This is a genomic window from Sphingomonas sp. Leaf257 (assembly GCF_001422185.1).
Taxonomy (GTDB): Bacteria; Pseudomonadota; Alphaproteobacteria; order Sphingomonadales; family Sphingomonadaceae; genus Sphingomonas; species Sphingomonas yabuuchiae.
This window is the reverse complement of sequence record NZ_LMMH01000001.1, coordinates 448,596-504,808: the sequence shown is the minus strand read 5'-3', so window position 1 is coordinate 504,808 and position 56,213 is coordinate 448,596. Positions and strand designations below refer to the sequence as shown.

50 protein-coding genes (2 of these 50 cut by a window edge) are annotated in these 56,213 nt (G+C 67.5%); 22 read left to right on the top strand and 28 right to left on the bottom strand.

Features of this window, described 5'->3' with window-relative positions:
• The 3 genes from ASF14_RS02470 to ASF14_RS02460 all read left to right on the top strand — a co-directional run.
• Positions 1-136: the 3' portion of a PepSY domain-containing protein gene (locus ASF14_RS02470; protein ID WP_156360988.1), read on the top strand. It extends 182 nt beyond the left edge of the window; only the last 136 of its 318 coding nucleotides appear in the window; its start codon lies off the left edge, out of view; its stop codon occupies positions 134-136.
• A gap of 46 nt (positions 137-182) precedes the next feature.
• A complete protein-coding gene (locus ASF14_RS02465) occupies positions 183-872 on the top strand; it encodes a response regulator transcription factor (RefSeq protein WP_056430910.1) in 690 nt (229 codons plus the stop codon).
• 70 nt (positions 873-942) lie between these two features.
• Entirely contained in the window at positions 943-2,253 is a 1,311-nt protein-coding gene (locus ASF14_RS02460) for a sensor histidine kinase (protein WP_056431412.1), read from the top strand.
• A 366-nt stretch (positions 2,254-2,619) separates the two neighbouring features.
• On the opposite strand, the gene ASF14_RS02455 is transcribed toward ASF14_RS02460, so the two are convergent.
• Complete coding sequence (locus ASF14_RS02455) at positions 2,620-3,621, bottom strand: LLM class flavin-dependent oxidoreductase (protein ID WP_056430907.1); 1,002 nt, start codon at positions 3,619-3,621, stop codon at positions 2,620-2,622.
• A 49-nt stretch (positions 3,622-3,670) separates the two neighbouring features.
• Positions 3,671-5,968, bottom strand: coding sequence for a S8 family peptidase (locus ASF14_RS02450; protein WP_236696893.1), 2,298 nt, complete (start codon positions 5,966-5,968; stop codon positions 3,671-3,673).
• Between the two features lie 170 nt (positions 5,969-6,138).
• Here ASF14_RS02450 and ASF14_RS02445 point away from each other — a divergent pair, with 170 nt between their 5' ends.
• The gene (locus ASF14_RS02445; RefSeq protein ID WP_056430901.1) at positions 6,139-6,801 is read left to right on the top strand and encodes a pyrimidine 5'-nucleotidase; all 663 of its coding nucleotides are present in this window, start codon (positions 6,139-6,141) and stop codon (positions 6,799-6,801) included.
• A gap of 2 nt (positions 6,802-6,803) precedes the next feature.
• On the top strand, positions 6,804-7,631 hold the full coding sequence (dapD, locus tag ASF14_RS02440) for a 2,3,4,5-tetrahydropyridine-2,6-dicarboxylate N-succinyltransferase (protein WP_056430899.1): 828 nt from the start codon (positions 6,804-6,806) through the stop codon (positions 7,629-7,631).
• A 352-nt stretch (positions 7,632-7,983) separates the two neighbouring features.
• Here the strand turns inward: dapD and ASF14_RS02435 are convergent, their stop codons facing one another.
• Together ASF14_RS02435 and ASF14_RS02430 are read right to left on the bottom strand one after the other, a co-directional pair.
• Complete coding sequence (locus ASF14_RS02435; protein WP_056430896.1) at positions 7,984-9,525, bottom strand: glycine betaine ABC transporter substrate-binding protein; 1,542 nt, start codon at positions 9,523-9,525, stop codon at positions 7,984-7,986.
• Positions 9,522-10,277, bottom strand: coding sequence for an ATP-binding cassette domain-containing protein (locus ASF14_RS02430; protein ID WP_056430893.1), 756 nt, complete (start codon positions 10,275-10,277; stop codon positions 9,522-9,524). The genes ASF14_RS02435 and ASF14_RS02430 overlap by 4 nt, the downstream gene beginning before the upstream one ends.
• Before the next feature lie 159 nt (positions 10,278-10,436).
• Between ASF14_RS02430 and glpX the strand changes: the two genes are divergently transcribed.
• Both glpX and ASF14_RS02420 read left to right on the top strand, forming a co-directional pair.
• Positions 10,437-11,411 (top strand): class II fructose-bisphosphatase, encoded by a 975-nt coding sequence (gene glpX, locus ASF14_RS02425; protein ID WP_056430890.1) that lies wholly within the window; start codon positions 10,437-10,439, stop codon positions 11,409-11,411.
• A 134-nt stretch (positions 11,412-11,545) separates the two neighbouring features.
• On the top strand, positions 11,546-12,265 hold the full coding sequence (locus ASF14_RS02420; protein ID WP_056430887.1) for a CPBP family intramembrane glutamic endopeptidase: 720 nt from the start codon (positions 11,546-11,548) through the stop codon (positions 12,263-12,265).
• A gap of 127 nt (positions 12,266-12,392) precedes the next feature.
• On the opposite strand, the gene ASF14_RS02415 is transcribed toward ASF14_RS02420, so the two are convergent.
• From ASF14_RS02415 to ASF14_RS02400, 4 genes are read right to left on the bottom strand one after another with little or no spacing between them, the layout of a single operon-like run.
• A complete protein-coding gene (locus ASF14_RS02415; protein ID WP_056430884.1) occupies positions 12,393-13,154 on the bottom strand; it encodes an ABC transporter permease in 762 nt (253 codons plus the stop codon).
• Positions 13,151-14,083: an ABC transporter ATP-binding protein gene (locus ASF14_RS02410; RefSeq protein WP_056430881.1), complete on the bottom strand. Its 933-nt coding sequence runs from the start codon at positions 14,081-14,083 to the stop codon at positions 13,151-13,153. Before ASF14_RS02410 ends, ASF14_RS02415 begins: the two co-directional genes overlap by 4 nt.
• Positions 14,084-14,116: 33 nt before the next feature.
• On the bottom strand, positions 14,117-14,824 hold the full coding sequence (locus ASF14_RS02405) for a DsbA family protein (protein WP_056430878.1): 708 nt from the start codon (positions 14,822-14,824) through the stop codon (positions 14,117-14,119).
• The gene (locus ASF14_RS02400; RefSeq protein WP_056430875.1) at positions 14,824-16,170 is read right to left on the bottom strand and encodes a M48 family metalloprotease; all 1,347 of its coding nucleotides are present in this window, start codon (positions 16,168-16,170) and stop codon (positions 14,824-14,826) included. Before ASF14_RS02400 ends, ASF14_RS02405 begins: the two co-directional genes overlap by 1 nt.
• 114 nt (positions 16,171-16,284) lie before the next feature.
• On the opposite strand from ASF14_RS02400, the gene ASF14_RS02395 reads away from it, so the two are divergent.
• Positions 16,285-16,680 carry a hypothetical protein gene (locus ASF14_RS02395; RefSeq protein WP_156360987.1) on the top strand — a complete coding sequence of 132 codons (396 nt, stop codon included), beginning with the start codon at positions 16,285-16,287 and terminating at the stop codon, positions 16,678-16,680.
• A gap of 131 nt (positions 16,681-16,811) precedes the next feature.
• On the opposite strand, the gene ASF14_RS02390 is transcribed toward ASF14_RS02395, so the two are convergent.
• Genes ASF14_RS02390 through ASF14_RS02375 form a run of 4 tightly spaced genes read right to left on the bottom strand, consistent with a single transcriptional unit; the run spans position 16,812 to position 19,165 of the window.
• Positions 16,812-17,699: a TIGR00730 family Rossman fold protein gene (locus ASF14_RS02390; protein ID WP_042490639.1), complete on the bottom strand. Its 888-nt coding sequence runs from the start codon at positions 17,697-17,699 to the stop codon at positions 16,812-16,814.
• Positions 17,700-17,732: 33 nt separating this feature from the next.
• Complete coding sequence (locus ASF14_RS02385; RefSeq protein ID WP_056430867.1) at positions 17,733-18,395, bottom strand: extensin-like domain-containing protein; 663 nt, start codon at positions 18,393-18,395, stop codon at positions 17,733-17,735.
• Positions 18,396-18,437: 42 nt separating this feature from the next.
• Positions 18,438-18,659 (bottom strand): helix-turn-helix domain-containing protein, encoded by a 222-nt coding sequence (locus tag ASF14_RS02380; RefSeq protein ID WP_056430864.1) that lies wholly within the window; start codon positions 18,657-18,659, stop codon positions 18,438-18,440.
• Positions 18,659-19,165 carry a DUF2975 domain-containing protein gene (locus ASF14_RS02375; RefSeq protein ID WP_056430860.1) on the bottom strand — a complete coding sequence of 169 codons (507 nt, stop codon included), beginning with the start codon at positions 19,163-19,165 and terminating at the stop codon, positions 18,659-18,661. Before ASF14_RS02375 ends, ASF14_RS02380 begins: the two co-directional genes overlap by 1 nt.
• A gap of 313 nt (positions 19,166-19,478) precedes the next feature.
• Between ASF14_RS02375 and ASF14_RS02370 the strand changes: the two genes are divergently transcribed.
• From ASF14_RS02370 to ASF14_RS02350, 5 genes are all read left to right on the top strand, one after another.
• Complete coding sequence (locus tag ASF14_RS02370; protein ID WP_056430858.1) at positions 19,479-20,633, top strand: phosphoserine transaminase; 1,155 nt, start codon at positions 19,479-19,481, stop codon at positions 20,631-20,633.
• A gap of 150 nt (positions 20,634-20,783) precedes the next feature.
• Positions 20,784-22,361, top strand: a complete 1,578-nt coding sequence (serA, locus tag ASF14_RS02365; RefSeq protein WP_056430855.1) for a phosphoglycerate dehydrogenase — start codon at positions 20,784-20,786, stop codon at positions 22,359-22,361.
• A gap of 484 nt (positions 22,362-22,845) precedes the next feature.
• Entirely contained in the window at positions 22,846-23,187 is a 342-nt protein-coding gene (locus ASF14_RS02360; protein ID WP_082442026.1) for an endonuclease domain-containing protein, read from the top strand.
• On the top strand, positions 23,184-24,290 hold the full coding sequence (locus tag ASF14_RS02355) for an ATP phosphoribosyltransferase regulatory subunit (RefSeq protein ID WP_056430847.1): 1,107 nt from the start codon (positions 23,184-23,186) through the stop codon (positions 24,288-24,290). Before ASF14_RS02360 ends, ASF14_RS02355 begins: the two co-directional genes overlap by 4 nt.
• A 112-nt stretch (positions 24,291-24,402) precedes the next feature.
• Positions 24,403-25,692 carry an adenylosuccinate synthase gene (locus tag ASF14_RS02350; protein ID WP_056430844.1) on the top strand — a complete coding sequence of 430 codons (1,290 nt, stop codon included), beginning with the start codon at positions 24,403-24,405 and terminating at the stop codon, positions 25,690-25,692.
• 124 nt (positions 25,693-25,816) lie between these two features.
• On the opposite strand, the gene ASF14_RS02345 is transcribed toward ASF14_RS02350, so the two are convergent.
• From ASF14_RS02345 to ASF14_RS02320, 6 genes are all read right to left on the bottom strand, one after another.
• Positions 25,817-26,233 carry a hypothetical protein gene (locus ASF14_RS02345; protein ID WP_056430842.1) on the bottom strand — a complete coding sequence of 139 codons (417 nt, stop codon included), beginning with the start codon at positions 26,231-26,233 and terminating at the stop codon, positions 25,817-25,819.
• A 62-nt stretch (positions 26,234-26,295) separates the two neighbouring features.
• Complete coding sequence (gene aroC, locus ASF14_RS02340) at positions 26,296-27,363, bottom strand: chorismate synthase (RefSeq protein WP_056430839.1); 1,068 nt, start codon at positions 27,361-27,363, stop codon at positions 26,296-26,298.
• Entirely contained in the window at positions 27,360-27,905 is a 546-nt protein-coding gene (locus tag ASF14_RS02335; protein ID WP_056430837.1) for a GNAT family N-acetyltransferase, read from the bottom strand. Before ASF14_RS02335 ends, aroC begins: the two co-directional genes overlap by 4 nt.
• A gap of 206 nt (positions 27,906-28,111) precedes the next feature.
• The gene (gene fabI / locus ASF14_RS02330; RefSeq protein WP_056431409.1) at positions 28,112-28,903 is read right to left on the bottom strand and encodes an enoyl-ACP reductase FabI; all 792 of its coding nucleotides are present in this window, start codon (positions 28,901-28,903) and stop codon (positions 28,112-28,114) included.
• A gap of 8 nt (positions 28,904-28,911) precedes the next feature.
• The gene (locus tag ASF14_RS02325; RefSeq protein ID WP_056430834.1) at positions 28,912-29,883 is read right to left on the bottom strand and encodes a YihY/virulence factor BrkB family protein; all 972 of its coding nucleotides are present in this window, start codon (positions 29,881-29,883) and stop codon (positions 28,912-28,914) included.
• Positions 29,884-29,890: 7 nt separating this feature from the next.
• Entirely contained in the window at positions 29,891-30,859 is a 969-nt protein-coding gene (locus tag ASF14_RS02320; RefSeq protein ID WP_056430831.1) for a DnaJ C-terminal domain-containing protein, read from the bottom strand.
• 100 nt (positions 30,860-30,959) lie between these two features.
• On the opposite strand from ASF14_RS02320, the gene ASF14_RS02315 reads away from it, so the two are divergent.
• Positions 30,960-31,190, top strand: coding sequence for a hypothetical protein (locus tag ASF14_RS02315; protein WP_056430828.1), 231 nt, complete (start codon positions 30,960-30,962; stop codon positions 31,188-31,190).
• Positions 31,191-31,315: 125 nt separating this feature from the next.
• Here the strand turns inward: ASF14_RS02315 and ASF14_RS02310 are convergent, their stop codons facing one another.
• Genes ASF14_RS02310 through ku form a run of 4 tightly spaced genes read right to left on the bottom strand, consistent with a single transcriptional unit; the run spans position 31,316 to position 38,051 of the window.
• Positions 31,316-32,209: a transglutaminase family protein gene (locus ASF14_RS02310; protein ID WP_056430825.1), complete on the bottom strand. Its 894-nt coding sequence runs from the start codon at positions 32,207-32,209 to the stop codon at positions 31,316-31,318.
• Between the two features lie 10 nt (positions 32,210-32,219).
• Complete coding sequence (locus tag ASF14_RS02305) at positions 32,220-34,676, bottom strand: circularly permuted type 2 ATP-grasp protein (RefSeq protein ID WP_056430823.1); 2,457 nt, start codon at positions 34,674-34,676, stop codon at positions 32,220-32,222.
• Between the two features lie 44 nt (positions 34,677-34,720).
• Positions 34,721-37,171 (bottom strand): DNA ligase D, encoded by a 2,451-nt coding sequence (ligD, locus tag ASF14_RS02300; RefSeq protein ID WP_056430818.1) that lies wholly within the window; start codon positions 37,169-37,171, stop codon positions 34,721-34,723.
• Entirely contained in the window at positions 37,164-38,051 is an 888-nt protein-coding gene (gene ku, locus ASF14_RS02295; protein ID WP_056430815.1) for a non-homologous end joining protein Ku, read from the bottom strand. The genes ligD and ku overlap by 8 nt, the downstream gene beginning before the upstream one ends.
• Positions 38,052-38,147: 96 nt before the next feature.
• On the opposite strand from ku, the gene pdxH reads away from it, so the two are divergent.
• From pdxH to ASF14_RS02280, 3 genes are read left to right on the top strand one after another with little or no spacing between them, the layout of a single operon-like run.
• Positions 38,148-38,729, top strand: a complete 582-nt coding sequence (gene pdxH, locus ASF14_RS02290; RefSeq protein ID WP_056431406.1) for a pyridoxamine 5'-phosphate oxidase — start codon at positions 38,148-38,150, stop codon at positions 38,727-38,729.
• Positions 38,726-39,679 (top strand): cation diffusion facilitator family transporter, encoded by a 954-nt coding sequence (locus ASF14_RS02285; protein ID WP_056430810.1) that lies wholly within the window; start codon positions 38,726-38,728, stop codon positions 39,677-39,679. The genes pdxH and ASF14_RS02285 overlap by 4 nt, the downstream gene beginning before the upstream one ends.
• Positions 39,679-40,482 (top strand): PhzF family phenazine biosynthesis protein, encoded by an 804-nt coding sequence (locus tag ASF14_RS02280; protein ID WP_056430806.1) that lies wholly within the window; start codon positions 39,679-39,681, stop codon positions 40,480-40,482. Before ASF14_RS02285 ends, ASF14_RS02280 begins: the two co-directional genes overlap by 1 nt.
• 211 nt (positions 40,483-40,693) lie before the next feature.
• Here ASF14_RS02280 and ASF14_RS02275 read toward each other — a convergent pair whose 3' ends face one another.
• Positions 40,694-44,080 carry a chromosome segregation SMC family protein gene (locus tag ASF14_RS02275; protein WP_056430803.1) on the bottom strand — a complete coding sequence of 1,129 codons (3,387 nt, stop codon included), beginning with the start codon at positions 44,078-44,080 and terminating at the stop codon, positions 40,694-40,696.
• Positions 44,081-44,416: 336 nt separating this feature from the next.
• Between ASF14_RS02275 and ASF14_RS02270 the strand changes: the two genes are divergently transcribed.
• Positions 44,417-44,614: a hypothetical protein gene (locus ASF14_RS02270; RefSeq protein ID WP_156360986.1), complete on the top strand. Its 198-nt coding sequence runs from the start codon at positions 44,417-44,419 to the stop codon at positions 44,612-44,614.
• A 52-nt stretch (positions 44,615-44,666) separates the two neighbouring features.
• Here the strand turns inward: ASF14_RS02270 and ASF14_RS02265 are convergent, their stop codons facing one another.
• Positions 44,667-45,932 (bottom strand): NAD(P)/FAD-dependent oxidoreductase, encoded by a 1,266-nt coding sequence (locus tag ASF14_RS02265; protein ID WP_056431402.1) that lies wholly within the window; start codon positions 45,930-45,932, stop codon positions 44,667-44,669.
• A gap of 45 nt (positions 45,933-45,977) precedes the next feature.
• On the opposite strand from ASF14_RS02265, the gene ASF14_RS02260 reads away from it, so the two are divergent.
• On the top strand, positions 45,978-46,991 hold the full coding sequence (locus tag ASF14_RS02260) for a 4-hydroxyproline epimerase (protein ID WP_201780518.1): 1,014 nt from the start codon (positions 45,978-45,980) through the stop codon (positions 46,989-46,991).
• A 220-nt stretch (positions 46,992-47,211) separates the two neighbouring features.
• On the opposite strand, the gene ASF14_RS02255 is transcribed toward ASF14_RS02260, so the two are convergent.
• Complete coding sequence (locus tag ASF14_RS02255; RefSeq protein WP_056430798.1) at positions 47,212-48,414, bottom strand: M24 family metallopeptidase; 1,203 nt, start codon at positions 48,412-48,414, stop codon at positions 47,212-47,214.
• A 256-nt stretch (positions 48,415-48,670) separates the two neighbouring features.
• Positions 48,671-50,179 (bottom strand): S10 family peptidase, encoded by a 1,509-nt coding sequence (locus ASF14_RS02250; protein ID WP_082442025.1) that lies wholly within the window; start codon positions 50,177-50,179, stop codon positions 48,671-48,673.
• A gap of 165 nt (positions 50,180-50,344) precedes the next feature.
• Here ASF14_RS02250 and uvrA point away from each other — a divergent pair, with 165 nt between their 5' ends.
• From uvrA to ASF14_RS02235, 3 genes are all read left to right on the top strand, one after another.
• Positions 50,345-53,245, top strand: coding sequence for an excinuclease ABC subunit UvrA (uvrA, locus tag ASF14_RS02245; protein ID WP_056430796.1), 2,901 nt, complete (start codon positions 50,345-50,347; stop codon positions 53,243-53,245).
• 517 nt (positions 53,246-53,762) lie between these two features.
• Positions 53,763-54,173: a glycine zipper 2TM domain-containing protein gene (locus tag ASF14_RS02240; RefSeq protein ID WP_153008083.1), complete on the top strand. Its 411-nt coding sequence runs from the start codon at positions 53,763-53,765 to the stop codon at positions 54,171-54,173.
• Positions 54,174-54,399: 226 nt separating this feature from the next.
• The gene (locus ASF14_RS02235) at positions 54,400-54,723 is read left to right on the top strand and encodes a hypothetical protein (protein ID WP_056430793.1); all 324 of its coding nucleotides are present in this window, start codon (positions 54,400-54,402) and stop codon (positions 54,721-54,723) included.
• Here the strand turns inward: ASF14_RS02235 and ASF14_RS02230 are convergent.
• A complete protein-coding gene (locus ASF14_RS02230; RefSeq protein ID WP_056430789.1) occupies positions 54,711-55,739 on the bottom strand; it encodes a cell wall hydrolase in 1,029 nt (342 codons plus the stop codon). The genes ASF14_RS02235 and ASF14_RS02230 overlap by 13 nt on opposite strands.
• A gap of 173 nt (positions 55,740-55,912) precedes the next feature.
• Positions 55,913-56,213 carry the final stretch of a M16 family metallopeptidase gene (locus ASF14_RS02225; protein WP_056430787.1) on the bottom strand. 2,540 nt of this gene lie beyond the right edge of the window, so the window shows 301 of its 2,841 coding nt (coding positions 2,541-2,841); its start codon lies off the right edge, out of view; the stop codon is at positions 55,913-55,915.

Here is a 56,213-nt window from a genome sequence, read left to right as displayed (position 1 = left end):
CGATTCGCAATATATCGGTTTCGATTACGATGCGAGTGCGTCGGTTTACACGCTCAAATTCCTGCGCAATGGCACGGTGATCTGGGTGGAGGTGGACGGCCGCACCGGCAAGGTCATCGGCCGAACCGACGGCTGATGACCGGCTTGTCGGTCAGCCCCATGGAAATACAGGGAGTTTTGCGATGCGCGTTCTGATCGTCGAGGACGAGCCCAATCTCGGCCAGCAGTTGAAGGCCACGCTGGAAGGCGCGGGCTATGCCATCGATCTCGCCACGGACGGCGAGGAAGGGCATTTTCTGGGTTCGACCGAAAGCTATGACGCGATCGTGCTCGACTTAGGGTTGCCCGAGATTGACGGGCTGACCGTGCTCGACCGCTGGCGCAAGGAGGGCAAGACCACGCCCGTCCTCGTCCTGACCGCGCGCGACAGCTGGTCGGACAAGGTGGCGGGGCTGGATGCGGGTGCCGACGACTATGTCGCCAAGCCGTTCCAGACCGAGGAGCTGATCGCCCGCCTGCGCGCGCTGATCCGCCGGGCCAGCGGCAATGCCTCGTCCGAGCTGACGGCGGGTGACGTCCGGCTCGACACGCGTTCGGGCAAGGTCACGCGGGCGGGCGAGCCGGTGAAGCTGACCGCGCAGGAATATAAGCTGCTCAGCTATCTGCTCCATCACAAGGGCAAGGTGGTCAGCCGCACCGAGCTGATCGAGCATATCTACGACCAGGATTTCGATCGCGATTCGAACACGATCGAGGTGTTCGTGACGCGCATCCGCAAGAAGCTGGGACAGGATGTCATCACCACCATCCGGGGCCTGGGCTACAGCCTGGACGATCCGGCGGCGGGGGCTGTGGCGGGTTCGGCGGCCTGATCCGGCTTTTTCCGTGACGGAGGGACATACACCGCGCCGGACGCTGCGCACGGGATCGCTGTCGCGCCGCATGATCCTGATCGCCGCCGGGTGGATCTTGGTCCTGCTGGCGGGCGGCGGCTTCGCGCTCGACCGGGTGCTGGTGTCCGCCGTCACGCAGAATTTCGACGACCGCCAGGCCTATGTGCTGAAATCCTTGCTGGTGTCCGCCGGGATCGACTCGCAGGGAGAGGTCTGGTTCAACCGCGAGCCCGCCGATCAGGGGTTTCTGGAGCCCGGCTCCGGCGTCTATTGGCAGGTCTCGGGCAAGGGTTATGACCCCTTCCCGTCGCGCTCGCTCTGGGATCGGCGCCTCGCCTATGGCCCGGCGCGCAACGACGACGACATTCACGTCTATAACAGTACCCAGTTTCCGGACGAAAAGCTGCGGATCGTCGAACGGGACGTCAAGTTGCCCGGATCGGATGTCCGCTGGCGTTTCCAAGTGGCGCAGAGAACGACCGAGCTGGACGCGCAGATCGGCGCATTGCGCCGCATCCTGGTGCGCAGCTTCGCGCTGCTGGGCGTCGGCTTGCTGTTGATGGCGGCGATGCAGACCTTTTATGGCCTTTATCCCTTGCGCCGCGTGCGTGAGGAGATTGCGGCGATGCGTGCGGGCAAGGCCGATCGCATCTCCGACGCGATGCCCAACGAGGTCGCGCCGATGGTCGAGGAGCTGAACGCGCTGATCGAGCATAATGAGAAACAGGCCGAGGAGGCGCGGCGTCATGCGGGCAATCTGGCGCATGCGCTGAAGACTCCGCTGACCGTCATCATGAACGCGGCGACCGCCCAGTCCGAGGATCTCGCCGAAACGGTGATCCGCGAGGCGCGCACGATGCGCCGCCAGGTCGACCACCATCTGGCGCGCGCCCGCGCGGTCGGGCGGCGCGGTTCGGCGCACAGCCGCGCCGAGGTCTGGCCCAGCCTGCAATCGGTAGAGCGCGCGGTCGGCCGCCTCTATCGCCATGTCCGCATCGACGTGGATGGGCCGAAGGACCTGGTCGTCCATGTCGAGCGCCAGGACCTGGACGAGATGCTCGGCAATCTGGTCGAGAACGCCGCCAAGTACGGCGGCGGCAGCGTCTTCGTGACGGTGGGTGCACAGGCCGGGTTCGTCGAAATCCTGGTCGAGGACGACGGCACCGGCATTCCGGAAGACCAGCGCGTCCGCATCTTCGATCGCGGCGTGCGGCTGGACACGGGCAAGCCGGGCACGGGCCTTGGCCTCGCCATCGTGCGCGACGTGGCCGAAATCTATGGCGGCACCGTGGCGCTGGAGGAAAGCGAGGATTTGGGCGGCCTGCTGGTGCGGCTCCGGCTTCCGGCGGCTGTGGGGTGATTTCGGTTCGCGCGAAGCCGCGATGGCGTGAAGAGGATTGTGTTCGCGCAGAGGCGCTGAGGACGCAGAGGTGTCGGGTAAGTGGCTGGGCCAAATCGCCCCGTCTTATGTCTTTGCTGACGGTATGACGGATTTCATTCCTCCCCTGTAAGGGGAGGGGGACCATCCGGAGGATGGTGGAGGGGTGTCCCCTTATCGACAGCGCGATACCCCTCCGTCAGCGCTTCGCGCTGCCACCTCCCCTTGCAGGGGAGGAATGAGGGGACCTTCTGTTCAACAAGCCGGACCCCTCCGCGTTCTCCGCGCCTCCGCGCGAACCATCCTCTTCTCTTCGTGTCGTCGCGGCTTCGCGCGAACCCGAAAAGTTCAGGCCGCCACCATACCCAACGCGTTCATCGCCCGTGCCGCGATCCCGATGGACCGTTTCCGTGCCGCATGGTCGAAGATCGCGCTGACGATCATCACCTCGTCCACCTTGGTCCGCTCGACAAAGGCCGCCAGCTGCCGCTCCACGCTTGCGGGCGAGCCGATGGCCGAGCAGGACAGGACATGGTCTAGGATCGCCGATCCCTGCATCCCCAGGCTTTCGCGATAGCCGGGGACGGGCGGGGGCAGCTTGCCGGGGTTGCCGGTGCGCAGCGCGACGAAGGCCTGTTGCTGCGAACTGGCCAGCAATTCGGCTTCGGCGTCGGTATCGGCGGCAAAGACGTTGAAGCCCGCCATCGCATAGGGCTTGTCGAGCATTGCCGAAGGTCGGAAATCGCGACGGTAGATGGCCAGTGCATCGTCCAGCGCGTCGGGCGCGAAGTGCGAGGCGAAGGCATAGGGAAGGCCCAGCGCGGCGGCGAGCTGCGCGCCGTAGAGGCTCGATCCCAATATCCACATCTGCGGCTTCGCGCCCGCGCCGGGCGTCGCCACGATGCCGGTCTGCCCGTCATTGGCGAAATAGCTTTGCAGCTCCATCACGTCGCGCGGGAAAGCGTTGGGATCGCTGTCGAGCGTCCGGCGCAGCGCGCGGGCGACGCGCTGGTCCGATCCCGGCGCACGGCCGAGCCCCAGGTCGATCCGGCCGGGGAACAGCGCATCGAGCGTCCCGAACTGCTCCGCGATGGTCAGCGGCGCATGGTTGGGCAGCATGATGCCACCCGCGCCGATGCGGATCGTCTTGGTCGCCTGTCCGACATGCGCCAGCACCACGGCGGTCGCGGCGGACGCGATGCCCGCCATGGCATGATGCTCGGCGGTCCAGTAACGGTGAAAGCCGACCGCCTCGGCATGGGCGGCGAGGTCGGCGGCGTTGGCCAGCGCCTGGGCCACGGTGCCGCCCTCGACGACGGGCACCAGATCGAGCAGGGAATAGCGTGTCATATGAGGAAGATGGGGACGATCCGCCGCCCCCGCCAGCCAAGACCGCGTATCAGAAGGTCAAGCCATACTTCACCGCCATGCCCCGCTCGGGCGGCAGCATCGCGATGTTGCCGGGGTCACGCCGCCAGAACAGATGCGTTGACCATTCGCCCCCGCCCAGCCGGATGCCATGGCGCAGTTCGACCAGCGTTTCCTGCCCCGTGGGGGCTAGCGACAGGCGGTTGCTCGTCCAGCCATCGACCTGCCCGCTGGCATAATCCCAATGACCGGGCAGCCGCAGGTCCAGCCCGCCGCCACTGACCCGCAAGGGCCGCGACAGGCGCAGGTCGATCCGGTCGTGGCCGAACAGTCCGGCCTTGCCCGCCTCGACCGACCAGGCGCGGCTGGCCAACATGCCGCCGCCCAGGCCACCGATCGCGCGGGTCCAACCGCTGCGCCAGCGGGCGCCCAGCGTCCAACCGCCATCGTCCTGCCAGCGCGCGGCCCCGTCGGCGAACCAGCTGCGCCCGCGCGCCTGGCCCAGCGCGCCGCCGAACCAGCCGCCCAGCACGGTCGATTGCTCGTCCAGCCGGGTCACGCCCAAGGTCGCGGCGACCGGCCCGATCCTGCGGTCGAACGTCACCGTCATCTGGTCATAGCCGGGCGCGGCCATGCCGGGCATCGGCGCAGCGAAGCGGCCATTCTCCGCCGCGACGCTGATGCCCACCCGGCCCATGACGTGATGCAAAGCCGCGGCGGCGCGGGGCGCGCGGTCCATGCCCGCGCCGGGATCGGTCATCAGATAGGCGGGGCCGGACTGGCCGGTCCATCCCGAGACCATCGCGTCGCCGGTGCTGGCAAAGCCGAATCCGATGGCGGTGTCGTGGGTGAGGGTCTGGGTGACGCTGCCCGCGACGATCCGCTGCATGGCGCTGGGCACGTCGGTGGGGACGATCGCGCGCAGCCGCGCCTCGCCGGGCGAGGTGATCGCACGGGTCAGCGCGATCGAACGGGTGCCGTCGCTGACGACCGTGCCCTCGATCCGGCCGAGCAGCGATGGCGCCAGCATCGGGCGGGGGGCGGCCTGCGCCACCGTGCCGGATATGTCGATATGGTAGGCGCGGGCATAGCCGTCGAGCGCGACCAGGGTCAGCCCCTCCACCCGCGAATCGCCCATTGCCGGAGACAGTCGCGCATTGACCCCCATCGAAATGGCCGCGCCGGTGCCAGCCACGCTGGTGCTGCCGACCGGCCGGAAGGCGGCGGTCAGGTCCAGCGTGCCGCGACCATAGACATCGTCGGTGCCGCTCGTTCCGGCCTCGCGCGCGGTGCGCAGCAGCAGGTCGGCGATCTGCGCGCCGGTCAGGTTGGGAAATGCCTGGGCGAGCAGGGCGACCGCGCCGCTGATCTGCGGTGCGGCAAAGGAGGTGCCCGACCAGAGGAACCGCTCGCCCTTGGCATCGGGGGCCTCCACCCGTTCGCCCAGCGCGGTCAGATAATGGGCGGCCGACTGGCCCGCCCGGTTGCTGAACGTCGAGATGGTGCCGCCGGCATTCACCGATCCGGCGATGATGACCTGGCCGCGCGCGACTGCATTGTTGTTGGCGATCTGCGCCATCAGCGTGGGGTTGGATTCGCCGTCATTGCCCGCCGAGATGACGATCACCATGCCCGCCGCCGTCGCCCGCCCGATCGCCGCGAGCAGCGCGCTGGGCGCCGTATCGTTGAAGCCGAGCGAGATGTTGACGACCCGCACGCCTGCGTTGCGGGCGGTGTCCAGCCCTCGGGCGATGGCGTCGGAGGAAAAGCTGCACGTCCCGCCCAGTCCGCCATTTTCGGTGGAGCCGCCGCAACTGCCCGGCTCGTCAGCGCGCAGCGCGACCAGCGTCGCGTCGAACGCCACGCCCTGTGCCCGGTTGCCGCCGCGGCCGCCCAGGGCGGTGAAGGCGACGGCGGTGCCGTGCCCGTCCAGATCGCCGGTGCCGCGCGTCCCCGCGACATCGGCGGAGGCGCTGGATATCCGCCCGGTGAAGGCGCCGGTGCGGTCGTCCACGCCCGAATCGATGACACCCAGGGCAACACCCGCGCCGGTCGCCCCGCGCTGATAGGCGGCCAGCGCATTCATCGCGACCGCGCCCGCCGTCGCCCGGTAGCCCGCCGTGTCGTAATTCTGGGTCGGTGCAGGGGCGGGAGTGGGTGCTGGAGTCGGCGTCGGTGTCGGTGTTGGGGTCGGACTGGCGATCGGGGTGGGAATCGATTGGATGCCGTTGCCGCCGCCGCCACAGGCGGCGACCATCGTGCCCGCGCCGATGACCAGGCTCCAGACTGTCGCGATGCCCCCGGCACCGCGCGCTTCCCGCGCTCGCAAGCTCAGCCCCCTCATCCCATCATTCCGCCTGCCCAACCGACAGGGGTGAGCCTGATCCTTGGGATAGCATGATTTTCTTGCGCCGTCGTTAAGGGGGGGCCAGCGATGGGGCGCGGACGGGCCACGGGGCGGCTTGCGGCCATGGGGCCTCACGCCTACACGCTGCCGCCATGCTGCCCGCGCTTGCCCATATCGACGCCTGGATCTTCGATCTGGACAATACTCTGTATCCGGCGAGCGCCAATCTGTTCGCGCATATCGATCGGCGGATGACGCAGTTCGTCGGCGACCTGCTGGGCCTGGACCCGGCCGAGGCGTTCCGGGTGCAGAAGGAGTATTTCCACGCGCACGGCACCACGCTGGCGGGCCTGATGGCCGAGCATGACGTCGATCCCGCCGCCTTCCTCGCCTATGTCCATGATATCGAGATGGACGTGCTGGAACAGGACGCGCCGCTCGCCGCCGCCCTGGCCAAGCTGCCGGGGCGCAAGCTGGTCTTCACCAATGGCGACAAGCCCTATGCGCTGAAGGTCCTCGACCGGCTGGGGCTGGGCAGCCATTTCGAGGCGGTGCACGACATCACCGCCATGGGCCTGGTGCCGAAGCCGCAGCCGTCCGCCTATGCGGGGCTGTGCGCGGCGTTCGACATCGATCCGACCCGCGCGATCTTCTTCGAGGACATGGCGCGCAACCTGATCCCCGCCAAGGCGATCGGGATGACGACCGTGTGGGTCGACAATGGCTCCGAACAGGGGCCCGAAGCCGCCCGCGACCATATCGACTATACCGTCCACGCGCTGACGCCGTGGCTGACGAGCATATTGGAGGACTGACGATGGCACATGAACTGGCCGCCACCATCGATGCCGCCTGGGACAACCGGGCCGAGCTGAACTTCGCGACGCAGGGTGAGGAGCGGATCGCCGTCGACCGCGCGCTGGCGCTGCTCGACCGGGGCGAGGCGCGCGTGGCCGAGCCGGACGGCCATGGCGGCTGGACCGTCAACCAGTGGCTGAAAAAGGCCGTCCTCCTCTCGTTCCGCCTGAACGACAATGTCCTGATCGACAATGGTCCGGGCGCGGGCCACTGGTTCGACAAGGTGCCGTCGAAGTTCAGCGGCTGGTCGGAGGCCGATTTCCGCGCTGCCGGGTTCCGCGCGGTGCCCGGATCGGTCGTGCGCCGCGGCGCGCATGTCGCCAAGGGCGCGATCCTGATGCCCAGCTTCGTCAACATCGGCGCCTATGTCGGTGAGGGCACGATGGTCGACACCTGGGCGACCGTGGGCAGCTGTGCGCAGATCGGCAAGAACGTCCACCTGTCGGGCGGTGCCGGCATCGGCGGCGTGCTGGAGCCGCTTCAGGCCGATCCCGTCATCATCGAGGACGGCGCGTTCATCGGCGCGCGCGCCGAGGTGGCCGAGGGCGTCCGCGTCGGCGAGGGCGCGGTGCTGTCGATGGGCGTTTATCTCGGTGCGTCGACCAAGATCATCGACCGTGAGACGGGCGAAGTCTTCCGTGGCCATGTGCCGCCTTACTCGGTGGTGGTGCCCGGCACGACGCCGTCGGTGGACGGCAAGCCGGGCCTGTACTGCGCGGTGATCGTCAAGCGCGTGGACGCGCAGACCCGCTCGAAGACCAGCATCAACGACCTGCTGCGCGATTGATTGCGCTGAACGCCTGACCCTTGGCACGCCCCTCCCGTAAACGGGAGGGGATGGGGGAGGGCAAGGCCACGCGCGACGGTTTCGGTGAGACTCCTTGGCCTCCCCAACCCCTCCCGCTTGCGGGAGGGGCTTAAGGTTCACGCGAAGACGCGAAGTCGCGAAGAAGATTTTGTTCGCGCGGAGGCGCGGAGAAAGCAGAGGTGTCGGGCCCGGCGGCAGCCTTCATCCTGCCTCTTTGGCCGGCAAAAAAACAGGACGATCGTCCAGCGCGATCCCCCTCCGCGTCTCCGCGCCTCCGCGCGAACCAAAATCTTCCCTGCTTCGCGTCCTCGCGGCTTGGCGTGAACCAAAATTACAACCCCACCCGCTTGGCCAGCCACCGCGCCGCCGCCTCCGGGCTTTCCTTCGCTGCGTCATCGCGGTCGACCCGGTAATTCGCCTCGCGCATCGCCTCGACGGGAATACGATTCAGCATCGGCCGCAGCGCCTGAACGAACTTCGCGTCTGCCGCCCGGTCCTTCGCCACCAGCAGCACCGCATCGTAACCCGGGATCGCCCGTTTCGGATCGCCCAGCACGGTCAGCCGTTCCGCCGCGATCCGGCCATCGGAGGAGAAAGCCGAGATCACATCCGCCCGTCCGCTCTCCAGCGCGCGGTACATGAAAGTCGGGCTGTACGGCGTCATGCTGGCGAAGCGCAGGCCGTAAGCGTCGCGCACCGCCGCCCATTCGGGCCGGTCGAGAAACTCCAAGTCGCTGCCCAGCTTCAATCGCGGCGCGGCGGCGGACAGATCGGCGAGCGACCGCACGCCCAGCCGCTGCGCCAGCGGCGCCTTCATCGCAAAGGCATAGGCATTCTCGAACCCCAGCGGCCCCAGCATCGTCACGTCGCGGGTCGCCGCCCAGTCCTTCAGCGCACCCAACATCGCCGCGCGGGGCGGGGAATCATGCCGACGCATCGCGGTCGTCCACAAGGTCCCGGCATAATCGACATAGACGTCCACACGCCCGCCCGCCGTCGCCTCGAACGCCACGGTCGAGCCCAGCCCGTCGCGATAGCTGACGTCATAGCCCGCGCGGGTCAGCCGGTCGCCGATCAGCCGTGCCAGTATATATTGCTCGGAAAAGTTCTTCGCCCCGATCACCACCTCTCGCCGCGCATCGCCACCGCGCGGCCAGAGCGGCTGCGTCGCCAGTGTGATCCCCAATGCCAGCGCAATCAATCCGCCCAACCACATCCAGCGCCGCCGCATCGCCAGCCCGCGCTCGATCAGCCCAATCAGCGCGTCGACGACCAGCGCCAGCGCGGCGGCGGCAAAACAGCCCGCCAATACCAGCGCCCAGGCCTGGGTCTGGAGGCCCGCAAAGATCAGGTCGCCCAAGCTTGGCTGGCCTACCGTCGTCGACAGGGTGGCGGCCCCGATCGTCCACACCGCCGCCGTCCGGATGCCCGCCGCCAGCACCGGCGCGACCAGGGGCGCCTCGACCAGCCGCAGCTTTTGGCCTCGCGTCATCCCCACCGCATCGGCGGCCTGCAACACCGCCGGGTCGAGCCCGACCAGCCCCGTCACGCCATTGCGCAGGATCGGCAGCAGCGCATAGAGGGTCAGCGCCAGCAACGAGGGCAGGAAGCCGAGCGCCGGTATCCCGCCGCCGACCAGTCCCGACAGGCTGAGCAGCACCGGATAGAATAGCGCCAGCAAGGCCAGCGCCGGGATGGTCTGCACCAGACTGGCGAAGCCCAGCGCCACCCGCGACAGCCCCGGCCGCCGCGCGCACGCAAAGGCCAGCGGCACCGCGATCAGGATGCCCAGCAGCAGCGCGGCCATGCTGACCAGCACATGCTGGGCCAGCAGCGGGGGAACGCGGGTGAGGGCGTCGAGAAAGGGGCTCATGCCTGGAGCGCCGCGAGCCGTTCGGCCTGATGCCGGGGGACCGCCATCAGATTCTGCGCCGCGCTGCCGCCTTCGCCGCGTACCAGTTGGGCAGGGGTGGCATCGGCGACGATCCGGCCGGCTTCCATCACCAGCACGCGGGCGGCGGTCAGCAACGCCTCGGCCATGTCGTGCGTGACGAGGATCGTGGTCAGCCCCAGCCGCTGGTGCAGTTCGACCAGCCGCCCCGCCACCGCATCGCGAGTGACCGGATCGAGTGCGCCCAGTGCCTCGTCGAGCAGCAGGATCGGCGGCTCTGTCGCTAGCGCGCGGGCGATGGCGACGCGCTGGCGCTGGCCGCCCGACAGCGCATCGGGCATACGCTGCGTCACGTCGCGCGGCAGGTCGACGAGATCGAGCAGTTCGTCCACCCGGTTTCCCACGGTCCGCCCGGCGATGCGCAGGCCGATGGCGATATTGGCCGCGACCGTCATGTGCGGGAACAGGCCATGCTGTTGAAAGACATAGCCGATGCGGCGACGGAGCAGGGGCGGGGGCTCGGCGGTCACATCCTGTCCGTCGATCAGGACCCGGCCCGTATCGGGCTGCTCCAGCCGGTTGATCATGCGCAGCAGCGTCGACTTGCCCGATCCGGATGCGCCGACCAGTGCGACGAACGCGCCCCGCTCGACGATCAACGACACGGTGTCGACGGCCGCGACCGTGCCGTAGCGGCGGCTGACATTCTCCAGCGCGATCATCGGTTTGGGCATGGGGCCATCTTGGGAGGGAAGCGGGAACGGGTCAAACGCGGTGGCGTGCCGTTTCGCTGCACCGCCTTCGCGGCTTTCGGGCTATGCCTGTGCCGCCACGCGCGATATGGCGCCGTAAAACATGTTCAACATAGCCACGGGTCAGTGGCAGGAGAGTTTATGAGCCAGACCGATCTTCAGAGCGCCAGCCAGGTTCTCGACCGTGTCCTCGTCCTCGAAATGGTGCGTGTGACCGAGGCGGCGGCGATCGCGGCCTCGACGCTGGTCGGGCGCGGGGATGAGAAGGCGGCGGACGCGGCGGCGGTCGAGGCGATGCGCGCCGCGCTCAACGAGCTCGACATGGACGGCACCGTCGTCATCGGCGAGGGCGAACGCGACGAGGCCCCGATGCTGTTCATCGGCGAGAAGGTCGGCACCGGCAACGGCCCCGAGATCGACATCGCGCTCGATCCGCTGGAGGGCACGACCATCTGCGCCAAGGCAGGGCCGAACAGCCTGGCAGTGCTGGCGATCGCGGAGAAGGGCCATCTGCTCAACGCGCCCGATGTCTATATGGACAAGATCGCGGTCGGCCCCGGCTATCCGGCGGGCGTGATCGATCTGGACCGCAGCCCCAGCGACAATATCCGCGCCATTGCCGAGGCTAAGGGCGTGGCGGCCAAGGATATCGTGGTCTGCGTGCTCGACCGGCCGCGTCATGAGGGGCTGATCGCCGAGCTGCGCGGCTTGGGGTGCGGCGTGGTGCTGATCGGCGACGGCGATGTCGCGGGCGTGATCGCGACAACCGATCCCGACACGACCATCGACGTCTATATGGGCTCGGGCGGTGCACCCGAGGGCGTGCTGGCCTGCGCCGCGCTGCGTTGTGTCGGCGGGCAGTTCAAGGGACGGCTGCTGTTCCGCAACGATGCCGAGCGGGCGCGGGCGCACAAATGGGGCGTGACCGATCTCGACAAGCAATATGACCTGACCGAGCTGGCGCAGGGCGACTGCATCTTCGCGGCCACCGGCGTGACCGACGGCTCGCTGCTGGCCGGGGTGAAGCGTCGGCCCAAGGTCATGACGACCGAGAGCGTGGTCATGCGCGCCTCGTCGGGAACGGTGCGCTGGGTGAAGGGGCAGCATCGGCTTTGATGTGCAATGCGTGAGGGTTCCGTCTTGATCGAGCCCCTCCCCTTCAGGGGAGGGGTTGGGGTGGGGCCTCGCCTCGAACCCTGTGCTTGCGGAAGCGCGCCACCCCCGTCCCCTCCCCTGAAGGGGAGGGGTGAATGACGACGGCCGCCGCCCTCCTGCTGCTGGCCGCCTTGGCGGGCATCTGGTGGTTCCAGAAGGGCGATCTGGGCGAGTATCGGCGGTTCAGCGCGCTGAACGACAGCCATTCGCGGCGGATGCGCTTCCGATTGTGGCTGGCGCGGTCGGCGCTGGCGTTCCTTTTGCCGGTTCTCGTCGGGCTGGCGCTGCTCGGCCGGAGCGATGCACTGGTCGTGATGCCGGACGAGTTCGCCCCTGTCGCCGCGACCATGCCGCCGATCTTCGACAGCGGCGAGGCGATGCAGGGGATGCTGATCGGCGGCGCGATCGGCGGGCTGGTCGTCGGTGCGGTGCTGGCACGGCTGCGCAAGCGCAAGCCGCTGGGCAATATTTCCGCACTGCTGCCGCGCGAGCGGCGAGAGGTGAAATATGCCGCCGCGCTCAGCATCATGGCGGGGGTGACGGAGGAGGCGTTCTTTCGCCTCTATCTGCCGCTGCTGGTCGCGATGGCGACGGGACAGGCGGGGATCGGCTTTGTCGCCTCGCTGATCCTGTTCGGGGCGATGCACCGTTATCAGGGCTGGGTCGGGGTGGCCGCCACCACCGCGCTGGGGGCGGTGATGACCGGGCTGTATCTGATGACCGGCAGTTTGTGGGTGGTGATGCTGGTCCATGTGCTGGTGGACCTGAACGGGTTGGTGGTGACGCCGGTGCTGAGCGGGGTGCTTAGGAGGTAAATCTTCCTCCCCTGTAAGGGGAGGGGGACCAGCAAAGCTGGTGGAGGGGTGTCCCGCTGTCGAGAGGGTGACACCCCTCCGTCATCGCTACGCGATGCCACCTCCCCTTACAGGGGAGGAATTACGCTTAATTCTTCAGTCGCCAGCCGGTGCGGAAGATCCAGCCGATCCATGCCAGGCACGCCAGCAGGAACAGCGCCGTCACCCCCAGGCTGACCCCCGGCGTCACGTCCGAGGTGCCGAAAAAGGTCCAGCGGAAGCCGTTGATCAGATACACGACCGGGTTGAACAGCGTCACCGTCCGCCACGGCTCGGGCAGGATCGTTACCGAGTAGAAAGCGCCGCCGAGGAAGGTGAGGGGGGTGACGATCAGCAGCGGGATGACCTGCAACTGCTCGAACCCGCGCGCCCAGATGCCGATGGCGAAGCCGAACAGCGAGAAGGTCACGGCGACTAAGAGCAGGTAGAAGAGCATCGCGACCGGGTGCAGGATCGTCAGGTCGACGAACAGATGGGCGGTGGCGAAGATGACGAGGCCGATCACCATCGACTTGCTGGCCGCCGCGCCGACATAGCCCAGCACCGTCTCTATCGGTGACAAGGGGGCGGAGAGGATTTCGTACATCGTCCCCGTGAATTTGGGCATGTAGATGCCCAGGCTCGCGTTCAGAATGCTTTCCGAAAAGATCGACAGCAGCATGAGCCCCGGCACGATGAACGCGCCGTAGGGCACGCCCGAAACCTGATTCATCGCCGAGCCGATCGCGGTGCCGAACACCACGAAATAGAGGGTCGTGGTGATGACCGGCACCATCAGGCTGGTCCACACCGTCCGCCGGAACCGCGCCATTTCGAAGCGATAGATCGACCAGATGCCATGCAGGTTCATGCGCGTGTCCCCTCGACCAGATCGACGAAGATATCCTCCAGCGAGGATTTATAGGTTTCCAGATCGACGAAGCCGATGCCGCTGTCGCCCAGCTTGCGCAGCAGCGATGGGATGCCGGTATGTTCGGCACGCGCGTCGAAGATGTAGCGCAGGCGCTTGCCCTCGTCCTCCAGGGTCAGCTGCCATTCGGCCAGCGCTGCGGGGATCGCCGCCATCGGCTCGGCCAGCGTCAGCACCATCTCGCGCTTGCCGAGCTTCTTCATCATCTCGGCCTTTTCCTCGACCAGGAGCAGCTTGCCCTTGGCGATCACGCCCACCCGGTCGGCCATTTCCTCGGCCTCTTCGATATAATGGGTGGTCAGGATGATGGTGACGCCGCGCTGGCGCAGGCGGTGAACCAGTTTCCACATGTCGCGGCGCAGCTCGACATCGACGCCCGCAGTCGGCTCGTCGAGGAAGAGCAGGTCGGGTTCGTGGGACAGCGCCTTGGCGATCAGCACGCGGCGCTTCATGCCGCCCGACAATTCCATCAGCTTGGCGTGACGCTTGTCCCAGAGCGACAGGTCGCGCAGCACCTGTTCGACATAGGCGGGGTTGGGCGCGCGCCCGAACAGGCCCCGGCTGAAATTGACGGTGTCGATCACCCGCTCGAACATGTCGACCGACAATTCCTGCGGCACCAGCCCGATCTTGCGGCGTGCGCCCTTATAGTCGCGCAGTGCGTCATGGCCATCGACCCGGATGGTTCCGGCGGAGGGCGTGACGATGCCGCAGACGATCGAGATCAATGTCGTCTTGCCCGCGCCGTTCGGTCCCAGCAGCGCGAAAATCTCGCCGCGCCGGATGCTCAGATCGACCGGCTGAAGGGCGGTGAACCCGCCCTTATAGGTTTTGGTCACGCCCTCGACGGACAGGATCGGGTCGGTCATGCGGCAGTCCCCCGTTAGAAGACCGCCGCTTTATCAACGGTTTCGCGCTTCGGCGACGGCCTTTTGCAATTGTTCGAGCGGCAACGCGCCCGACAGGATGCGGTTGCCGACGATCCAGCTCGGCGTGCCGGTCAGGCCCAGCCGCCCGGCGGCTTCGAGATTGCGGGCGATCTCGGCATCCGCCTGGGACTGGAAGGCGGCCATCTTGCTCATGTCGACGCCGGCCTTGGCGGCGGCGGCGGCGATGGTCGCGTCGCTGACCGGACCCCCGGCATAGAGCGCGTCGTGAAAGGCGGCGAACTTGCCCTGCGATGCGGCGAGCAGGCTGGCGCGCGCCGCCGCACGGCTGGACGGTGCCAGGATCGGCAGCTCGCGATAGACGATGCGCAATTTGGGATCGGCCTGGGTCAGCTGCTTCAACAGCGGCAGGCTGGCCCGGCAATAGCCGCAATTATAATCGTAGAACTCGACCAGCGTGACATCGCCCTTGGGATTGCCGGTATAGGCATTGCCGAACGGCTTGGTCAGGTCGCCGCCGATCGCCGCCACCGCCTTGCCCTGTTCGCGGTCCTGCAGGCGCTGCATCGCCTCCGGGATCACCTCGGGATGGTCGAGCAGATAGGCGCGCACGCTATCGCCCGAGGCGCCGCCCGGTGCGACCAGCGGAGCCAGGGCCAGCGCGGTGCCGCCGCCGACCAGGCCGCCCAGGACCGCGACGGCGGCCAAAGTCTTCATGCCCATCAGCGGCGCTTCTTCTTGGAACTGGCGGCGGCGTCGGCAGAGGTCATGGCGATATCCTGCGCCCGAATCCATTCGGACGTATTGGGGGTGAGATTGGCCATCGCATAGCGTGCGCTCTGGATGGCGGTGCGGGTGTCGCCCATCATGCTCGCCCGCTCGGCGGTGGCGAGCGCGGCGCGGGGTTCGTCGCCCATCTGTTCATAGGCGGTGCCCAGCTGGACCCAGGCAAAGGGATTGTCCTCGTCCCGCTGGACCGCGACCTTCAGGACCTTCACCGCCTCGGGCAGGTTGCGCTTGTCCTCGGTGGCGATCAGCGCATGGCCGAAGGTGGTGGCGATCAACGCATTCTGGCCCGAGCCCATGGTCGCGGCACGCAAAGGCGCCAACGCCTCTTGCGGCTTGCCCGATTCCAGGAGGATCTGCCCTTGGATTTCCTGGAAATACGGGTCCTTGGGGTCCTTGGCGATCAGCGCGACGGCCTCCGCCTCGGCTTTGTCGGGATAGGCGGCCTTGTGATAGGCATAGGCGCGGGCATAATGTGCATAGACCGACTGGTCGTTGTCGGGATATTTGCTCAGCGTCGTCTCGGGCGGCGAGACATAGCCGAACAGCTTGGCCTTCACCCGCAGGAAGCGTTCCTGGAGCCTTGGATCGATCGGCGTGTTCCAGGCGGGCGATCCCTGAAGATCGGCGGTCAGCGACTGGATACGCGTCGCCGACAGCGGATGGGTCTGCGCGAACGGATCGATATTGGTATAGCCGTACCGATATTGCTGGTTTTGCAGTTTCTTGAAGAAGCTCAGCATCCCCTTGCCGGTGATACCCGCCGTGGTCAGATAGCGCGCGCCCGCCGCGTCGGCCGCCGATTCCTGGTTGCGGCTGAAGGCGAGGACCTGGCCCATCGCGGCCTGCTGTCCCGCAGCGAGCACGCCCATGCCCGCCGCACCGCCGCCCATCGCAATGGTGGCCAAGCCCAGCACCATCGACAGAAGCTGCATCTTCATCGCGGGCTTCATCGCCTGTTCGCTCAGGATGACATGACCATCGGCGATATGGCCGAGTTCATGCGCGACGACGCCCTGTACCTCGTTCACATTGTCCGCCGCCTGAAGCAGCCCCGAATGGACATAGACGATCTGTCCGCCCGCGACGAAGGCGTTGATCGAATCATCGTTGATCAGGACGATCTTCACGTCGCGCGGGGACAGCCCGGCGGCCTTGATCATCGGCGCGGACATGTCGGCGAACAGCGATTCGGTTTCCGCATCGCGCAGGATCGACTGCGCGGCGACCGGCTGCGCCCAGACCAGGACCGTAACGGCGAAGGCGGCGATCAGACGCTTCATGCTTCCTCTATCGACGGGTCGGCCGTGGTAGACAACCGGGTTTGCGGCGGTGATAGTTATTGCCTCTGACACCGGGCGGCTGAACGCCCGGCGAACGAAAAGGGTGGCGCGGCTATGCTGATGATCGATGCCGGACAGGTTTCCCCCATGCCCGCTCTTCCGAACTGCGCCATCGCTGGCGCCCGGCCGGCGACGCGGCGGATGGCGGAGCTGCCGACGCCGGTGCATGATGCGTTGCTCGCATCGGTCGGACAGCCGATCGCCGAGGCGGGGGGGCCGTTCCACGCGTCGGACGTCGTGCCGCCGAACGCCCCGCCGCGCGTGCGTTTCCTGCGAGCGTATCGGGTGCGCGACCTGTGGCTGGTCTGGGTCGAGAAGGGCGGCATCGGCCACGACTTCCGCCTGCTCGCCTTTCGCGATGCCGCGAAGGGGGTAAGCATGAGTGTGCCCATGCCGCAGGATGCAAGCCGCAACCTGTGCACCGCGTCGCGGGCGATGGCGAAGGTTTAATTCACCCCTCCCCTTCAGGGGAGGGGGCGGGGGTGGGGCGCTTCCGCAAACGTTTCGCCGGTGGACAGGCCCCACCCCAACCCCTCCCCTGAAGGGGAGGGGCTGTCGATGGTCCAATCAACCGACCGGCGTTACGCCTGTTCGGCTTCCTTGCGGGCGCGTTCCTCGTAGAAGTTGCGGACCACGTCCCACGCCTCTTCGGCGGTCTCGACATAGGTGAAGATGCCGAGATCGCGCTCGGACACCACGCCTTCCTCGACCAGCGCCTCGAAATTGACGACGCGTTCCCAGAAGGCGCGGCCGAACAGCAGGACGGGAATCGGCTGGATCTTGCCCGTCTGGATCAGAGTCAGCAGCTCGAACAGCTCGTCGAACGTGCCGAAGCCGCCCGGGAAGGCCGCCAGCGCGCGGGCGTGCAGCAGGAAGTGCATCTTGCGCAGCGCGAAATAGTGGAACTGAAGGCTCAGCGACGGCGTGACATAGGGGTTGGGCGCCTGCTCGTGCGGCAGGACGATGTTCAGGCCGACCGACTCGGCGCCGACGTCAGCCGCACCGCGATTGGCGGCTTCCATGATCGACGGGCCACCGCCCGAGCAGACGACGAACTGGCGCATCCCGCGATCGTCGCGGGGCAGGCGGCTGGTGATCTGGGCCAGCTCGCGCGCGATGTCGTAGTACTTGCTCTTGGCGACGAGATTCTCGGCGATCTTGCGCGACTTGTCGTCATGCGCCAGCGCCAGCAGCGCCTCGGCCTTGGCGGGCTCGGGGATGCGCGCCGAGCCGTAGAAGACGAAGGTCGAGGCGATCTTGGCCTCTTCGAGCAGCAACTGCGCCTTCAGCAGTTCCAGCTGGAAACGGACGGGGCGAAGGTCTTCGCGCAGCAGGAAGTCCATGTCCTGAAAGGCCAGCGTGTAAGCGGGGCTTTCGGTCTGCGGCGTCGAGACGATTGTCTTGGCGCTCTCGGCGTCCTGGCTGGCATTGGGGAAGACGCGGTTCGGTACTTGGGTTTTATCGGTCATTTTGGGTGATGTAGGGTATCGCCGGTCCATGCGCTACCGGCAAAAATGTGCGGCATCGTCCTCCAGATGCAGGTGGTTGCGATGCGCGGCGTTGTAATCCGGGCTTAAAACCGTGCCGAAACGCTTGCAGGCCGAGGCGCGGATGACCGTCCAGAATTGCCGCACCTGCGGGTCGGTCGAATGCCAGTCGTTCAGCAGGGTGATCCGCCGCCCGTCCTTCAGCACGAAGCCGCCCACATCGACCGCATTGGCCAACGCATGGCCCGAACGCCGGTCGCCGATCCGCTTGGTCCCGACGATGTTGCGACAGGCATAGGTGCCCATCCCCTCGACCTTGGCCAGCGGCGAGCCCAGGATCTGCCAGGCGGCGGGTGCGACGGCGTTGCGCACCCATCCGGCAAAGGCGCGGGCATTGCCGCATCGCATCGCGGTGACGCCGGTGACGGGGACGCCGATATCGGTCAGCTGCACCGCGCCATAGAGGCCGCAGCCGGGCCCCAGCTCCTTGTCGGGCAGGCGGCGATAATCGACGCCCTCGCGCCGCAGATCGGCCTCGCACTGCGCAGTTTCGCGGACCGGCGGGCGATAGGGTTCGGGGCGCGAGGCCTGCTGGACGGGCCGATCGGGACGCCCGCAGGCGGAGAGGAGCGCCGTCCCCAGGATCGGAACGACGAGAGACAGGGGGACGCGAACCATGCGACCCCTTGCTCCCTTTACCGCCGCTTTGGCCAGCCCCGATCAGCCATTCTGAGGCGTGTCTGCGACATGTTCCAATATGTCGCCCGGCTGGCAGTCGAGCGCGGTGCAAATGGCATCGAGCGTGGTGAAGCGGATCGCCCGCGCCTTGCCGGTCTTCAGGATCGACAGATTGGCGAGCGTCAGGTCGACCCGCTCGGCCAGTTCGGTCAGCGACATGCGCCGGTCGAGCAGCAGCCGGTCGAGATTGATCCGGATCGCCATCAGATGGTCCCTTCCGCATCCTCGCGCAGGCGCACGCCCTCGCGAAAGATTTGTGCCAGCACCAGGGTCAGCAGGATGGCGAACACGCCGTCCACGCCCATCGGTTTGACCATGTCGTGCGCGTCGAAGGGCAGGATAGGGGGCAGCGCGAATTGTAGTAGATAGGCGACCGCGATGGTGCCCGCGATCCAGTTCAGCCGCTTGACATTGGCGAGGGTGAAGGGCGCGCCCGCCGCCGTGCTGCGCAGCATCTGGATCAGCGGCAGCAGCGAGGCCCAGGCAAGTCCCAGGGCCGTCAGCATGACCGCCAGCGCAGCGGCGACCACGCCGGAGGTCTTCATGTCCAGCGCCTGCGCGTTCACATGCACCGCCCCCAGCGCGCCGGGCGAGATCGCATCGACGATCAACACACCGGCAGCCGCCAGGATAACGGCCGTGACGAACGCCAGAATGGCGAGCAGCGCGACATAGAGTAACGTGCTGATGTGACTGGCAAAGCGTGTCATGCGGCCTATCCTCCATTCCGAATCAATATCGATATTCAATAATTCATCATCGAATATCGTGCAATAAATATATTGAAAATCGATATGACGGATAGCGAGGATGGCTTCTTTGGGTGTGTGGAGCGCACACGCTCGACAACGTACGGAAAGGGTAGGCAGGACTCACATTGCAAAAATCCTGCGTCTAGCCGCACGACAAAAGTAAAATTGCGTCATCGCGATTGTGGTTGTCATCGTCGATCGACATCGCTAGGGCCGTCGACGGGCCACGCGGTCCCAACGCCGCGCGTGCTCTCTGTGAGGAGAGTCTTAAATGACTGATTTGAATACCGCTGACGCCACTCTTGCGCCCGCGAAGCCCGCCACCAAACCGGCGCGTCCCTATTTCTCCAGCGGCCCCTGCGCCAAGCCTCCCGGTTGGGAAGCAGCCAAGCTCGCGACGGACAGCCTCGGCCGTTCGCATCGCTCGAAGATCGGCAAGCAGCGGCTGCAATATTGCATCGACCTGATGCGCGAGCTGCTCAAGCTCCCCGACACTCACCGCATCGGCATCGTCCCCGGCTCCGACACCGGTGCGTTCGAGATGGCGATGTGGACCATGCTGGGCGCCCGCCCGGTCACCACGCTTGCCTGGGAAAGCTTCGGCGAGGGCTGGGTGACCGACGCGGTCAAGCAGTTGAAGCTCGACCCCACCGTCCTGCGCGCCGATTACGGCCAGATCGCGGACCTGGATGCGGTTGACTGGTCGAACGACGTGCTCTTCACCTGGAACGGCACCACCAGCGGCGTGCGCGTGCCGAACGGCGACTGGATCGCCGACGACCGCGAGGGCCTGTCCTTCGCCGACGCGACCAGCGCGGTGTTCGCCTATGACCTGCCCTGGGACAAGATCGATGTCGCGACCTTCTCGTGGCAGAAGGTGCTGGGCGGCGAGGGTGCGCACGGCGTCCTGATCCTCGGCCCGCGCGCGGTCGAGCGTCTGGAAACCTATACCCCGGCCTGGCCGCTGCCCAAGGTGTTCCGCCTGGTGTCGAAGGGCAAGCTGGCCGAGGGCGTGTTCAAGGGTGAGACGATCAACACGCCGTCGATGCTGGCCGTCGAGGACGCGATCCTCGCGCTCGAATGGGGCAAGGGGCTGGGTGGTGCTGAAGCGCTGATCAAGCGTTCGGACGCCAATGCGGCGGCCCTTAACAAAATCGTCGAGGAGCGCGACTGGCTTGGCCATCTGGCGGCTGATCCGGCGATCCGTTCGACCACCAGCGTCTGCCTGACGGTCGAGGGTGCGGACGAGGCGGTCATCAAGAAGATGGCCTCGCTGCTCGAAGCGGAAGGCGCGGCCTATGACGTGGCGGGTTACCGCGACGCGCCCGCCGGCCTGCGCATCTGGTGCGGCGCTACGGTCGAAACCGCCGATATCGAGGCGCTCGGCCCCTGGCTCGACTGGGCCTACGCGACCGCCAAGGCCTGACCTTTCAAAGCCCTCTCCCCGCCGGGGAGAGGGTTGGGTGAAGGGCGATGCTGGGCCATCGGCGCGTGTGTCGCCAAGCCCCAACCCCTCACCCTGACCCTCCCCCCACGGGGAGAGGGAGAAATCCCCCAATTTCCCGGAGCTTTCCCCATGCCCAAAGTTCTCATCAGCGACAAAATGGACCCCAAGGCCGCCCAGATCTTCCGCGAGCGCGGGGTCGAGGTCGACGAAATCACCGGCAAGACGCCCGAAGAGCTGAAGGCGATCATCGGCGAATATGACGGTCTGGCGATCCGCAGCTCGACCAAGGTGACCAAGGAGATCCTGGAGCACGCGACGAACCTGAAGGTCGTCGGCCGCGCCGGGATCGGCGTCGATAACGTCGACATCCCCGCCGCCAGCGCCAAGGGCGTGGTGGTGATGAACACGCCGTTCGGTAACTCGATCACCACCGCCGAACACGCCATCGCTCTGATGTTCGCACTCGCCCGCCAGCTGCCCGAGGCCGATGCCTCGACGCAAGCGGGCAAGTGGGAGAAGAACCGCTTCATGGGCGTCGAACTGACGTCCAAGACGCTGGGCTTGATCGGGGCGGGCAATATCGGCTCGATCGTCGCCGACCGCGCACTGGGCCTGCGCATGAAGGTCGTCGCCTTCGATCCGTTCCTGACGCCCGAGCGCGCGCTGGAGATGGGCGTGGAGAAGGTGACGCTGGACGAACTGCTCACCCGCGCCGACTTCATCACGCTGCACACGCCCTTGACCGACCAGACCCGCAACATCCTGTCGGCCGAGAATCTCGCCAAGACCAAGAAGGGCGTGCGCATCATCAACTGCGCGCGCGGCGGCCTGATCGACGAAGAGGCGCTGAAGGCCGGGCTGGACTCGGGCCATATCGGCGGCGCGGCGCTGGACGTGTTCAAGGTCGAACCGGCCAAGGAAAGCCCGCTCTTCGGCACGCCCAACTTCATCTCGACCCCGCACCTCGGCGCGTCGACCACCGAAGCGCAGGTCAATGTCGCGATCCAGGTCGCCGAGCAGCTGGCCGATTTCCTGGTCTCGGGCGGCGTCACCAACGCGCTTAATATGCCGAGCCTGACCGCCGAGGAAGCACCCAAGCTCAAGCCCTATATGGCGCTGGCGGAGAAGCTCGGCTCGCTGGTCGGCCAGCTCTCGCACGGCGCGGTGACGGGCATCGCGATCGAGGCGGAGGGCGCCGCCGCCGCGCTCAACCTCAAGCCGATCACGGGCGCCGTGCTGGCGGGCTTCATGCGCGTCCATTCGGACACGGTGAACATGGTCAACGCGCCGTTCCTCGCCAAGGAGCGTGGGCTCGACGTGCGCGAAGTGCGTCATGACCGCGAGGGCGATTACCACACGCTGGTCCGCGTGACGGTGACGACGGCGGACGGCGAGCGCTCGGTCGCGGGCACGCTGTTCGGCGATCAGGCCCCGCGCCTGGTCGAACTGTTCGGCATCAAGGTCGAGGCCGATCTGGCTGGGCCGATGCTCTATGTCGTCAACGAGGACGCGCCGGGCTTCATCGGCCGTCTGGGTACCACGCTGGGCGAGGCGGGCGTCAACATCGGCACCTTCCACCTGGGCCGCCGCTCGGCGGGCGGCGAGGCAGTGCTGCTGCTCTCGGTCGACGAGGCGGTGGATGCGGAGCTGCTGGGCAAGGTCAAGGCGCTGCCGGGCGTGAAGACCGCCATGGGTCTGGTGTTCTGATCGGCTGAAATCAGAAGCTGATGGAAAGGGCCGGATGCGGAAACGCGTTCGGCCCTTTTTCTGCAAAAGCTATTCGAGCGGGGCTTCTGCTCCGCCCGACAAGGGCCGCGGTCTTGGTCCTGACGGAGGCTCGACAGGTTCCGGTCCATCGTCGCGGCGTAAGGGCGGGAATTTGGGTGGTGGACGGCCGCCTGCCACGAATATCGCCGTGATCCCGGCTCGTATCGCTTCCCTTTCCGCATCGGTCATGCGGGAAGGGCCGGTAAGGTCCTTGATGGGCATGAGGTCATCCTCGCTGCTGCTGATCGGTGTATAGCATATCACCGAGCGAATGGGGAAAGCCCTCTCCCCTCCGGGGAGAGGGTTGGGTGAGGGGCGGGGGCTAGGCCGCGACGTCTCGCCTGGCCCCGACCCCTCACCCCGGCCCTCTCCCCAGTGGGGAGAGGGAGTGGTACATTCCTCCAAACGGGGGGGGCGATAAACTATGCAGACTGATCCGGTACTCCGTGATCGCGCCCGCGCCATGCGTCGGGAGATGACCGAGCCGGAAAAACGCCTCTGGCTGATCCTGCGCGACCGCCGCTTCCACGGCATCAAATTCTCGCGCCAGGTCGCGATCGGCCCATACATTGCCGACTTCGCCGCGCGGTCCCACAAGCTGGTCATAGAGGTTGACGGCGATACGCATAACGACCAATCACGCGACGCCCACCGTACCACCTGGCTCCAAGGCCGAGGCTATGCGGTGATCCGCTTCCAAAACGCGGATGTCATGACCAACCCCGACGGCGTGGCGCACACGCTGATGAACAGGCTTATCCGATGACCGCGCTCCTTCCCGAAGGCTATCACGACCGTCTTCCCCCCTATGCCGATGCCGCCGCCTCGGTCGAGGCGCGGGTGCTGGAGGCGGCGCGGCTGCATGGCTATGAGCGCGCCGATCCGCCGTCGATCGAGTTTGCCGAGGCGCTGGGCTCGCGGCTGAAGGCGGGTGGCTTGCATGACGCGGTGCGCTTCGTCGATCCGGTGTCGCAGCGCACGCTGGCGATCCGGCCCGACCTGACCGCGCAGGTGGCCCGCATCGCCGCCACCCGCATGGGCCATCACCCGCGCCCGGTGCGCCTGTCCTATGCGGGCACGGTCGTCCGCCTGCGCGGCTCCGAGCTGGCGCCCGCCCGTGAGTGGCGGCAGATCGGGGCGGAACTGATCGGCCTCGACTCCACCGCCGCCGCCACCGAGGTGGTGCGCGTCGCGGTGGAGGCTCTGGTCGCTGCGGGGACGACGGGCATTTCGATCGACTTCACGCTGCCCGATCTGGTCGATCTGCTCGCCGCCGGGCCGCTGCCGGTCGCTCCCGATCAGGTGGCGGCGCTGCGGGACCGGCTGGACGCCAAGGATGCGGGCGGGGTCGCGGCGATCGCACCGGACTATCTGCCGTTGGTCGAAGCCGCCGGGCCGTTCGCGACCGCGATGGAGCGGCTGCGTGCCTTCGACACCCAGGGTGTGCTCGCCAGCCGCCTTGATGCGCTGGAGGCGATTGCGGCGGCGCTGGGTGAGGGGGTGTCGATGACGCTCGACCCGACCGAGCGGCATGGCTTCGAGTTTCAGAGCTGGCTGGGCTTCTCGCTGTTCGTTGCCGGTCCCCCGCGTGAGGTCGGGCGCGGCGGCACCTATACGATCTTCCATGAGGACGGCGCGGAGGAGAAGGCCACCGGCTTTTCGCTCTATGCCGACGCCATCGTCGCCACCGCGCCGCCGACCGAGCGGCGGCGGCTGTTCCTGCCCTTCGGCACCGCGCCTGAAACGGGCGCCTCGCTGCGGGCGCAGGGATGGGTGACGGTGCAGGCGCTGGAGGACGGTGACACGCCCGAGGCGCAGCTTTGCACCCATATCCTGAACAACGGCCAGCCGACCGCCATCGCCGGTTGACATAGGGGGCCGCGTCCCGCTAGGCGCGCCCCGCACATTATTGGAAACCCCCATCCGCCGAGTCCTGTCGAAGGGCGCATGGGGTCCGTCCGGCAGGCGGAGCATAGCATCCATGGCAAATGTAGCAGTCATCGGCGCGCAATGGGGCGACGAAGGCAAGGGCAAGATCGTCGACTGGCTGGCCGAGCGCGCCGACATGGTCGTCCGCTTCCAGGGCGGGCATAATGCCGGTCATACGCTGGTCGTCGGCGAGAATGTCTACAAGCTGTCGCTGCTCCCCTCGGGAATCGTGCGCGGCACCCCCAGCGTTATCGGCAACGGCGTCGTCCTCGACCCCTGGGCCCTGAAGGCCGAGATCGAGCGTCTGGCCGAGCAGGGTGTCCATGCCTCGCCCGAGACGCTGCGTATCGCCGACAATTGCCCGCTGATCCTGCCGATCCACCGCGACCTGGACGGTCTGCGCGAGGACGCCAGCGGCGCGGGCAAGATCGGCACGACGCGGCGCGGCATCGGTCCGGCTTATGAGGACAAGGTCGGCCGCCGTGCGATCCGCGTGTGCGACCTGGCGCATCTCGACGACCTCGGCCCGCAGCTCGACCGTCTTTGCGCGCATCACGATGCGCTGCGTGCCGGGTTCGGCGAGCCGCCGGTGGATCGCGAGCGGCTGCTGGCCGATCTGCGCGAGATTGCTGCCTTCGTCCTGCCCTTCGCCAAGCCGGTGTGGCGCGACCTCAACGAGGCACGTGCAGGCGGCAAGCGTATTCTGTTCGAGGGCGCGCAGGGCGTATTGCTCGACATCGATCACGGCACCTATCCCTTCGTCACCTCGTCCAACACCATCGCGGGTGCGGCGGCGGGTGGTTCGGGCCTGGGGCCGTCGGGCGTCGGCTTCGTGCTGGGCATCGCCAAGGCGTACACCACCCGTGTCGGCTCGGGGCCGTTCCCGACCGAGCTGGAGGACGAGACCGGCCAGCGTCTGGGCGAGCGCGGACATGAGTTCGGCACCGTCACGGGCCGCAAGCGTCGCTGCGGCTGGTTCGACTCGGTGCTGGTGCGCCAGTCGGCGGCGGTCGGCGGCATTACCGGCATCGCGCTGACCAAGATCGACGTTCTCGACGGGTTCGACGAGGTGAAGATCTGCGTCGGCTACAAGCTGGGCGACGAGACGCTCGACTATTATCCGACCCATGCGGCGGATCAGGCGAAGGTCGTCCCCGTCTATGAGACGATGGAAGGCTGGCAGGAATCGACGGCGGGTGCGCGGAGCTGGGCCGATCTGCCCGCGCAGGCGATCAAGTACATCCGGCGGATCGAGGAGCTGATCCGCTGCCCGGTGGCGCTGGTGTCGACCAGCCCGGAGCGCGAGGACACGATCCTGGTTCGCGATCCCTTCGCGGATTGATCTTGGAGGCCCCGGCGGAAGTCGGGGCCTTTTTTTGGGCAGGTTTTCCTTGCCCCGGAACACAGCAAAAGGCCCGGCCGCCTGCGCGACCGAGCCCTTGCCGTAGTGACGAACCCGAAAGGGATTACATGCCGCCGCTGCTGCCCGGCGGCGTCGTGGTCCCACCGCTGGTGCCGGTGCCGACTTGGCCGCTGGTGGTCGGATCGCTGCCAAGCGTACCGCTGCCGGTCGTGGTGGACGATCCGGTGGCGTCCGGCAGGGTCGAGGGGGTGTTGACCGTGCTGTCCGGCGTGGTCGTCCGGCTGCGGCTCTTGCCGCGCGTCGTCGAGCGGGTGGTGGTGCCGGGCGTCGTGCTCATCGTGTCACCGGGCTGGCCCATGGTCTGGCCGGGCATTTGCCCCGGCATGGTCTGACCCGGCATCGACTGGCCCGGTGCGGCGGTCTGTCCCGACATTCCGCCAGCCGTGCCGCCCGACACCTGGGCGAAGCCCGCAGCGGGGATCACAAGCGCGGCGGCGGCGATTACATGCATGTAACGCATTGATTCTCTCCTGCTTTATTCTCGCAATGGTTAACGAGGCAGGAGAACGTCCGTTCCTCTAGTTAACCACATTGGCCGCGATGAAGCAACGCCTGATCGGCTAAAACCAGCGCGACCATCGCCTCGACCACGGGAACGCCGCGAATGCCGACACAGGGGTCATGACGGCCCTTGGTGGCGATCTGCGTTTCCTCACCGGTGCGGGTGATGGTGTCGACGGGGGTCAGGATCGAACTGGTCGGCTTGAACGCGACGCGCATCGTGACGGGTTGGCCGGTGGCGATGCCGCCCGCGATGCCGCCCGCATGGTTCGCCAGGAAGCGCGGGCCACCATTGCCGGCGCGCATCGGATCGGCATTCTGCTCACCGGTCAGCGCGGCGGCGGCGAACCCGTCGCCGATCTCGAAACCCTTGACCGCATTGATGCTCATACAGGCGGAGGCGAGTTCGCTGTCCAGCTTGGCATAGAGCGGGGCCCCCCAGCCTGCTGGCACGCCGGTCGCCTCGCACGCCACGACCGCGCCGACCGAGGAGCCGGACTTGCGCGCGCCGTCGACGATCGCTTCCCAGCGTTCGGCGGCCGCCGCATCGGGGCAGAAAAAGGGGTTGGCGTCGATCTGCGCATCGTCGAACGCCTCATAGTCGATCCGATCGCCGCCGATCGACTCGACCCATGCGCGAATCCTCACCTGCGGGATCACCGCGCGCGCCACCGCACCCGCCGCGACCCGCGCCGCCGTCTCACGCGCCGAAGATCGCCCGCCGCCGCGATAGTCGCGAAAGCCGTACTTCGCGTCATAAGCATAATCGGCATGGCCGGGGCGATAGGCGAGCGCGACGTTGCCATAATCCTTGGACCGCTGGTCGACATTCTCGATCATCAGGCTGATCGGCGTGCCGGTGGTCCGCCCCTCGAACACGCCCGACAGGATGCGGACTTGATCGGGTTCGCGGCGCTGCGTGGTGAAGCGGCTGGTGCCCGGACGGCGCTTGTCGAGCCAGGGCTGGATGTCCTCTTCCGACAGTGCGATGCCCGGCGGGCATCCGTCGACTACCGCGCCCAGCGCCGGGCCATGGCTCTCGCCCCAGGTGGTGAAGCGGAACAGGCGGCCGAAACTGTTGAAGCTCACGCAGCATCTCCCAGCCGGGCAAAGGCCGGCGCATGTGTGGCGGCCCCGCGCACGCCGCAGGGGATCAGGCCGCCCTGCAGCGGGGCGGCCAGGAAATAGTCGCCCGCATAGGGGCTGTCGAAACCGCTCGCGACATCGGCGGCGAAACCGAAGCGGCCATAGAAAGCGGGATCGCCCAGCGCGAAGCACAGGACGACGCCTTCCTTTTCCAGTCGTTCCAGCCCGGCGGCGATCAGCGCCTCGCCGACGCCTTGCTGCCGCCAGTCGCGCGCGACTGCGATGGGGGCGAGGGCGACAGAATTGATGGGCTTGCCGCCGATCTCGACCGCCATGCGGCTGAACGCGATTGCGCCGATCAGGCTGTCCGTCGCTTCGTCGATGGCGACCAGCATCAGCACCATGTCGCCCTCCACGCACAGGTCGCGGACCAATGCGGCTTCGGCGGGGGCGGGGAAGCTGGCGACGAGCAACGCGTCGAGCGCGGCGACGTCCTGCCCTTGGGCCGGGCGGATGGTGATGGCGGCGGAAGGCTGGTCGGACATGGGTTCGTCTTTAGCGTCGCCGGGGCGCAAGGCGCGATAGATAAAGTTGGCGGCCCATTCCTCCCCTGTAAGGGGAGGTGGCAGGCCGTAGGCCTGACGGAGAGGTGTCGCATTCTGGAAGGCAGGTTGTCTTACGACCCGCCATGCCCCTCGACCATGCTTCGCATGGTCCCCCTCCCCAAGCAGAGCTTGGGGAGGATCGGGGGTTACGCCAGCGCGATGTCCGGTGCGTCTTCGGCCTTCATGCCGATGACATTATATCCGGCGTCGACATGGTGGATCTCGCCGGTCACGCCCGAGGACAGGTCGGACAGCATATAGAGGCCAGCGCCGCCGACATCCTCGATGGTCACGGTGCGACGCATCGGCGCGTTCAGCTCGTTCCACTTCAGGATATAGTTGAAGTCGCCGATGCCGCGCGCGGCCAGCGTCTGGATCGGGCCCGCCGAGATGGCATTGATGCGGATATTCTCCGGACCGAGGTCGACCGCGAGATACTTCACGCTCGTCTCCAGCGCCGCCTTCGCCACGCCCATGACGTTATAATGCGGGATGACCTTTTCCGCACCGTAATAGGTCAGCGTCAGGATCGACCCGCCCTCGGGCATCATCGTCCGCGCACGCTGGGCGACGGCGACCAGCGAATAGGCCGAGATGTTCATGGTCATCAGGAAATTGTCGAGCGTGGTGTCGTAATATTTTCCACGCAGCTGCGACTTGTCCGAAAAGCCGATGGCGTGAACCACGAAGTCGATCGTTGGCCACTCGGCCTTCAGATCGACGAACAGCTTGTCGAGCGACTCCATCTCGGAGACGTCGCAATCGAACAGGCGCGCCACGCCCAGCTGTTCAGCCAGCGGGCGGACCCGCTTTTCCATCGCCGCGCCCTGATACGAAAAGGCGAGTTCCGCGCCCGCCTCCGAAAGCTGCTTGGCGATGCCCCAGGCCAGCGATTTGTCATTGGCCAGGCCCATGATGAGCCCCCGCTTGCCTGCCATCAATCCGTTCACGCCGTTACCGCTCCTGCCGGTTCACTTCCATCAATCCCCCTCTCTAGCGCCGGTTCGGGGGGTTCCGCCAGTGCCGCGTTCAAATGCGCACCGAAAACCAGCCCCAGGCCTATGAGATAGAAGAACAACAGCATCACGACGACGCCCGCCAGGCTGCCATAGGTCAGGTCATAGCCACCCAGCTTGGACAGAACCCAGGGCAGCAGTGCGGTCATGCTGACCCACCAGGCGGCGGTGAACAGGGCCCCCGGCCATTTGGGGCAGTCGCTCTCGCGATATTTCCCCGGCGTGACCGAATAGAAGAGCAGGTAAAGCGCGCCGAACATGACTACGCCGGGGATCAGTCGCGACAGGCCGATCCAGCCCGCCATGTCCTGCGCGAAGGGGACGAGGCGATAGATGAACTGCTCCGCCGCCGTCAGGATACCGGCCGCCAGGAAAGACAACAGCGCAACGACGACCGAGGCGATCATGACCAGCGTCGAAGACAATCGCGATTTCCAGAAGGCGGCCGTCGCCTTTACGCCGTAAGCGCGGTGGAAGATGTCGCGGATCGTCTCGATGAACCCGCCGACCGTCCACAGGCCGACCAGCCCGCCCAGCCACAGCAGCGATCCGGTCCGCGCCGCCAGCACGTCGGAGATGGGCTTGCGCAACAGCTCGCTGACATCGGGGGGCAGGACGTGGAGGAAGCTCTCCACCGCATGCTGCGTCTCGTTGCTTTGCCCGAACAGCGAGAGCAGCGCGGCGGTGGTGATGAAGAAGGGGAACAGCGTCATCAACGCCAGATAGGCGAGGTTCCCGGCATGGATGAACCCGTCATTGAACACGCCCAGGCTCGTTCGCTTCAGGATTTCAAAAGCATAGGAGCCGGGCCGGACCTTGGCGATCTGCCGGTCCAGCCGCTGTCGAGCCTTGCCTGGATGGTGCGCGCGTTCTTCTGGAGTCAGGCCGTTCACATCGCTCATGGAACGATCAGACGCCCATGGCGGCCCTCGGGTTCCTGCCGTCGGTCCATTCCGCCGCAAACTGTTGTAGCGCGGCATCATCGGCGGGGATGTCGATCATCAGCGTGATCAACTGGTCGCCGCGCCCGCCATCCTTCTTGTGAAAGCCCTTGCCCTTCAGGCGCAGCGTCTTGCCGGAACTGGTGCCCTTGGGCACGGTCAGCATGACCGGACGCTCGACCGTCGGCGCCTTCACCTGGCCGCCCAGCACCGCCTCGGCCAGCGAGATGGGCAGGTCCAGCCGGACATCGTCGCCGTCGCGGGTGAAAAAGGCATGGGGGACGACCTCGATGGTGATGATCGCGTCGCCGGGGCCGCCGGGACCTTGCTCGCCCTTGCCGCCAAGGCGCATCTGGGTGCCGCTCTCGACACCGGCGGGCAGTTTCAGGTCGATCGTCTTGCCATCGGCCAGCGTGATCCGCTGCGGGCTGAGCGTGGCGGCGTCGACAAAGGGAACGCGCAGGGCATAGGCGCTGTTCGCGCCCTTGGCGGCCGAGCGGCCCCGTCCGCCGAACCCGCCAAAGCCACCCGAAAAACCGCCGCGCCCGGCACCGCTGAACATCCCCTCGAAGATATCCGACATGTCGGCGCCCTCGCCGCCGAAATCGAATTGCTGGCGGAAACCGCCCCCGGCCCCACCAGCGCCGCTCGCACCCGGGCGCGGACCGCCGCCGAAACCGCCGGGGCCGCCGCTATAGCCGAAGGGCGAGGTGGGGTTGCCGTCGCCATCGATCTCGCCCCGGTCGAACCGGGCGCGCTTGTCCTTGTCGTTCAACAGGTCATAGGCGTTGGTGACCTGGCTGAACTTCTCCGCCGCTTTCGGATTGTCCTTGTTGCGGTCGGGATGCAGTTCCTTCGCCAGCTTGCGATAGGCTTTCTTGATATCGGCTTCGCTGGCCATGCGGCTCACGCCCAGCGTCTGATATGGATCGGCCACTCTGTTCCCCGTTGGCAGTGTATTACCTTCTCATGTGGGGGAGTCCGTGCCGGAGCGCAATCCGTTCCCCATGCGTTGGAGCGCCGGAAGGAGACGGATCATGACCGAACCGATGCAGGCCGTTGGCAAGGACGGCAAGAAGGGCGCGCCGGACGGCGTTTCGGATGCGCCCGGCAAACATGGTAGCGAGAGCCAGGGCGGCGGGTACGAAGGCGTGCCCGAGCGCGAAGGCGATTTCCATGGCGGCCAGAGCGGCGCGGCCTATCACGGCAAGGGCGGGCATCCGGACTCGGACAAGGACAATCCCAATGCGGTGACGGAAGAGGGCTGATCTCCCATCCGTTCAGCCTGGGCGAAGTCGAAGGCCACGGGATACAACTCGCGGGGAACGGCCCGGCGTGCACTTCGACTTCGCTCAGTGCGAACGGAGGTTGGGTTTGGTCGCGAGATGGCGGGCTATCCCGCGACCATCTCCTCCATCGGCGCGACGTCGACGCTGACGTCCATCTTCTGCGCACCCGAGCCCAGTACGACGCCATCGACTGGCGCAATTTCGGCATAATCGCGGCCGACCGCGACGATGATGTGATCGCCCGCCATCCAGATGCCGTTGGTCGGATCGACCCCGACCCAGCCATGCTCCGGCCCGCCCCAGATCAGCACCCAGGCATGGGTCGCGTCTGCGCCGACCAGCCGCGCCTGGCCCGGCGGCGGCAGCGTGCGGATATAACCCGAGGCATAGGCCGCCGGGATGCCCGCCGCGCGTAAGCCCGTGATCATGATCTGCGCAAAGTCCTGGCACACGCCGCGCCGCTGGCGGAACGCCTCGGCCGGGGGCGTGTCGACCAAAGTGGCGGCGGGGTCGAAGGCGAATTCGCGCTGGATGCGGTTGGCGAGCGCGAACCCCGCCTCCAGCGCACCGCGTTCCGGCGACAGATCCGGCGCGCACCATTCGGCAATGGCGGGGTCGAGCGGGATCAGCGGCGAGGGGAAGATGTAATTGGCCGGGCTCGCCGCCGACAGGTCGCGGCTGCTTCGGGCGAGCGCGGAGACTTCGGCCAGTGTCGGATCATTCGGGGACGGCATCGGCACCGGACGATCGACGACCATGCGCGCGCGGCTTTCGATGGTCAGGCTGCGCACCGGGCGGTCGACCACCAGCCGGGTGACATGCGCCAGCCCCGCTTCGGCATGGGCGGCGCGCGTGCGGCCGACCGGCTCGACGATCAGGTCGTACGCCTCCAGCGTCTGGCCGGGCCAGTCGATCGGCTTCAGCCGCAGATTGCAGCGCGCATATTTGACCTGCGCGCCGTAATCGAAGCGGGTGATGTGGCGGATGTCGTAGATCATGCCCCGTCTCTCATGCCAGGGTAAGTCCCCCGGCACGCAACGGCTCCGCGCCTTGCAGGAAATAGCGGCGCGCGATCGCTTCCGACAGCAGGCCCAGCCGCCGCTCGACATCGCCCAGCGTATCGGCGTCGAGCGTGCGGGCATCCGCCGTTTCCAGCGCGGCGCGGATGGCGATGGCCTGGGCCTGTTGCGGCTCGGCCATGTCGTCGTCGGACAGGACGGGCAGGCGCGACAGGCAGTCGGCGATGCGCGCGGTCTGATAGGCGAGCGCGCGCGGGTTGTTGGGATCGAGCGCGACCAGATCGACCACCGCGACGCGCGCCAGGCCGGTCGGATAACGCTGGCGATAGCTGATCTGGCTGTTGGCGAGGTCGAGCAGGGTGGACAGGTCGTCCGCCGACGCCCCCGCCATGCCGAACAGCCGCGTCGCGCGCGCCACTGCCACCGCCCGCTCGACTCGGCGACCGAGGTCGTGGAAGCGCCAGGCGGTGGTGCGCACCATATGCTCGGCCGACAGCCCGGCGATCGCGGCATAGCGGCGTTGCAGCGATCCCGCCCGGTCGAGCATCCCGGCATGGCTGGGGAAGGGGGCTTCCAGCAGCCGCACCATGTCGGCGGACAGGCGGTCGCGCGACCCTTCGCTGATCCCGCGCGCCAGCCGGTTGATGCGGGCGACCGAATGAAAGCCCTCATCCTCCATCGCCGTGCGGGCGAACTGGGTGAGCGCGGCGCGGTGCAGGCTGTCGGGATGCGGGGCCGCGCCGCCGCCGGTGATGAGGCCGACCAGGCGCCCGACCGTGCGCGGGTCGAGTGCGGCGCCGCCATCGACGTCGATCGAATTGCCCAGCATCACGCGGATCGCCGCGAGCAGCGCTTCGCCCCGCTCCAGATAGCGGCCCAGCCAATAGAAATTGTCTGCCACCCGGCTGGGCAAAGTCCCCGGATTGCGCCGGACATGCAGCGAATCGGGGTCGGCGAGCAGTGACATGGGCGTCACAGGCTCCGGCCCATGGACGCAGACATCGGCGGACCACAGCCCTTCGCCGATCATCGCCGCGGTCGCCTCGGGATGGTCGCCGATCCGGCCGAAGCCGCCGGGCATGACGGTCCACCGCCCCTCGCCGTCACGCGCGGCAAAGACGCGCAAGGTGAAGGGGCGCGGCTCCAGCCGGTCGCCGATGACGACGGGCATGGTCGACAGGCGCACCATCTCCTGCCCGACATAATCCTGCGGCCGTTTCGCCATGTCGGTCAGCAGCGTGGCGCGCTCCTCGGCCGACAGGCTCGCGCCCGTGCGAGCGCCATCTGGCAGGCCCAGCGGGCGGGGGCCGAAGGCGGGCGCGATCAGCAGCGTGTCGAGATGCTCGGCGACGTGTGCGGCCTGGCGCGGACCACCGCACCACCAGGTCGCGATATTGGGCAGCATCAGCGGCACACCCGCCAGTGCCTGTGCCAGCGCGGGCAGGAAGGCGGAGACGGCGGGGCTCTCCAGCACGCCCGCGCCCGGCGCATTGGCGATCACCACCTGCCCCTCGACATAGGCGTCGATCAGGCCGGGCACACCGATCTGCGAATGGCTGTCAAAGGCCAGCGGGTCGAGCATCCGGGGGTCGAGCCGCCGCCACAGCGCGTCGATCCGCTTCAGTCCCGCGACGGTGCGGACATAGACCTGCCCCTCGATCGCGGCGAGGTCCGCGCCCTCGACCAGCAACAGGCCGAGATAGCGCGCCAGATGCGCCTGTTCCGGGTAGCTCGGGTTGAACCGGCCCGGCGTCAGCAGGCCGATACGCGGATCGGTGCGGCGGCATTGTGCGGCCAGCCCGGCGCGGAAGGCGGCGAAGAAGGGCGCGTGGCGCTGCACGTTCAGCCGGTTCTGCAAGCCGCCCAGCGTCCGGCTGACCGCCAGCCGGTTCTCCAGCGCATAGCCAGCGCCCGCCGGGTTGCGCAGATGATCGGCCAGCACGCGCCACTCGCCGTCCGGCCCGCGCGCCAGGTCGAAGGCGACGAAGCTCAGATGATGGCCGCCGGGCGGCGTCACGCCGACCATGGGCCGCAGGAAATAGGGGCTGCCGGTCGCCAGTGCGGCGGGGATGAGCCCTTCCGCCACGAGCCGACCGGGGCCGTAAAGATCGGCGAGGATCGTCTCCAGCAGCGCGGCGCGCTGCATCACGCCCGCCTCGATCCCCGCCCATTCCCGCGTATCGATCAGCAGGGGGACGGGCGAGACCGGCCAGGGCCGCTCGTCGGTTTCGCCGATGATGCGAAAGCCGGTGCCGATATCGGCGGCGTGGCGCTGCACCCGCTCGCGCGCATGGGCCAGGTTGCTGGCGACGGCGGCCAGTTCCTCCAGCATGGCGGGCCAGGCCGGGTCGCCGGACCGCGCCAGCACGTCCGCGCCGGGGGCGGCCGCGCGATAGGCGTCGATCCAGGCGGCGGCCTGCGCGGGGCTATCCTCGGAGGGGTCCATCGGCGGGGAAAATCGCCGGATCGGCCCAAGGTTGCAACAGGCGATTAGAGATCGGGCAGGATTTGATCCGCGACACCCCAGCCGCGCAACGCCGCACCGCCCGCGCGCGTCGCCAGTTCCCCGGCATCGCGGATCGTCCAGCGCGCCGCCGTGTCGATGCCGTCCAGCTCGCGCCACGCCACCGGGGCCGCGACCGGCGCGCCCGATCTCGCCCGCGCCGAATAGGGCATGACGGCCGTCGCACCGCGCTGGTTGCGCAGCCAGTCGATGAAGATTCGGCCCTTGCGCCTGGCCTTGGTCGCCACCGCGACGAAGCGGTCGGGATCGCTCTTTGCCAGTGCCTTGGCGAAGCGTTCGGCGAAATCCGACACGGCGGGCCATTCGGCGTTCGGGGTCAGCGGTACGACGACATGCACGCCTTTGCCGCCCGACAGCATGGCAAAGCTGGTCAGGCCCAGTTCGGCGAGCTGGTCATGGATATGCACGGCGGCGCGTTTCACATCGTCGAAGGTCACGGACGGGTCGGGGTCGAGGTCGAAGATCATCCGGTCGGGCTGTTCCAGCGTGGCGATGGAGGAGCCCCAGCCGTGAAACTCGATCGAGCCCATCTGGATACAGGCGCGCAGGCCCTCCGCATCCTCGATATAGAGATAGGGTTCGGTGCCGCCGTCCTTTTCCCGGATCGGCACCGAATGGACATGCGGTCCGAAACTGCCCGCGTCATGCTTCTGGAAGAAGCATGCCCGCGCCCGCCCCTGCGGACAGCGGACCAGGCTGACCGGTCGGCGCGCGACCCAGGGCAGCATCAGCGGGGCGACCGCCGCGACATAATCGGCGAGATTGCCCTTGGTCAGGTCGCCGTCGGGAAAGATCACCCGTTCGGGATGGGTGATGGCGATGTCGCTCTCCTCGGCCGAAGGCGCGGGGGCGGGGCGTTCCTCGACCACCTGATCAGCGGGCTTGTCCTCGCGAAGGCCGATGAAGCTGGGATGGCGGAGCAGGCCGTCGGGCGTCGTCTCGGTAAAGGCGATCTCGGCGACCAGATCGGGGCGCACCCATTTCGCGCCGCGTACCATCGCGCGCGGCGCCTCGACGGGGGCGGTCTTGCGGGGGCGGGCGTCGAGCAAGGTGCGCAACTCGGCCATGCGGTCTTGCGTAAAGCCGGTGCCGACCTTGCCGACATAGGCCAGCTTGCCGCCGCGGTTCACGCCCAGCAGCAGCGATTTCAATCCCCGCCGCGCCTTGTCGGACGGCAGCCAGCCGACGATCACGAACTCCTGCCGCTTCAGGCATTTGATCTTCAGCCAGTCGCGGCTACGCGCCGATGGGTAACGACTGTCGGCGCGTTTGGAGACGACGCCTTCCAGCCCCTCGGCACACAGTTTGTCGAACAGCGCCTCGCCCGAGCCGGTGACGTGTTCGGCGAACTGGATAACCTCGTCGCCCTTGGGGACGATGCCGCGCAGCCGTTCCTTGCGCTGGACCAGCGGCAGGCCGGTCACATCCTCGCCGTCCAGTGAGAGGAGGTCGAAGGCGAACAGGCTCATCGGCTTGGTCGTGCCGATCGCATCCTTCAGCGTCGAGAAGTCGGGGCGTCCGTCCTTGAACGCGACGATCTCTCCGTCGATCATCGCGCTGGCGACGGGCAGGTCGGCGGCGGCCGCCACGATGCCGGGAAACTTCTCGCTCCAGTCCAGCCCGCTGCGGGTGAAGACCCGCGCCTTTCCCCCGCCGACCGCGATCAGCGCGCGGTAGCCGTCATATTTGATCTCATGCAGCCAACCATTTCCGGCCGGGACCTGATCGACCAAAGTACAGAGCGCCGGGGGCCGAAATTCGGGCATCGTGCCCGCTTTCGTCTTGGCCTTCGTTTTCGCACTGCCCGGCCGCGCCTTCGCTACCTTGGCGGACCTTGGCTTCGCCGCTTTCCCTTCGGCGATCTGCGCCATGGTCCGTCCGGTCGACACGCTGGTCAGCGCCTGATCGGTCAGCGTGTCGGTGCCCCCGGCCTGGGCGTCGGCGACCTTGCGCAGCAGCCAGTTCTCGCGCTTTTCCTTGCCCCGTGGCTTCATGCGGACGAGCAGCCATTCGCCCTTCATCCGCTCGCCATCGAGGATGAAGTGGAGATGCCCGTCCTCCAGATCCTTCGCGCTCTTGCCCGCGACCGGCGACCAGGTGCCGCGATCCCACAGCATCACCGTGCCGCCGCCATATTCGCCCGCCGGAATGGTCCCCTCGAACGTCGCATAGGAGAGCGGATGATCCTCGGTCCGTACCGCCAGCCGCTTTTCGTCGGGGTCCAGGCTCGGCCCGCGCGTGACCGCCCAGCTTTTGAGCACGCCGTCCACCTCCAGTCGGAAGTCCCAGTGGAGCCGGGTTGCGTCATGCTTCTGCACGATGAAGCTGTTGCCCTTGCCCGGCGCCAGCGTCCCCGCCGGTTCAGCGGTGCGGGTGAAGTCGCGCTTGGCGTTATAGCGTTCGAGCGGATCAGCCATGTTTGCGCGCCGGGGCTTTGCGGGTGGTCTTTTTCGCAGGCGTCTTGCGGGCCGTCTTGGCCGGAGCCTTGCGGGATCGGCTGCGCGTCTCGCCCGTCTCCATCGACTGTTTGAGTGCCGCCATCAGGTCGGCGACATTGCCGCTCGACTTGGGCGTTGCGTCCTCCTCGTCCTCGATGACCTTCTTGCCCTTGGCCTTGCGCTTGCGTTCGATCAGGCGGTGTAGCGCCTCGACATAATGATCGTGGAATTGCTTGGGGTCGAAGGGGCCGGACTTCTTCTCGATCAACGCCTCGGCCAGATCGAGCAGCTCGGCATCGGGCTTGGCATCACCGATATCGCTGAAATAGGCTTGTGCCTTGTTCACCTCGTCGGCGTAGCGCAGCGTCTCCAGGATCAGCCCGCGCCCGCAGGGCCGCAGGCTGACGATATATTCGCGGCCCCGCAGCGCCAGCTGGCCCAACCCGACCTTGCCCGTCCGCTTCAACGCCTCGCGCAGGACGATAAAGGCTTCCTCGGCCAGATCGTCGGCGGGCACGACGAAATAGGGGCGCTCATAGTAAAGGACGTTGATCTCGCCCGCATCGACGAAGCGGGTCAGCTCCAACGTCTTCTTCGACTCCAGCTTGACCGCGTCGATCTCGTCCTGGTCGAGCAGGACGTAATCGCCCTTGGCGACCTGATAGCCCTTCACGATCTCGTCGGTGTCGACCGGGCCGATGTCGTTGACGACCTTTTCGTAATGGATCGGCTTGCCGCTGGGTTCGTGGATCTGCTTGAACTGGATGGTCGCGCCGCTTTTGGTCGCCGGATAGATCTCGACCGGGATCGACACGAGCGCGAGGCGTATCTGGCCCTGCCAGTAAGCGCGTGCGGGCATTGGGGAAATCTCCGTTGCGTAATCCCTCCAATGACGGACTCAGCGTTTCCGTTCCCGACATTGGTTTTCCGACCCCACAGGCGTATGGGCGGGCGCATGGCTGACGATCCCTTTGCCCTGTTCGATGCGTGGCTTGCCGAGGCGCGGGCGAGCGAAATCAACGATTACAACGCGATGGCGCTGGCGACGGTGGATGCGCGCCTGCAACCCTCGGTGCGCATGGTCCTGCTGAAGGGCCATGACCGCCGCGGATTCGTGTTCTACACCAACCGCGAGAGCCGCAAGGCGCAGGACCTGGGCGAGGGCAGCAACGCCGCGCTTCTCTTCCACTGGAAATCGCTGCGCCGCCAGATCCGCATCGAGGGGCCGGTGTCGCGCGTCGACGATGCCGAATCGGACGCCTATTTCGCCAGCCGGGGCCGCGACTCGCAGCTGGGCGCCTGGGCCTCGGACCAGTCGCGCCCGCTCGACGCGCGCGAGACGTTCGAGGCGCGCTTCGAGGAGATGCGCGCCCGCTTCGAGGGCGGCGACGTGCCGCGCCCGCCGCATTGGGGCGGATACCGCGTGACCCCGCAGCGGATCGAGTTCTGGCTCGACCGCGAACACCGGCTGCACGAGCGACGGGTCTTCACCCGCACCGGCGAACATGGCTGGGACGAGGGATTGCTGTTCCCGTGACCCAGGACGAACGCAAGAAGGTCATCCCGCTGGCGACCAAGGCGGCGCTGGCCAGCGTCGCAATGGCGCTGTTCCTGCTGGCGCTGAAGGGGTTCGCCGCGTGGCGGACGGGCTCGGTCGCGATGCTGGGGTCGCTCGCCGACACCGCGCTCGACCTGCTGGCCAGCCTGGTGACGCTGTACGGCGTGCGACTGGCGGCGACCCCGGCCGACCACGACCACCGTTTCGGGCACGGAAAGGCGGAGGCGCTGGCGGCCTTGTTCCAGGTCGCGCTGATCACCGCCTCGGCGGCGGGGATCGCCTGGCGCGCGGTCATGGCGCTGGGCGCGGACAATCCGACCAGCGACGCGGAATTCGGCATCGGCGTGTCGGTGATCGCGATCCTGGCGACCATCGTCCTGCTCGCCTATCAGCGCAGCGTGATCCGTCGCACCGGTTCGGTCGCGATCCTGGCCGACAATGTCCACTACCAGTCCGACGTGCTGCTCAACGGATCGGTCATCATCGCGATGGTGCTGGACCAGTATTTCGGCTGGCACGGCGCGGACCCGGTCTTCGGCATCGCCATCGCCGTGTGGCTGGCCTGGGGCGCGTTCCAGGCATCCTCGACCGCGATCGATCAGCTGATGGACAAGGAATGGTCCGACGACCAGCGCGCCGCCTTTCTCGACGTCGCCGCGCGCCAGCCGGGGCTGAAGGGCATTCACGACTTCCGCACCCGCCGCTCGGGCAGCCACGATTTCGCGCAATTCCATATGGAGGTCGACCGCGACATGACGGTCGCCGCCGCGCATGACGTGGTCGAGGGCGTCGAGTGCGCGCTGCGCCGCGCCTTCCCCAAGGTCGAGGTGCTGATCCATCTCGATCCCGAAGGCCATGTCGACACCGACAATCCGCTGGTCGAGGCGGACGTGACCCCCCACTGGTTCGGCAAGCGGGTAGGCTATTGATGCGCATACCCTTCACCCAGGTCGATGCCTTTGCCGATGCCGCGTTCGGCGGCAATCCGGCGGCGGTGATGATGCTGTCGTCCTGGCCGGGCGACGCCACGCTGCTGGCGATCGCGCAGGAGAACAACCTGTCCGAAACCGCCTTCCTGGTGCCGATGGACGGCGGTGAAGCGGATTTCGAGCTGCGCTGGTTTACGCCGGGCGACGAGGTCGAGATGTGCGGTCATGCCACGCTGGCGAGCGGACATGTCGTGCTGTTGTCGGATACGACGCGCGAACGGGTGCGGTTCGCGACGCGCCATGCCGGGGTTTTGGAGGTGGCACGCGACGGGCTGGGCTACAGCATGTCCTTGCCGGAGCGCTCACCGTCGCCCGAGGCGCTGCCGGGGGTGGTCGAGGCGCTGGGTGTGGACGGCGTGGTCGAGACGCTGCGCCATCCGGCGGGCTATGTGGTCGTGGTCGTCGACGATGCGGCGACGGTACGCAACTGCACGCCGGACTTTACCGCACTGGCCAAGGCCGGGCGTTATGTCGTCATCCTGACCGCGCGTGGCGGGGCGGGGGAGGCCGATGTGGTGAGCCGCGTCTTCGTGCCCGCCTTCGCCATCGACGAGGACCCGGTGACGGGCGCGGCGCATGCGGTGCTGACGCCCTATTGGACGCAGAAGCTGGGGCGCGAGTCCTTCGTGGCGGAGCAGGCCAGTGCGCGGGGCGGACGGTTGAGCTGTCGGTTGGCGGGTGACCGGGTGATCCTGGGCGGTGGATGCGTCACGGTGATCGAGGGGACGTTCCTGCTGCCGTGAAGGTTTCGCCTTCACTCAACCTAAAAGACAGTTTTAAAAATGCAGCCGTACCCCGGCGAAGGCCGGGGCCCAGGCTCCACCAAGTCGGTGGCGCGCTATTCGATGCGGGGGAGGCAAAGGCGTCCCACCTGCGATAGCGCACCGCAACTGGACCCCGGCCTTCGCCGGGGTACGGCAAGGATTTGCCAGGTCGGCGTTTTGAAACGCGGCCTCACTCCGCCGCCAGCAACGTCTCCGCCGCCTGCAGATCCACCGACACCAGCCGGCTGACCCCGCGCTCGATCATCGTCACGCCGAACAGCCGGTGCATCCGGCTCATCGTCACCGCATTGTGCGTCACGATCAGATAGCGCGTATCCGTCTCGCGCGTCATCCGGTCGAGCAGGCCGCAGAACCGGTCGATATTGGCATCGTCCAGCGGCGCATCGACCTCGTCCAGCACGCAGATCGGCGCCGGATTGGTCAGGAACAGGCCGAAGATCAGCGCCACCGCGGTCAGCGCCTGCTCGCCCCCCGACAAGAGCGTAAGCGACTGGAGCCGCTTGCCCGGCGGCTGCGCCATGATCTCCAGCCCCGCCTCCAGCGGATCGTCCGAGTCGATCAGCGCCAGATGCGCCGAGCCGCCGTCGAACAGCGTCGCGAACAAGGTCTGGAAATGACCGTTCACCGCCTCGAACGCCTCCAGCAGCCGCTGCCGCCCTTCGCGGTTGAGCAGTCCGATCGAGCTGCGCAGGCGCGCCACCGCCTGCACCAGATCCTCGCGCTCGGCGGCGCTGGCCGCACCGCTTGCCTCCAGATCGGCCAGTTCCTGTTCGGCGACTAGATTGACCGGGCCGATGCGTTCGCGGTCGGCGGACAGCTTGTCATGCGCGGCCGCCTCGGCCTGGGGCGAGCCGACGCTGGCGCTGTCGAAGGCCAGTTTCTCAGGGAGAACCGGCGCGGGGCAGGCGAAGCGTTCGCCCGACACACGGCCCAGCTCGACCCGGCGGAGTTCGTGATTCTCGACCCGCGCCAGCGCGCCCGCGCGCGCCTCCCGCGCGGCGGACAACAGCGCATGGGTCTCGGCATGCGCGGCCTCGATGGCACGCAGCGCGCGTTCGGCGTCGGCTTCCTCGATCTGGGTGCGCTCCGCCTCGGCCTTGGCGGTGTCATGCGCGGCAGCGAGCCGGGCGATCTCCTCGGCGAGCAGGCTGGGCTGATCGGCCAGCGCGGCGGCGTCGCGGTCGAGCGTCGCGGCGCGGTCGTCCATCTCGGCGATCCGGCCCGCCGCCTGGCCCGCACGCTGGTCCCAGCCCTGCGCCTCGGCCATCGCGGCGGACAGCCGGTCGCGAGTCTGGGTCAGGCTGCGCTCCAGCGTCGTCCGCTCCGACCGGGCCAGCGCCACCGCCGAGCGCGCCAGCTGTGTCTCCTGCTGGAGCCGCGCCGTCTCCGCCGCACTTGCCGTGCCATCGGGCAGTCCGGCCAGCGTCGCCTGGGCGCGGTCGCATTCGGCCAGCGCCTCGTCCATCTCGGCGGCGATGCGTTCGGCACGGGCGGCGAGGTCGGTGCGCTGGGCGGATAGTCGCTCGATCACCGCCTGTGCCCGATCCTCGGCGCGCTGGGCATCGCGCAAGGATGCTTCGGCGGTGGCGTGGAGGTTCCGCGCGCTGGCGGCGGCGGCACGGGCGCGGGCGATCCGGTCCTCGATCGCGGCGCGCGCCTCGGTCGCGGTCTGCACCGCCGCCTCGGCCGCCGGACGTTCGGCCTCCAGCGCGGCGAGCCGGTTGCGCCGTTCCATCCGCTCCGCCGCCGCCGCTCCGCCGCCCTCGCCGATATAGCCGTCCCAGCGCCGCAGCCGCCCCTCACGCGTGACCAGCCGCTGCCCGACGCTCAGATGCTGGCCCGAATCCGCCTCGACCAGGAAAATCTGCGACAGCCGCCGGGCAAGCGTCGGCGGCGCCTTGATCCGCTCACCCAGCCTCAGCGTGCCGACCGGCGCAGCGGGGTCGTCGGGCGCAACGGGGGAGCCATGCCAGTCGACCAGCGGCGTCTCCAGCTCGTCGCCCAGCGCGGCCGCCAGCGCGCGTTCGAACCCCGGCTCGGCCTGCACCTCGTCGAGCAGTCGGTCGCCGCCCTTGCTCGCCGTCGCACGGGTCAGCGTCGCAGCCTCGGCCTCCAGCGCGGCAAGGGCGGCGATGGCGCGGGCGCGGGCTCCCTCGGCGGAATCGCGTTCGCCGGTCGCGGTCAGTTCGCTTTCCTCGGCCCAGCCCAAAGCCGCGCGCGCCTTGTCCGCATCGACCTTGGCGGCGGCCTGGGTTGCGATGGCCGCTTCGCGCGCCGCCTCCTGCTCGGCCATGTCGGGCAGCGCCTCGATCGCGGAGGCGACCGCGCGGGCATCGCGTTCGGCACGGGCATGGCGGGCGCGGGCGGCGGTCAGCGCCGCCTCCGCGATGCGGCGCTCGGCGGCTTCCGCAGCCTGGGCCGACAAAGCGCGGGCCAGCGCGACCTCGGCATTGCGGTTCTTCGTCTCCGCTTCGGCCAGCAGCGCGTCGAGCCGGGGCATGGCCTGCACCGCATGGGCGATGCGCGCCTCCAGATCCTCGCACTCCTCGGCCAGCCGCCGGATCGCGGCGGCCGCGTCGTGCGCCAGCGCATCCTCGCGCGCGCGGTCTTCGTCGATGCGGGTACGCGCGGCGGCCAGTTCCTCGATCCGCCGTTGCAGCCCATGGCGGCGGTCGCGAGTGCGCGACAGGGCATGGCCCGCCTCGCTCAGCGTATCGCGCGCGGCGAGCGAGGCGGCGCGGGTCCGGGCGGCGCGCGCTACCGCCTGTTCCTGCGCGGCGGCGGCTTCGCGCTCGGCGGCGGTGGTTTCGGTGACGCGGCGCTCGGCGGCCTCCGCCTCGATCTTGGCCGCGCCCGCCGCCTCGGCCGCGTCGCGCCAGCGGGCGAAGATCATCCGCGCCTCGGCCACCCGGATCTGGTCGGAGAGCAGGCGATAGCGCTCCGCCGCGCGTGCCTGTCGCCGCAACGTCGCGATGCGGGCGTCCTGGTCGGCGATCGCCTCGTCCAGCCGGGTCAGGTTCGTCTCGGTCGCGCGCAGCTTGGTCTCGGCATCGCGGCGGCGGACATGGAGCCCGGCGATTCCGGCCGCTTCCTCCAGCATTGCGCGGCGCTCGGCGGGCTTGGCGGCGATGACCGCGCCGATCCGGTTCTGGCTGACCAGTGCTGGCGAATGCGCGCCGGTCGCGGCGTCGGCGAAGAGCAGCGCCACGTCCTTGGCGCGCACGTCGCGCCCGTCGATCCGATAGGCCGAGCCCGCGCCGCGTTCGATCCGGCGGACGATCTCGGTCTCGTCCCCCTCGCGCTCGGCCAGGATCGTGACCTCGGCAAAGTCGCGCGGCGGGCGGGTGGCGGTCCCTGCGAAGATCACGTCTTCCATGCCCGCGCCGCGCATCGACCGTGCGCTGTTCTCACCCATCGTCCAGCGCAGCGCTTCGAGCAGGTTGGACTTGCCGCAGCCATTGGGCCCGACAACGCCGGTCAGCCCCGGTTCGATGACCAGATCGGCCGGATCGACGAAGCTCTTGAAACCCGAAATGCGAAGCCGCTTGATCTGCACGGACCCGGTCGCCGCTCCCCCGATGCGCTGTGGTTAACCGATAGCGAATGGGGGCAGGATGTCGAGGGAAGGATTGTGATACCGCCGACGTGAACAGGACCTTGATCGCGTGGTATCGCGGGTCGCTCATGAGGGGGGGCATTCGCCCAAGCGATCGACAAGCGCCATATTCGGCCACTTTCCTTACCCGGCAAACAACGTCATGATGCTGACCGCCGTCCGTCAGATGGAGTGCTTATGCAATTGATCCATAACCTACGGGGGAGCAATTCCCGGGCATTGCGGAATTCCGTCTGGGCGCTGCTGACGTGCGTGCTTCTCGCACCGGCCCTGGCAATGCCGTTTACCAGTGAGGTCGATTGGAGCCTGGTCGACTTCGTGTTTGCCGCCATATTGCTCGGGACGATCGGCGTTGCCTGCGAATGCGCCCCGCGCCTGTCGGCTCCCCTGGCGGTCCGTGCCCTGATCGTGATCGGAACAGTGGCAGTGGTGTGCACGATATGGGCCGATGCGGCGGTTGGCATCTTCGACTAGCCTCTGCCCGATATTCGGCAAGACCCGTCGTTCGACGGAGAGTTTTCCCGGCTTACCTGAATCGCTGCAATTCGAACGGCGACGTGGGAACGGGCGTCGACTCCCCAGCCACCATCGCCGCCACCAATTCGCCCGTAATCGGGGCGAGCGTCAGGCCCAGATGGTTGTGCCCGAACGCGTAGGATACGCCTCTGGTCCCCGGCACCCGCCCGATCGCGGGCAGGTAATCCGGCAGGGTCGGCCGCGCGCCCATCCAGGGGCTGGCATCCTCGCCGATCGGTAGGCCCAATGCCGCGATGTGGTGACGCAGGCGGTTCCACTTGGCGGGATCGGGCTTGGCCTCGGCACGGGCGAACTCGACGATGCTGGCGGCGCGCAGGCCGCCTGCGAAGCGGGTGACGATCATCGAGCGGTCCTCGAACACCACCGGCGGCAGGTCGGCGGGCCAGTCGACGTCGGGGCCGGTCTGGAGGTGATAGCCGCGCTCGGCGATGATCGGGGCCTTCAGGCCGAAGGGGCGGAGCAGCGCGGCGCTCGCCACGCCCGCCGTCACGACGATCTGGTCGGCGGTCAGTCGACGATGGTCGGTCAGGCGGACCTCGCCGTCGCCGATAGCCGCGACGCGCGCGATGAGGCGGGTGCCGCCATCTGCCAGAAAGCGCGCGGTCGTGGTTTCTGCCAGCCGGGTCGGATCGGCGATCTGGCCGCTGCCCTCGAAGCGGATGCCGCCTGCGATGGGCGCACGCACCCGGGCGCGCCAGTCCTGCAATTCCGCCTCGGTCAGCGGGCGGAAGCGCGCGGTGCCGGTGTCCGCCGCCTGCCAGTTGGCCAACCCGCGCGCGGCGCTCTCCGGCGTTTCCCACAGCACGACATGGCCGTCTGGGCGGAGCAGATCGGGCTCTCCGAGCGCGGCGACGTGCCGCTGCCACGCAGGCATGGCTTGGGCGAGCAGCGCAGCCAGCGCCTGATGCGATCGTTCGTACCGGGCGGGGCGCGCCGCTTTCAGCAGGCGGAGCGAGAAGGGCAGCCATGCCGCGATCTCACGCGGCGGCAGGGCAAGTGCGCCGCCGCGACAGAATAGCCGTTTGGCAAAACCGCGCACCATCGCGGGCGAGGCGATCGGCTCGGCCTGTTCGGTCGCGATATGGCCCGCATTGCCCCAGGACGCGGCGCGCGGAGTGTCCTCCGCCTCGATCAGCGTCACCGCCCAACCGGTGCGTTGCAGTGCGAGTGCGGTGGTGGTGCCGATGACGCCGCCGCCCACGACGATGGCGCTGCGACGATCCGAGGCTGAGGTGTGATTTTCCGGCTTGGGCATGACCCTGGTCATATCGTATACGGATTTTACAGCAAGGGAATCCCGATGACGTCACCCACGATCCGCCATACCTTTTTCTGCATCGACGGCCATACGGCGGGCAATCCCGTCCGGCTGGTCGCGGGCGGCGCGCCGCTGCTGCGCGGGTCCAGCATGGCCGAGCGGCGGCTGGATTTTCTGGAGCGGTTCGACTGGATCCGCACCGGCCTGTGCTTCGAGCCGCGCGGGCATGACATGATGTCGGGCGGCTTCCTCTATCCGCCGTGCGAGCCGGACAGCGACGCCGCGATCCTGTTCATCGAGACGAGCGGCTGCCTGCCCATGTGCGGGCATGGCACGATCGGCATGATCACCTTCGGCCTGGAAAACGGCCTGATCACCCCGCGCGAGCCGGGCAAGCTGAAGGTCGAGGTGCCTGCGGGCACCATTCACATCGAATATGAGAAGGACGGCGCGAAGGTCACCGCCGTTCGTATCCGCAACGTCCCCGCCTATCTGGCGGCCGAGGGGATTGCAATCGACGTGCCGGGCTTCGGTCCGCTGACGCTGGATGTCGCCTATGGCGGCAACTATTATGCGATCATCGAGCCGCAGGGGGCCTATACCGGGCTGGACGATCTAGGTGCGTCGAAGCTGGTCGAACTGAGCCGCACGATCCGCGAGCTGGTGCGCGAGAAGTTCGAGCCGGTGCACCCGCTCGAACCCTCGATCCGGGGGGTCAGCCATGTGTTGTGGGCCGACAAGCCCTCGGCGGAGGATGCCGACGGCCGCAACGCGGTCTTCTATGGCGAGCGGGCGATCGACCGGAGCCCGTGCGGCACCGGCACCTCGGCGCGGCTGGCCCATCTGGCGGCGAAGGGGCGGCTCAAGGTCGGCGACCGCTTCGTGCATGAAAGCTATATCCGCAGCCGTTTCATCGGTCGGGTCGAGGAAGCGACCGAACTGGGCGGGCAGGCGGCGATCGTGCCGTCGATCCAGGGCTCGGCCGTATCGACCGGCTACAACACGATCTGGATCGACCGCGAGGACCCGTTCTGGGCGGGGTTCACGGTGGTATAAGGCCGTCGTTCCACGCGAAGCCGCGAAGGAGAAGAGGTTCGCGCGGAGGCGCGGAGACGCGGAGGGTCGGGACTTGCCGCGCCAGCGGCCCTGTCATCTCCACCTGTCGACGATGTCCAAGCGCCGCCGCGCGGGCTGTCATCTCCGCGCCTCCGCGTCTCCGCGCGAACCTCTTCGCGGCTTCGCGTGAACCTGCCCCGGCCTTTGCCGGGGCGATCCTTCATCCCAGATCGTCGATCGCTGGCTGGGGCTGGGTGAACCAGGCGGCGCCCGTCTCGGTGACGTGGAAATGATCCTCCAGCCGCACGCCGAAGCGGTCGGGCACGACGATCATCGGCTCGTTGGAGAAGCACATGCCCGGCGTCAGCGGGGTCTTGTCGCCGCGCACCAGATAGGCGGGTTCGTGGATCGACAGGCCGATACCGTGGCCGATGCGATGCGGCAGGCCGGGCAGGCGATAGTCGGGGCCGAGGCCCGACCGCTCCAGCACAGCGCGCGCGGCGTAGTCGACCGCCTCGCACGGTTCGCCGGGCCGGACGGCGGCGAAGGCGGCGGCTTGCGCTTCCTTTTCGATGTCCCAGATGCGGCGAACCTCGTCACCGACCTCGCCGAACGCATAGGTGCGGGTGATGTCGCTGTGATAACCGTCGATCAGCGTGCCGGTGTCGACCAGCACCACGTCACCGTCGCGCAGCACATCGTCCTGCGGCAGGCCATGCGGGAATGCGGTCGAGCGGCCGAACTGCACCGCGCAAAAATAATTGCCGGTCGACGCACCCAGCGCGCGGTGCGCCTGGTCGATGAAGCGGATGACCTCCGACGCGCGGATGCCTTCGTGCAGAATGCGCGCGGCGCGACGATGCACCTCCAGCGTGATGTCCATCGCCTGTTGCATCAGTGCGATCTCGGCAGGCGACTTGATCATACGGCAGCCATCGACGACCGGCCCGGCATCGACCAAGGCAACGCCCGGCGCGGCGGCACGGATACGCTCGACGAACAGGAAGGCCATGGCGGGGTCGATCGCCAAGGTCTGGGCCCCCGCCGCCTTCAGCGCGTCGGCGACCAGCGCGGAGGGGCTTTCATCCTCTTCCCACAGGCGGATGTCGGTGGCGGGGATGGATAGGCTGGCCTCGAACGAGCCCAGTTCGAAGCCGGGGCAGATGAAGATCGGCTCGCCCGCGATCGGCAGCAGCATCGCCACCAGCCGCTCGGTCGCGCCCCAGGCGACGCCGGTGAAATAGCGCAAGGAGGCGCCTGCACCGATCAGCAGCGCGTCGGCGCCCATCTGGCCCATCCGTTCGCGCGCGCGCGTCAGCCGCTGCGCCCGTTCCTGTGCCGTGATGACCGGCGCGGGGTTCGCCCAGGGCGACAGGCTCGCCAGTTCGCGCTCCGCCGTCGATCCGCCGATCATTCCCGCCATGTCACTCGCTCCGTTTCGTATACGGTTGGCGTGTTAGCGCGCGTTGGCATGAGGCGCCAGACAGGGCGTGGGCTTCGACTGCGCTCAGCCCGAACGGACCGGGGAGCCGAAGGTAATCCACACCCCAACCCCCGTTCAGCCTGAGCGAAGTCGAAGGCAAAGGGATGAACGTCGCCAAGCGCAGATCGCGGGACGTACGCTTCGACTTCGCTCAGCGTGAACGGCTGTGGGATATGGCGCTGCGGAAGTGCGAGGCTCACCCCCCGTACATCGCCATCGCATCGCGCCGGAACGCCGCGCCGCTGTCGGTGCGGCTGTAGAACATGTGTCCGCCCGGATAGACGTTCAGCTTCACCCGCTGCGCCACACCATAGCTCGGCATCTGGTCGACGATCAGCCGCGAGGCAAAGTACGGGCAGGACAGGTCGTCCCAGCCATGCACGATCATCACCTTCATCTTGGGATCGTTGGCGATCGCCTTGCGCAGGTCGGTGACGGGGGCATCCTCGGGCTTGCCGCGATCCCAGGCGCTGTTCACCTCGTAGGACAGCGCATGATAGCGGGCGTCGGTCTTCCAGCCCACTTCGCGCGTCATGAAATCGACCATCGCGCTGGTCGTCGGCGCGATCAGCGAGTCGAGCAGCGGGTCGTTGGACCGCTGCTGTGACGACCACGGGAAGGGATCGAAGGCGGTGACGTTCGAATCGTAGATGCTGCCGATCGTCGAATCGTTGCGGTGAATCTCGCGCAGGTAGGTCCGCGTATCGATCCGCCCGCCCAGCTTGCGGACCAGCGCCGGGTCCAGCCCGGTCAACTCGGTGACGCGGGCCACCATCCGGTCGACGGCTTGCGTATCCGACCGCCCGCGCATCAGGTCGCGCAGGTAGTCGCCGCGCGCATAGGCCTCGACCCCGGCCATCGCTTCGGGCGTCAGCTTGCCCTGCCGCTCCAACTGGGCGGCGGCCATCGAGGGCAGGTCGATCATCCACGGCAAGGGCGACAGCGCGGTGGCATCGTCGCCCGAGGCGGGGTCGAGATAGGGCGACACCATGATCAGGCCGTTCACCCCGACGCCGATCTGCGACTGAAGTTCATAGGCGATGCGCGGCGCGCGATAGCCGCCATAGCTTTCGCCCATGACGTACTTCGGCGAACGCAACCGGCCTTCCTTGACCAGCCAGTCATAGACAACCTTGGACAGATATTTGATGTCCGGGTCGTTGGCGAAAAAGGCCTTTTTGGTCTCCGCCTCATCCACCAGGCTGCGGCTGAAGCCGGTGCCGATGGGATCGATGAAGACCAGGTCGGTGAAGTCCAGCCAGCTATTGGGATTGTCGGTCGTCACCGGCGCGTCGGAAGGCGCATCGCCCTGCGCGCCGAACGGCACGCGCTTGGGACCCACTGCGCCCAGATTCAGATAGACCGAGGCCGCGCCCGGCCCGCCGTTGAACGCGAAGGTGACGGGCCGCCGCACATCGCCGCCGGGGACGGTATAGGCGGTATAGACGACCTGCCCGATCTCCTTGCCCTTGTCGTCGCGCACCGCGATCTTGCCGATGGTCGCCTTGTAATTGACGACCCGGCCGCCGATCCGTGCCGATTGGCTGATCGTCTTGTCGGCGGGCAAGGGCGGACGCTTGCTGTCATCGTCCTTCGACTCGGTGGTCGTCTTGGTCTCGGTCTTCTCGGCCTTTTGCGCGAAGGCGGGGGTGGCGGCGCTGCTGGCCAGCAGCAACAGGGCGGTCAGGTGCAAGGTCTTGGACACGTTGGAAACTACTCCCCCTCGAACGGTGATCGGCAGCTATTAGGATCAAGCGGGATCATGCGCCGGACTTCCGCGTTCCCGCAAGCCCGCCCCTCTCGAAACGGCCGTTCCCGCTCCCTATCTCGCCTCTGGCATTCCTCCCGGAACAGAAGTAGAACCTGCCTCATGCTGACCAAGATTTCCGTCCGCGGCGCGCGCGAGCATAATCTCAAGGATGTCGATATCGACATTCCCCGTGACACGCTGACGGTCATCACCGGCCTGTCGGGGTCGGGCAAGTCCAGCCTCGCCTTCGACACCATCTATGCCGAGGGGCAGCGGCGCTATGTCGAGTCGCTGTCGGCCTATGCGCGCCAGTTCCTGGAGATGATGCAGAAGCCGGACGTCGACCATATCGAGGGGCTGTCGCCCGCCATCTCGATCGAGCAGAAGACGACCAGCCGCAATCCGCGCTCGACCGTGGCGACGGTCACCGAAATCTACGACTATATGCGTCTGCTTTGGGCGCGGGTCGGCATCCCCTACAGCCCGGCGACCGGCGAGCCGATCGCGGCGCAGACGGTCAGCCAGATGGTCGACCGGGTGATGACCCTGCCCGAGGGGACGCGCCTCTATCTGCTCGCCCCCGTCGTGCGCGGCCGCAAGGGCGAGTATCGCAAGGAAATGGCCGAGTGGCAGAAGGCGGGCTTCACCCGCGTTCGCATCGACGGCCAGCTTCATGAGATCGATGAGGCGCCCGCGCTCGACAAGAAGTTCAAGCACGATATCGAGGTGGTCGTCGACCGTCTGGTCGTGCGCGAGGACATCGCCACGCGCCTGGCCGACAGTTTCGAGACCGCGCTGAAGCTGGCGGACGGGCTGGCCTATGTCGACCCCGCCGATCCGGTCGAGCCCGCGACGCCCAAATCCGCCGTGCTGGGCAACAACGCGCCCGATGGCCGGATCGTGTTTTCGGAGAAATTCGCCTGCCCGATCAGCGGCTTCACCATTTCCGAGATCGAGCCACGCCTGTTCTCGTTCAACGCGCCGCAGGGGGCGTGCCCGGCCTGTGACGGCTTGGGCGAGAAGCTGATCTTCGACGAGGATCTGGTCGTCCCCAATCACGAGCTGTCGATCAAGAAGGGCGCGGTCGTGCCTTGGGCCAAATCCAACCCGCCCAGCCCCTATTATATGCAGGTGCTGGGCAGCCTGGCGCGCGAGTTCGGCTTCTCGCTGGAGACGCCGTGGAAGGATCTGGAGGACAAGGTCCGCGAGGCGATCCTGCATGGCACCAAGGGCAAGGCGGTCACGCTGACCTTTGTCGACGGCAAGAAGTCGTACGACGTGAAGAAGCCGTTCGAGGGCGTGATCGGCAATCTCAACCGCCGGATGCTTCAGACCGAAAGCGCCTGGATGCGCGAGGAACTGGCCAACTACCAGTCGTCGCAGCCCTGCGAAGTCTGCCACGGCGCGCGGTTGAAGCCCGAGGCGCTGGCGGTCAAGATCGCCATGCAGGACATCAGCTACGCCACGCATTTGTCGGTGGTCGATGCGCTGACCTTCTTCACCGGCCTGCCCGAACATCTGACCGATCAGCAGCGCGCCATCGCGCAGCCGATCCTCAAGGAAATCGTCGAGCGGCTGGGCTTCCTCAACAATGTCGGCCTCGATTATCTGAATCTCGATCGGACCAGCGGCACGCTGTCCGGTGGCGAGAGCCAGCGCATCCGGCTGGCGTCGCAGATCGGCTCGGGCCTGTCGGGTGTGTTGTACGTGCTCGATGAGCCGTCGATCGGGCTTCACCAGCGCGACAACGACATGCTGCTCGCGACGCTGCGCCGGTTGCGCGACCTGGGCAATACGGTGCTGGTCGTCGAACATGACGAGGATGCGATCCGCACCGCCGACTATGTCATCGACATGGGGCCGGGCGCGGGCGTGCATGGCGGCCAGATCGTCGCGCACGGCACGCTCAAGCAGCTGCTCAAGTCCAAGACCAGCGTCACCGCAGATTACCTGAACGGCACGCGCGAGGTCGCGGTCCCGGCCAAGCGCCGCAAGGGCTCGGGCAAGAAGCTGACGGTGCACAAGGCGACCGCCAACAATCTGCAAGGCGTGACCGCGAGCATCCCGCTGGGCACCTTCACCTGCATCACCGGCGTGTCGGGGTCGGGCAAGTCGAGCTTTACCATCGACACGCTCTATGCCGCCGCCGCGCGGTCGCTGAACGGCGCGCGTATCCTGGCGGGCAAGCATGAGAAGATCACCGGGCTCGACCATCTCGACAAGGTGATCGACATCGACCAGTCGCCGATCGGCCGCACCCCGCGATCGAACCCGGCGACCTATACTGGTGCCTTCACCCAGATTCGCGACTGGTTCGCGGGGCTGCCCGAGGCGCAGGCGCGCGGCTACAAGCCGGGCCGCTTCTCGTTCAACGTCAAGGGCGGCCGGTGCGAGGCATGCCAGGGCGATGGCGTGCTCAAGATCGAGATGCACTTCCTGCCCGACGTCTATGTGACGTGCGACGTGTGTCACGGCGCGCGCTACAATCGCGAGACGCTGGAAGTGAAGTTCAAGGGCCACTCGATCGCCGATGTGCTCGACATGACGGTCGAGGATGCGGCCGAGTTCTTCCAGGCGGTACCGCCGATCCGCGACAAGATGGCAATGCTGGTCGAGGTGGGCCTGGGTTACGTCAAGGTCGGCCAGCAGGCGACGACCCTGTCGGGTGGCGAGGCGCAGCGCGTGAAGCTGGCCAAGGAATTGTCGCGCCGGGCGACGGGCAACACGCTCTACATCCTCGACGAGCCCACGACCGGCTTGCATTTCGAGGATGTGCGCAAGCTGCTCGAAGTGCTCCATGCCCTGGTCGAACAGGGCAATACGGTGGTGGTGATCGAGCATAATCTCGATGTCATCAAGACCGCCGACTGGATCGTCGATCTGGGTCCCGAAGGCGGTGTGAAGGGCGGCGAGATCGTTGCGGTCGGAACGCCGGAAGTCGTCGCCGCCGAACCGCGCAGCTTTACGGGCAAGTATCTGAAGCCGTTGCTCGACAAGGGGCAGGCGCAGGCGGCGGAGTAAGTCCTCCCCAGGACGGGGGTGTGCGGGTTTTGATAGGCCTCGGCATTGAAGATGGTGTCGGTTTGCCATCCGACTCGCACAGGCCGCAGCTTGGTGAAGGCGGTTGTCCGCTTGAGGCGAACGGGACCGCCCCGAAGGAAGGCCTTCTCTACTTTCTGTCACCCCGGCGGAGGCCGGGGTCCAGTTGCGGAACGGTCGGAGGCACCTGCGGCGGCCACCCAAATGGGTCCTGGCCTTCGCCGGGATGGTATGATGGGGCGTTGGCGAGCTTCGGTCGAGACGTCGCTTGGCTTGGGTAATGGGCCGGCCACCTCCCTGCGCCGATAGGTTGTCCCTTGGCCTTCGACTTCGCTCAGGCCGAACGGAGGTTGGACACTTCTCCCGTTCGCACCGAGCGCAGTCGAACTGCACGCCCACCCGCAAACGCCCGCACCAAATCCCGGCAAAACCCCTTAACATATCGCAACCTTTGGCTCCGCAAAGCGATTCCCCCGCATCACCCATGAGGGAGGATGTAATGCGTGCATGGACACTCGGCCTGATCGGGGCCGCGACGCTGGTTTCCGGTTGCTCCACCTATGACAATGGTTTTGGCGGCTTGGGCGGTGGCCCACGTTATGCCTATGACTATAACCGGCCCGATCCCGCTTATGGCGGCTATTATGCCGACCGTTATTATGTCGACAATGCGCGGTATCGCGAGCGGCGGCTGAGCCGGAACGACCGTGTCTATGTCGGGCAGGACGGCCGCTATTATTGCCGCCGCAATGACGGCACCACTGGCCTGATCGTCGGCGGTATCGCGGGCGGTGCGCTGGGCGCGGCGATCACCTCGGGCGGGTCGCAGACGCTCGGCACGCTCCTGGGCGCCGCCGGTGGCGCGCTGGCCGGGCGCGCGATCGAGCGAAACAATGTCCGCTGCCGCTAAACCCGGCTGTTGATGTTCGACAAAGTATTGGGCCGGACCTCTCCCTGTGGCAAGGAGAGGTCCGGCCTTGTCGTGTCCGGCGCCAATAAACGCCAGATGAACGGCATGTCACTTCCTGCGACATTTGGCGACAATATGGATAAGCCATTGGCATAGCTTTGCGATTGTCGAGACCCATATTCTGGAGCGGGCCAGTAATCGCCCGCTTTATTATGGGAGTGTCATCATGAAGGCCATGATCCTTGCAAGCCTGGGTTTTGCCACCATCGCCGTCCCCACGGTCGCCGAGGCGCAGCGCTGGACCCCGATCGCGCAGCGCCAGGGCCAGTTGCAGCAGCGGATCGACCAGGGCATCCGCTCGGGCGCGCTCAATCGGCGCGAGGCGGGGCGGCTCCAGTCCGAACTGCGCGGCCTGAGCCAGCTCGAATACCGCTATCGCCGGTCGGGCGGTGGCCTGAGCGTCTCGGAGCGCAATGATCTGGACCGTCGCTATGCGATGCTGAGCCGTCAGGTCCGCTTCGAGAAGAACGACCGCAATTATCGCCGCTGATCGGTGCCGGTCGCCCGGCTTGGCAAATCGGACCTCGGAACATTCGGGCGCGGTGTGTCGGGCCGCTCGATCGGACGGCCGCTATCCTTCCATTTGTCCAGTATCTGGCCCGATGTGGCCAGACGGTCGCTGATCCCCGTTTCGCGTAGCGGAGCGGGGGTCGGCGTTCCGCGCGTTATGGCAGGGCGTGCGGGAGCCGGCGTCGAGCCGGGCAGAGGCGGCGCGGGCAGGGTCGCCGGGGCGGGCGGCAGCACGTCGCTGCTCGCCGTTTCGGGTGCCGGAGCGAGCGACGGAAGCACCTCTCCCCCCGCATAGGCGCGGCTCATCGCGGCAGCAGTGCCCCAATAGCCCTTCCAGCGATGGAAGAGATGCGCGCCGACCATGTCGGTCATCACCATGGCGCGGTTCCAGGCGGGCGCGACGGCGAAGGTATGGTAATGCGTCGCCAGCCCGACCGGCGCATAGACTCCGCCCGACAGCGCCGCCGCCGCGACCTGCGCCGCACGGGACCAGCCGGTGATGGCCGGGGTACGAGACAGGGCGCCGTCGCAGGCGAAGCTGAACTGGCAATGCGCGCGCTCCACCCCCTGATAGACGACGCCGCACACTGTGGCGGGGAAGGCGGGATGCCGCGCGCGGTTGAGCACGACCTGCGCCACGGCACGCTGCCCGTCGATGCTTTCGCCGCCCGCTTCGTAATAAATGGCGGCGGTCAGGCATTGCATCGCGCGCGCGCGGTCGATCGCGCTCGCGCGGCCCCAGGCAAAGGGTCGGGCCGCCACCACGCCGCTATCGGCGATGCTGGCCCCCGGCGGGATCGGCAAGGCGGGCAGGGCGACCGTGCCGGTGCTGCCATCGATGGCGGGCAGCGAATCGGCGACGGGAGCGGTGGCGGGTGTGGGCCGAAGTTGCGGCGTGGCGACGGCCACAGGCTTCGCCCGCTTGGCGCCTTGCGCGGCCAGAATCAGGCCGAACGTCAGCATCAGGCCGAGCAGCGCCAGCCAGACCTGTATCATCCGCCTTACTGTCCGCTTCGCCACCCGCAATGTGGGGAGTCCTCCAGCCCTGCCGCTCTCAGGTTATGGTTATACCCGCGAGGGTTAAGGATTTTGCGTAGCGGCGGATCTGCCCCTCCACCATCCTTCGGATGGTCCCCCTCCCCAAGCAGAGCTCGGGGAGGAATGGGGGGTCAGCGTAGTTTCGGCGAGTCGAGGTTGACCGAGGCGGCCGGGATCACCTCCACCTCGGGATGCGCCTGACGCAGCGCGGGCAGGAACTGCTTGGCGTCGCCGACGACGATGATGCTGGCCGCCTTGGGATCGAGAAGCGTGGCTGAAACCGACTCCACGGCCGCCGGGTCCACCGCCTGGACGCGTGGGATATAGCGGCTCAGTTCCTCCAGCGGCACGCCTTGCAGCGTGTAATTGGCCAATATGTCGGCGATGCCGTCGGTCGTCTCGATCGTCCGGCCGAAATTGCCGACCAGCACT

What these genes read in the sequence shown, in the direction of transcription:
- ASF14_RS02465 (WP_056430910.1), top strand. Translation starts at nt 183, where the DNA reads ATGCGCGTTCTGATCGTCGAGGACGAGCCCAATCTCGGCCAGCAGTTG.
- ASF14_RS02460 (WP_056431412.1), top strand. Translation starts at nt 943, where the DNA reads ATGATCCTGATCGCCGCCGGGTGGATCTTGGTCCTGCTGGCGGGCGGC.
- ASF14_RS02455 (WP_056430907.1), bottom strand. Translation starts at nt 3,621, where the DNA reads ATGACACGCTATTCCCTGCTCGATCTGGTGCCCGTCGTCGAGGGCGGC.
- ASF14_RS02445 (WP_056430901.1), top strand. Translation starts at nt 6,139, where the DNA reads ATGCTGCCCGCGCTTGCCCATATCGACGCCTGGATCTTCGATCTGGAC.
- dapD (WP_056430899.1), top strand. Translation starts at nt 6,804, where the DNA reads ATGGCACATGAACTGGCCGCCACCATCGATGCCGCCTGGGACAACCGG.
- ASF14_RS02435 (WP_056430896.1), bottom strand. Translation starts at nt 9,525, where the DNA reads ATGAGCCCCTTTCTCGACGCCCTCACCCGCGTTCCCCCGCTGCTGGCC.
- ASF14_RS02430 (WP_056430893.1), bottom strand. Translation starts at nt 10,277, where the DNA reads ATGCCCAAACCGATGATCGCGCTGGAGAATGTCAGCCGCCGCTACGGC.
- glpX (WP_056430890.1), top strand. Translation starts at nt 10,437, where the DNA reads ATGAGCCAGACCGATCTTCAGAGCGCCAGCCAGGTTCTCGACCGTGTC.
- ASF14_RS02420 (WP_056430887.1), top strand. Translation starts at nt 11,546, where the DNA reads ATGACGACGGCCGCCGCCCTCCTGCTGCTGGCCGCCTTGGCGGGCATC.
- ASF14_RS02415 (WP_056430884.1), bottom strand. Translation starts at nt 13,154, where the DNA reads ATGAACCTGCATGGCATCTGGTCGATCTATCGCTTCGAAATGGCGCGG.
- ASF14_RS02410 (WP_056430881.1), bottom strand. Translation starts at nt 14,083, where the DNA reads ATGACCGACCCGATCCTGTCCGTCGAGGGCGTGACCAAAACCTATAAG.
- ASF14_RS02405 (WP_056430878.1), bottom strand. Translation starts at nt 14,824, where the DNA reads ATGGGCATGAAGACTTTGGCCGCCGTCGCGGTCCTGGGCGGCCTGGTC.
- ASF14_RS02400 (WP_056430875.1), bottom strand. Translation starts at nt 16,170, where the DNA reads ATGAAGCGTCTGATCGCCGCCTTCGCCGTTACGGTCCTGGTCTGGGCG.
- ASF14_RS02395 (WP_156360987.1), top strand. Translation starts at nt 16,285, where the DNA reads ATGCTGATGATCGATGCCGGACAGGTTTCCCCCATGCCCGCTCTTCCG.
- ASF14_RS02390 (WP_042490639.1), bottom strand. Translation starts at nt 17,699, where the DNA reads ATGACCGATAAAACCCAAGTACCGAACCGCGTCTTCCCCAATGCCAGC.
- ASF14_RS02385 (WP_056430867.1), bottom strand. Translation starts at nt 18,395, where the DNA reads ATGGTTCGCGTCCCCCTGTCTCTCGTCGTTCCGATCCTGGGGACGGCG.
- ASF14_RS02380 (WP_056430864.1), bottom strand. Translation starts at nt 18,659, where the DNA reads ATGGCGATCCGGATCAATCTCGACCGGCTGCTGCTCGACCGGCGCATG.
- ASF14_RS02375 (WP_056430860.1), bottom strand. Translation starts at nt 19,165, where the DNA reads ATGACACGCTTTGCCAGTCACATCAGCACGTTACTCTATGTCGCGCTG.
- ASF14_RS02370 (WP_056430858.1), top strand. Translation starts at nt 19,479, where the DNA reads ATGACTGATTTGAATACCGCTGACGCCACTCTTGCGCCCGCGAAGCCC.
- serA (WP_056430855.1), top strand. Translation starts at nt 20,784, where the DNA reads ATGCCCAAAGTTCTCATCAGCGACAAAATGGACCCCAAGGCCGCCCAG.
- ASF14_RS02360 (WP_082442026.1), top strand. Translation starts at nt 22,846, where the DNA reads ATGCAGACTGATCCGGTACTCCGTGATCGCGCCCGCGCCATGCGTCGG.
- ASF14_RS02355 (WP_056430847.1), top strand. Translation starts at nt 23,184, where the DNA reads ATGACCGCGCTCCTTCCCGAAGGCTATCACGACCGTCTTCCCCCCTAT.
- ASF14_RS02350 (WP_056430844.1), top strand. Translation starts at nt 24,403, where the DNA reads ATGGCAAATGTAGCAGTCATCGGCGCGCAATGGGGCGACGAAGGCAAG.
- ASF14_RS02345 (WP_056430842.1), bottom strand. Translation starts at nt 26,233, where the DNA reads ATGCGTTACATGCATGTAATCGCCGCCGCCGCGCTTGTGATCCCCGCT.
- ASF14_RS02335 (WP_056430837.1), bottom strand. Translation starts at nt 27,905, where the DNA reads ATGTCCGACCAGCCTTCCGCCGCCATCACCATCCGCCCGGCCCAAGGG.
- fabI (WP_056431409.1), bottom strand. Translation starts at nt 28,903, where the DNA reads ATGGCAGGCAAGCGGGGGCTCATCATGGGCCTGGCCAATGACAAATCG.
- ASF14_RS02325 (WP_056430834.1), bottom strand. Translation starts at nt 29,883, where the DNA reads ATGAGCGATGTGAACGGCCTGACTCCAGAAGAACGCGCGCACCATCCA.
- ASF14_RS02315 (WP_056430828.1), top strand. Translation starts at nt 30,960, where the DNA reads ATGACCGAACCGATGCAGGCCGTTGGCAAGGACGGCAAGAAGGGCGCG.
- ASF14_RS02310 (WP_056430825.1), bottom strand. Translation starts at nt 32,209, where the DNA reads ATGATCTACGACATCCGCCACATCACCCGCTTCGATTACGGCGCGCAG.
- ASF14_RS02305 (WP_056430823.1), bottom strand. Translation starts at nt 34,676, where the DNA reads ATGGACCCCTCCGAGGATAGCCCCGCGCAGGCCGCCGCCTGGATCGAC.
- ligD (WP_056430818.1), bottom strand. Translation starts at nt 37,171, where the DNA reads ATGGCTGATCCGCTCGAACGCTATAACGCCAAGCGCGACTTCACCCGC.
- ku (WP_056430815.1), bottom strand. Translation starts at nt 38,051, where the DNA reads ATGCCCGCACGCGCTTACTGGCAGGGCCAGATACGCCTCGCGCTCGTG.
- pdxH (WP_056431406.1), top strand. Translation starts at nt 38,148, where the DNA reads ATGGCTGACGATCCCTTTGCCCTGTTCGATGCGTGGCTTGCCGAGGCG.
- ASF14_RS02280 (WP_056430806.1), top strand. Translation starts at nt 39,679, where the DNA reads ATGCGCATACCCTTCACCCAGGTCGATGCCTTTGCCGATGCCGCGTTC.
- ASF14_RS02270 (WP_156360986.1), top strand. Translation starts at nt 44,417, where the DNA reads ATGCCGTTTACCAGTGAGGTCGATTGGAGCCTGGTCGACTTCGTGTTT.
- ASF14_RS02265 (WP_056431402.1), bottom strand. Translation starts at nt 45,932, where the DNA reads ATGCCCAAGCCGGAAAATCACACCTCAGCCTCGGATCGTCGCAGCGCC.
- ASF14_RS02260 (WP_201780518.1), top strand. Translation starts at nt 45,978, where the DNA reads ATGACGTCACCCACGATCCGCCATACCTTTTTCTGCATCGACGGCCAT.
- ASF14_RS02255 (WP_056430798.1), bottom strand. Translation starts at nt 48,414, where the DNA reads ATGGCGGGAATGATCGGCGGATCGACGGCGGAGCGCGAACTGGCGAGC.
- uvrA (WP_056430796.1), top strand. Translation starts at nt 50,345, where the DNA reads ATGCTGACCAAGATTTCCGTCCGCGGCGCGCGCGAGCATAATCTCAAG.
- ASF14_RS02240 (WP_153008083.1), top strand. Translation starts at nt 53,763, where the DNA reads ATGCGTGCATGGACACTCGGCCTGATCGGGGCCGCGACGCTGGTTTCC.
- ASF14_RS02235 (WP_056430793.1), top strand. Translation starts at nt 54,400, where the DNA reads ATGAAGGCCATGATCCTTGCAAGCCTGGGTTTTGCCACCATCGCCGTC.
- ASF14_RS02230 (WP_056430789.1), bottom strand. Translation starts at nt 55,739, where the DNA reads ATGATACAGGTCTGGCTGGCGCTGCTCGGCCTGATGCTGACGTTCGGC.